Origin of the sequence: Streptantibioticus rubrisoli (genome assembly GCF_024436055.1) — a bacterium.
Classification (GTDB): domain Bacteria; phylum Actinomycetota; class Actinomycetes; order Streptomycetales; family Streptomycetaceae; genus Streptantibioticus_A; species Streptantibioticus_A rubrisoli.
This window is the reverse complement of the sequence record NZ_JANFNH010000053.1, coordinates 1-48,297: the sequence shown is the minus strand read 5'-3', so window position 1 is coordinate 48,297 and position 48,297 is coordinate 1. Positions and strand designations below refer to the sequence as shown.

General features: G+C 70.2%; 47 protein-coding genes and 1 rRNA gene. 11 read left to right on the top strand and 37 right to left on the bottom strand.

The annotated features are described in order from the left end of the window. The first annotated feature begins 8 nt into the window (after window positions 1-8). Window positions 9-125: ribosomal RNA gene (gene rrf, locus NON19_RS29315) — 5S ribosomal RNA — on the top strand. A gap of 57 nt (window positions 126-182) precedes the next feature. Here rrf and NON19_RS29310 read toward each other — a convergent pair. The 6 genes from NON19_RS29310 to NON19_RS29285 form a co-directional block, all read right to left on the bottom strand. Further along, the gene (locus NON19_RS29310) at window positions 183-1,706 is read right to left on the bottom strand and encodes a type IV secretory system conjugative DNA transfer family protein (protein WP_255932168.1); all 1,524 of its coding nucleotides are present in this window, start codon (window positions 1,704-1,706) and stop codon (window positions 183-185) included. 223 nt (window positions 1,707-1,929) lie between these two features. Next, window positions 1,930-3,294, bottom strand: a complete 1,365-nt coding sequence (locus tag NON19_RS29305; protein WP_255932171.1) for an ATP-binding protein — start codon at window positions 3,292-3,294, stop codon at window positions 1,930-1,932. 65 nt (window positions 3,295-3,359) lie between these two features. Then, window positions 3,360-4,886, bottom strand: coding sequence for an SCO6880 family protein (locus NON19_RS29300; RefSeq protein ID WP_255932167.1), 1,527 nt, complete (start codon window positions 4,884-4,886; stop codon window positions 3,360-3,362). Beyond that, window positions 4,883-6,205, bottom strand: a complete 1,323-nt coding sequence (locus NON19_RS29295) for a hypothetical protein (RefSeq protein WP_255932166.1) — start codon at window positions 6,203-6,205, stop codon at window positions 4,883-4,885. Before NON19_RS29295 ends, NON19_RS29300 begins: the two co-directional genes overlap by 4 nt. Next, window positions 6,195-7,019 carry a DUF8175 domain-containg protein gene (locus NON19_RS29290; protein ID WP_255932165.1) on the bottom strand — a complete coding sequence of 275 codons (825 nt, stop codon included), beginning with the start codon at window positions 7,017-7,019 and terminating at the stop codon, window positions 6,195-6,197. Before NON19_RS29290 ends, NON19_RS29295 begins: the two co-directional genes overlap by 11 nt. A gap of 82 nt (window positions 7,020-7,101) precedes the next feature. Then, complete coding sequence (locus tag NON19_RS29285; RefSeq protein WP_255932164.1) at window positions 7,102-7,410, bottom strand: DUF8827 family protein; 309 nt, start codon at window positions 7,408-7,410, stop codon at window positions 7,102-7,104. A 291-nt stretch (window positions 7,411-7,701) separates the two neighbouring features. Between NON19_RS29285 and NON19_RS29280 the strand changes: the two genes are divergently transcribed. Together NON19_RS29280 and NON19_RS29275 are read left to right on the top strand one after the other, a co-directional pair. Further along, window positions 7,702-8,706, top strand: coding sequence for a C40 family peptidase (locus NON19_RS29280; protein WP_308213756.1), 1,005 nt, complete (start codon window positions 7,702-7,704; stop codon window positions 8,704-8,706). A gap of 203 nt (window positions 8,707-8,909) precedes the next feature. Continuing rightward, window positions 8,910-9,605 (top strand): phosphatase PAP2 family protein, encoded by a 696-nt coding sequence (locus tag NON19_RS29275; RefSeq protein ID WP_255932162.1) that lies wholly within the window; start codon window positions 8,910-8,912, stop codon window positions 9,603-9,605. 143 nt (window positions 9,606-9,748) lie between these two features. Here the strand turns inward: NON19_RS29275 and NON19_RS29270 are convergent, their stop codons facing one another. Then, window positions 9,749-11,287 carry an FAD-binding oxidoreductase gene (locus NON19_RS29270; protein ID WP_255932161.1) on the bottom strand — a complete coding sequence of 513 codons (1,539 nt, stop codon included), beginning with the start codon at window positions 11,285-11,287 and terminating at the stop codon, window positions 9,749-9,751. 118 nt (window positions 11,288-11,405) lie between these two features. Continuing rightward, window positions 11,406-11,582: a hypothetical protein gene (locus NON19_RS29265; RefSeq protein ID WP_255932160.1), complete on the bottom strand. Its 177-nt coding sequence runs from the start codon at window positions 11,580-11,582 to the stop codon at window positions 11,406-11,408. Window positions 11,583-11,722: 140 nt separating this feature from the next. Between NON19_RS29265 and NON19_RS29260 the strand changes: the two genes are divergently transcribed. Next, a complete protein-coding gene (locus NON19_RS29260) occupies window positions 11,723-11,938 on the top strand; it encodes a hypothetical protein (RefSeq protein WP_372514334.1) in 216 nt (71 codons plus the stop codon). A gap of 43 nt (window positions 11,939-11,981) precedes the next feature. On the opposite strand, the gene NON19_RS29255 is transcribed toward NON19_RS29260, so the two are convergent. Next, window positions 11,982-12,326 carry a metal-sensitive transcriptional regulator gene (locus tag NON19_RS29255; protein WP_255932159.1) on the bottom strand — a complete coding sequence of 115 codons (345 nt, stop codon included), beginning with the start codon at window positions 12,324-12,326 and terminating at the stop codon, window positions 11,982-11,984. 202 nt (window positions 12,327-12,528) lie between these two features. On the opposite strand from NON19_RS29255, the gene NON19_RS29250 reads away from it, so the two are divergent. Together NON19_RS29250 and NON19_RS29245 are read left to right on the top strand one after the other, a co-directional pair. After that, window positions 12,529-13,149 (top strand): DUF47 domain-containing protein, encoded by a 621-nt coding sequence (locus tag NON19_RS29250; RefSeq protein ID WP_255932158.1) that lies wholly within the window; start codon window positions 12,529-12,531, stop codon window positions 13,147-13,149. A gap of 5 nt (window positions 13,150-13,154) precedes the next feature. Continuing rightward, window positions 13,155-14,150, top strand: a complete 996-nt coding sequence (locus NON19_RS29245; protein WP_255932157.1) for an inorganic phosphate transporter — start codon at window positions 13,155-13,157, stop codon at window positions 14,148-14,150. A gap of 182 nt (window positions 14,151-14,332) precedes the next feature. On the opposite strand, the gene pstB is transcribed toward NON19_RS29245, so the two are convergent. The 15 genes from pstB to NON19_RS29170 form a co-directional block, all read right to left on the bottom strand. After that, window positions 14,333-15,112 (bottom strand): phosphate ABC transporter ATP-binding protein PstB, encoded by a 780-nt coding sequence (gene pstB / locus NON19_RS29240; protein ID WP_255932156.1) that lies wholly within the window; start codon window positions 15,110-15,112, stop codon window positions 14,333-14,335. 28 nt (window positions 15,113-15,140) lie between these two features. Continuing rightward, window positions 15,141-16,211, bottom strand: coding sequence for a phosphate ABC transporter permease PstA (pstA, locus tag NON19_RS29235; protein WP_255932155.1), 1,071 nt, complete (start codon window positions 16,209-16,211; stop codon window positions 15,141-15,143). Between the two features lie 91 nt (window positions 16,212-16,302). Then, the gene (gene pstC, locus NON19_RS29230) at window positions 16,303-17,286 is read right to left on the bottom strand and encodes a phosphate ABC transporter permease subunit PstC (RefSeq protein ID WP_255932154.1); all 984 of its coding nucleotides are present in this window, start codon (window positions 17,284-17,286) and stop codon (window positions 16,303-16,305) included. 113 nt (window positions 17,287-17,399) lie between these two features. Then, window positions 17,400-18,530, bottom strand: coding sequence for a phosphate ABC transporter substrate-binding protein PstS (pstS, locus tag NON19_RS29225; protein ID WP_255932153.1), 1,131 nt, complete (start codon window positions 18,528-18,530; stop codon window positions 17,400-17,402). A gap of 155 nt (window positions 18,531-18,685) precedes the next feature. Next, window positions 18,686-19,138 carry an NUDIX hydrolase gene (locus NON19_RS29220; protein ID WP_255932152.1) on the bottom strand — a complete coding sequence of 151 codons (453 nt, stop codon included), beginning with the start codon at window positions 19,136-19,138 and terminating at the stop codon, window positions 18,686-18,688. A gap of 60 nt (window positions 19,139-19,198) precedes the next feature. Further along, window positions 19,199-20,410 carry a CHAD domain-containing protein gene (locus tag NON19_RS29215; protein WP_255932151.1) on the bottom strand — a complete coding sequence of 404 codons (1,212 nt, stop codon included), beginning with the start codon at window positions 20,408-20,410 and terminating at the stop codon, window positions 19,199-19,201. After that, window positions 20,391-22,628, bottom strand: coding sequence for an RNA degradosome polyphosphate kinase (locus NON19_RS29210; RefSeq protein WP_255932150.1), 2,238 nt, complete (start codon window positions 22,626-22,628; stop codon window positions 20,391-20,393). Before NON19_RS29210 ends, NON19_RS29215 begins: the two co-directional genes overlap by 20 nt. A 552-nt stretch (window positions 22,629-23,180) precedes the next feature. After that, window positions 23,181-24,107, bottom strand: coding sequence for a mycothiol synthase (mshD, locus tag NON19_RS29205; protein WP_255932149.1), 927 nt, complete (start codon window positions 24,105-24,107; stop codon window positions 23,181-23,183). Between the two features lie 10 nt (window positions 24,108-24,117). Beyond that, window positions 24,118-25,524 carry a DUF6177 family protein gene (locus tag NON19_RS29200; RefSeq protein ID WP_255932148.1) on the bottom strand — a complete coding sequence of 469 codons (1,407 nt, stop codon included), beginning with the start codon at window positions 25,522-25,524 and terminating at the stop codon, window positions 24,118-24,120. Continuing rightward, window positions 25,521-29,489: a type VII secretion protein EccCa gene (eccCa, locus tag NON19_RS29195; RefSeq protein ID WP_255932147.1), complete on the bottom strand. Its 3,969-nt coding sequence runs from the start codon at window positions 29,487-29,489 to the stop codon at window positions 25,521-25,523. Before eccCa ends, NON19_RS29200 begins: the two co-directional genes overlap by 4 nt. Window positions 29,490-29,520: 31 nt before the next feature. Further along, complete coding sequence (locus tag NON19_RS29190; RefSeq protein WP_255932146.1) at window positions 29,521-30,627, bottom strand: hypothetical protein; 1,107 nt, start codon at window positions 30,625-30,627, stop codon at window positions 29,521-29,523. Window positions 30,628-30,660: 33 nt separating this feature from the next. Beyond that, on the bottom strand, window positions 30,661-32,025 hold the full coding sequence (locus tag NON19_RS29185; RefSeq protein WP_255932145.1) for an EsaB/YukD family protein: 1,365 nt from the start codon (window positions 32,023-32,025) through the stop codon (window positions 30,661-30,663). Window positions 32,026-32,038: 13 nt separating this feature from the next. Continuing rightward, window positions 32,039-32,308, bottom strand: coding sequence for a hypothetical protein (locus tag NON19_RS29180; RefSeq protein WP_255932144.1), 270 nt, complete (start codon window positions 32,306-32,308; stop codon window positions 32,039-32,041). Between the two features lie 60 nt (window positions 32,309-32,368). Beyond that, window positions 32,369-32,560, bottom strand: a complete 192-nt coding sequence (locus NON19_RS29175) for a DUF397 domain-containing protein (RefSeq protein WP_255932143.1) — start codon at window positions 32,558-32,560, stop codon at window positions 32,369-32,371. A 12-nt stretch (window positions 32,561-32,572) separates the two neighbouring features. Beyond that, window positions 32,573-33,421 (bottom strand): helix-turn-helix domain-containing protein, encoded by an 849-nt coding sequence (locus NON19_RS29170; protein WP_255932142.1) that lies wholly within the window; start codon window positions 33,419-33,421, stop codon window positions 32,573-32,575. A 128-nt stretch (window positions 33,422-33,549) separates the two neighbouring features. Here NON19_RS29170 and NON19_RS29165 point away from each other — a divergent pair, with 128 nt between their 5' ends. The 4 genes from NON19_RS29165 to NON19_RS29150 all read left to right on the top strand — a co-directional run bounded on the left by NON19_RS29165 (window position 33,550) and on the right by NON19_RS29150 (window position 36,426). Beyond that, complete coding sequence (locus NON19_RS29165; RefSeq protein WP_255932141.1) at window positions 33,550-33,987, top strand: ATP-binding protein; 438 nt, start codon at window positions 33,550-33,552, stop codon at window positions 33,985-33,987. A 15-nt stretch (window positions 33,988-34,002) separates the two neighbouring features. After that, window positions 34,003-34,521 (top strand): DUF1877 family protein, encoded by a 519-nt coding sequence (locus NON19_RS29160; protein ID WP_255932140.1) that lies wholly within the window; start codon window positions 34,003-34,005, stop codon window positions 34,519-34,521. 36 nt (window positions 34,522-34,557) lie between these two features. Further along, window positions 34,558-35,178, top strand: coding sequence for an RDD family protein (locus NON19_RS29155; protein ID WP_255932139.1), 621 nt, complete (start codon window positions 34,558-34,560; stop codon window positions 35,176-35,178). Window positions 35,179-35,475: 297 nt separating this feature from the next. Further along, window positions 35,476-36,426 carry a hypothetical protein gene (locus NON19_RS29150; RefSeq protein ID WP_255932169.1) on the top strand — a complete coding sequence of 317 codons (951 nt, stop codon included), beginning with the start codon at window positions 35,476-35,478 and terminating at the stop codon, window positions 36,424-36,426. Between the two features lie 97 nt (window positions 36,427-36,523). Here NON19_RS29150 and NON19_RS29145 read toward each other — a convergent pair whose 3' ends face one another. From NON19_RS29145 to NON19_RS29085, 13 genes are all read right to left on the bottom strand, one after another. Next, window positions 36,524-36,970 (bottom strand): hypothetical protein, encoded by a 447-nt coding sequence (locus NON19_RS29145; protein ID WP_255932138.1) that lies wholly within the window; start codon window positions 36,968-36,970, stop codon window positions 36,524-36,526. 279 nt (window positions 36,971-37,249) lie between these two features. Continuing rightward, window positions 37,250-37,648 (bottom strand): DUF4279 domain-containing protein, encoded by a 399-nt coding sequence (locus NON19_RS29140; protein WP_255932137.1) that lies wholly within the window; start codon window positions 37,646-37,648, stop codon window positions 37,250-37,252. Window positions 37,649-37,707: 59 nt separating this feature from the next. After that, window positions 37,708-38,127, bottom strand: coding sequence for a DUF4279 domain-containing protein (locus NON19_RS29135; RefSeq protein ID WP_255932136.1), 420 nt, complete (start codon window positions 38,125-38,127; stop codon window positions 37,708-37,710). 35 nt (window positions 38,128-38,162) lie between these two features. Continuing rightward, window positions 38,163-40,304: a putative adhesin gene (locus tag NON19_RS29130; RefSeq protein ID WP_255932135.1), complete on the bottom strand. Its 2,142-nt coding sequence runs from the start codon at window positions 40,302-40,304 to the stop codon at window positions 38,163-38,165. Further along, window positions 40,301-40,723, bottom strand: coding sequence for a DUF6507 family protein (locus NON19_RS29125; protein ID WP_255932134.1), 423 nt, complete (start codon window positions 40,721-40,723; stop codon window positions 40,301-40,303). Before NON19_RS29125 ends, NON19_RS29130 begins: the two co-directional genes overlap by 4 nt. A gap of 58 nt (window positions 40,724-40,781) precedes the next feature. Next, window positions 40,782-41,090, bottom strand: coding sequence for a pore-forming ESAT-6 family protein (locus NON19_RS29120; protein ID WP_255932133.1), 309 nt, complete (start codon window positions 41,088-41,090; stop codon window positions 40,782-40,784). 20 nt (window positions 41,091-41,110) lie between these two features. Then, window positions 41,111-41,443 carry a hypothetical protein gene (locus tag NON19_RS29115; RefSeq protein WP_255932132.1) on the bottom strand — a complete coding sequence of 111 codons (333 nt, stop codon included), beginning with the start codon at window positions 41,441-41,443 and terminating at the stop codon, window positions 41,111-41,113. 112 nt (window positions 41,444-41,555) lie between these two features. Continuing rightward, window positions 41,556-43,004 carry a sensor histidine kinase gene (locus tag NON19_RS29110; protein ID WP_255932131.1) on the bottom strand — a complete coding sequence of 483 codons (1,449 nt, stop codon included), beginning with the start codon at window positions 43,002-43,004 and terminating at the stop codon, window positions 41,556-41,558. Further along, window positions 43,001-43,744: a response regulator transcription factor gene (locus NON19_RS29105; RefSeq protein WP_255932130.1), complete on the bottom strand. Its 744-nt coding sequence runs from the start codon at window positions 43,742-43,744 to the stop codon at window positions 43,001-43,003. The genes NON19_RS29110 and NON19_RS29105 overlap by 4 nt, the downstream gene beginning before the upstream one ends. 76 nt (window positions 43,745-43,820) lie before the next feature. Continuing rightward, window positions 43,821-44,027, bottom strand: coding sequence for a hypothetical protein (locus tag NON19_RS29100; RefSeq protein WP_255932129.1), 207 nt, complete (start codon window positions 44,025-44,027; stop codon window positions 43,821-43,823). A 10-nt stretch (window positions 44,028-44,037) separates the two neighbouring features. Further along, window positions 44,038-45,075 carry a S1C family serine protease gene (locus NON19_RS29095; protein WP_303654472.1) on the bottom strand — a complete coding sequence of 346 codons (1,038 nt, stop codon included), beginning with the start codon at window positions 45,073-45,075 and terminating at the stop codon, window positions 44,038-44,040. Window positions 45,076-45,223: 148 nt separating this feature from the next. After that, window positions 45,224-46,249 carry a LacI family DNA-binding transcriptional regulator gene (locus tag NON19_RS29090; protein ID WP_255932128.1) on the bottom strand — a complete coding sequence of 342 codons (1,026 nt, stop codon included), beginning with the start codon at window positions 46,247-46,249 and terminating at the stop codon, window positions 45,224-45,226. Between the two features lie 31 nt (window positions 46,250-46,280). Further along, entirely contained in the window at window positions 46,281-47,096 is an 816-nt protein-coding gene (locus tag NON19_RS29085) for a response regulator transcription factor (protein WP_255932127.1), read from the bottom strand. A 370-nt stretch (window positions 47,097-47,466) separates the two neighbouring features. Here NON19_RS29085 and NON19_RS29080 point away from each other — a divergent pair, with 370 nt between their 5' ends. Next, window positions 47,467-48,195 (top strand): alpha/beta hydrolase, encoded by a 729-nt coding sequence (locus NON19_RS29080; RefSeq protein WP_372514332.1) that lies wholly within the window; start codon window positions 47,467-47,469, stop codon window positions 48,193-48,195. Window positions 48,196-48,297: the final 102 nt, after the last annotated feature.

The following is a 48,297-nucleotide window of genomic DNA, read 5'->3' as shown; positions in this document are numbered from 1 at the left end:
CATAGTGTTTCGGTGGTCATAGCGTAAGGGAAACGCCCGGTTACATTCCGAACCCGGAAGCTAAGCCTTTCAGCGCCGATGGTACTGCAGGGGGGACCCTGTGGGAGAGTAGGACACCGCCGAACAAATTTTTAGAAAGCCTCAGCTCCCGTGCACTGCACGGGAGCTGAGGCTTTTTGCGTTTAACCACCTTCCGTCATCCGGGAAGTGGCCGAGCGCCAGATCGACTCCGCCTCCTGGCGGGGCCAGCGGTGCCTGGCCTGTTCCTCGGAGCGGAGTACCGCGAGTACCGGGATCCCGGCCGTGGGGCCCTCCGACATCAGGGCGGGCAGTTCCGGGATCGGGGCGAGCGTCGCGATGTCGTCGAGGACGAAGGTCATTGGTGGGTCGAGCCGACCGGGGGATGACCCTGCGGCCATGCGCCGGCCGTGCTCGACCACGCTTGAGACGAGTGCGGTGAGCAGGGGCATCGCACCCGGGTGAGCGCGTGGATCCTCGCGCGGTTCGCCCACTACATACAGCGTTCCCCGCTCGTTCACAAACGATTCCAGATCGAGCCCATCGGCTCGTCCCGGGTTGCAAGCGTCCCTGATGTGAATGGAGTTGAGGCCGGACAGCGCGTGCTGGATGAGCCCCTGCGCGGTGTCCCGGCGCTCCGGATGGGCGTGCAGGGTGGCCTCCAGCTCACCGCTCCAGCCGCTGGCCGCGTCCCGTGCCGTGCGCAGGATGCGTACCGGGTCGGCCGCGCCGGAGCCGGATGCCCAGCGGTGCAGCTGGCGGAACGGCTGGCTGTCGATGGCGGCCGCGTGCAGCCAGCATCGCAGCAGGGTCACGGCGGCGTCGTTGGCGGTCACGTCATGGGTGCGTAGCGGCGCCAGCAGTGCACGGGCGCGGGAGGCGGCGACAGCCGGGTCCTGGCAGCCGTGGTGCGGGGCCCAACGCAACCGTCCGGGGGCGTCGACCAGGTGCTCGGGGTCGAAGAGGTGCACCGGGCCGAGCTTGGCGCGGACGCTGACGGTCTGCTGCCAGGTCTGGGCGTCGGCACAGGTGACGATCACCGGTCCCTCGGCGTCCAGGACGGTGGGGTAGATGATCCGCTTGCCCTTGTCGCTGCCGCGCGGGTTGGCGAACAGCACATGGCTGCCGGTGAGTTGCCCGTCCGGCAGCCGGTCCGGGGACGCGACCGTGGGCGCCGCTGGCTCCGCCCGTACCGTTACCGGTACTTCGGGCATGTGGCCCGTCAACTCCCCTTCCCGCGGGGCGGCTTCGATGACCGGCCCGGGGGCCGCGTCCGTGCGCTTCTGCCGGGGCAGCGGGGTGGGCCGGGCGGCGGGCCGGGCGTTCCTCGCCTGGTGGGCCGCCGCCCGTACGGCGCGGTAGCGGGTGATCGTGCCGATGGCGAAGCCGAGCAGTACCAGCAGGACCAGCACCTCGCCGATGAACACGCCCCAGAAGAGACCGGGGCGGGGCAGGTCGGCGGCCGGGACCTGCGGCCAGGCGGCGACCATGTCCTTGGGCTGGCTGATGAGTTCGCGCATCGCCACCGGGGTGCGGGTGAAGTGCAGGTCGTCCGGCCAGTGGCCGTGGGAGATCAGCCCGGCGAGTCCGGTGCCGGTCCACACCAGGACGGTCACGCCCAGCAGGAAGCCGATGATGGCCACCAGCAGGCCGTCCGGGATGCCGCCCTCGCGGCGCTGCTGCGTCATGCCCTCACCCGTTCGTGCCGTCACTCGTCACGCCCACCCGTCACCCGCCACCACCCTCAAACGAAGGCGCTGACGCGCCCCTGCTCACACCCGTCACCCGCCACCACCCTCAAACGAAGGCGCTGACGCGCCCCTGCTCACACCCGTCACCCGCCACCACCCTCAAACGAAGGCGCTGACGCGCCCCTGCTCACCGTGCCGCGGTCCGTACCAGGGTCGCCGGTCAGGCCACCGCGTCGTCGGCGAGTTGCTTCTCCAGGTCCACCTCGGCCTTGGTGCGTTCCGTGGACGCCTCGGTCATCGCCCGGTCGGTGTAGACCAGCGGGCGTTCGGCCTCGGTGATGAGGTGTTTGACGACCTGTACGTTGCCGTTGACGTCCCACACCGCGATGCCGGGTGTCAGCGTCGGGATGATCTCCACCGCCCAACGTGGCAGGCCGAGGACGCGTCCGGTGGCGCGGGCCTCGTCTGCCTTCTGGGCGTAGATGGTGCGGGTGGACGCCATCTTGAGGATCGCCGCGGCCTCCTTGGCCGCCGCTCCGTCCACCACGTCGGACAGGTGGTGGACCACGGCCACGAAGGACAGGCCGAGGCGTCGGCCGAACTTCAGCAAACGCTGGAAGAGTTGGGCGACGAACGGGCTGTTGATGATGTGCCAGGCCTCTTCCACCAGGAAGATGCGCTTGACCCGGTCCGGCCTGATCCAGGTGTGTTCCAGCCAGACGCCGACGATCGCCATCAGGATGGGCATGGCGATCGAGTTGCGGTCGATGTGTGACAGGTCGAAGACGATCAGCGGGGCGTCCAGGTCGATGCCCGCGGTCGTCGGGCCGTCGAACATGCCGCGCAGGTCACCGTCGACCAGCCGGTCGAGCACCAGCGCCACGTCCAGGCCCCAGGCCCGTACATCGTCTATGTCGACGTTCATCGACTCCGCCGACACCTCGGCCGGGTGGCGCAGCCGTTCCACGATGTCGGTGAGGATGGGCTGGCGGTCGGTGACCGACTCCACGGCGTGGGCGTGTGCGACCTTGAGCGCGAAACCGGAGCGTTCGTCCAGGCCGCGGCCCATCGCGACCTCGATGATGGTGCGCAGCAGTGCCAGCTGGCCGGTGGTGGTGATCGACGGGTCCAGCGGGTTGAGCTTGATGCCGCCGTCGAGCGCGGACATGGGATCCAGGCGGATGGGCGTTATCCCCAACTGCTCGGCGATGAGGTTCCATTCGCCGACGCCGTCCTCGCCCTGTGCGTCGAGTACGACCACCTGCCGGTCACGGAACCGCAGTTGGCGCAGTACGTACGTCTTCTCCAGCGCCGACTTGCCGTTGCCCGACTCTCCGAGCACCAGCCAGTGCGGGGCGGGGAGTTGTTGGCCGTAGAGCTGGAACGGGTCGTAGATGTATCCCTTGCCGGAGTACACCTCGCGGCCGATGATCACGCCGGAGTCGCCGAGGCCGGGTGCCGCTGTGGGCAGGTAGACGGCCTGGGCCTGACCGGTGGAGGTGCGCACCGGCAGCCGGGTGGTCTCCACCTTGCCGAAGAGGAAACTGGTGAAGGCGTCGGTGATGACGGAGATCGGGTCCAGCATGGCCATGGCGCGCTCTCCTTACCGACTGCCGGTGGGACGGCTGGTGCTGTGCATGGTGGCCATCCTCAGCGGCGGATTCCGGTCGCGAACGGCAGGGTGTTGACGAAGGCCCGGTGGTGCTCGCGGTCGCACCACTCCAGTTTGAGGTAGCTCTTTCCGGCGGAGGCGCGGATGGTGCGCTTGTCGCGGGCCAGTTCCTCCGGGGAGCGGGCGGAGACGGTGATGTAGCCGACCAGGTTCACTCCGGCGGCGCCCGCGGCGAGGTCCTCGCCGCGCTGGTCGACCCGGGTGTGGTGGGCGACGTCGCGCGGGTCGACGACCCGGTTCATCTTGGCGGCCCGGCTGGCTTCCGCGTCGTCGTTGGTCTTCTCGGTGAGCATCCGCTCGATCGCCACGTCGGTGGGCTCCAGGTCCATGGTGACCGCGACGGTGCGGATCACGTCCGGGGTGTGGACCAGCAGCGGGGCGAGGAAGTTGACGCCGACCGGGGTCAGCGGCCACTCCTTGACCCAGGCGGTGGCGTGGCACCACGGCGCCCTGGTGGCCGACTCGCGGGTCTTGGCCTGCAGATAGGTGGGCTGGGTGGCGTCGAGTTCGGCGGGCCAGGCGTTGCGGCGGGTCATCGCCTGGATGTGGTCGATGGGGTGGTCCGGGTCGTACATCGAGTGCAGCAGCGAGGCGAGCCTGGCCTGGCCGAGCGGCTGGCGGACCCGGATGTCGGCCTCGGTGAGGCGGGCGCAGATGTCGTTGAGCTCACGGGCCATGACGATGGCCAGGCCCTCGTCCCGGCTGTGTCCGGTGGCCTTGGCCATGGCGTTGGCCTCGGCGGCCAGGTCGCGGGAGTAGTGCATGCAGGCGACCAGATAGGCGCGGTGCTGCTCGGAGGAGGTGGAGACCATCGACTGGAGCTGGTCGTACGAACCGCGCAGCCACGCCGGGGCGTTGTCGTCGCCGCGCTGGGCGACGTCCTTGGCGTGCGCGTCGGGGTCGGCGGGCAGCGTACGGGCCAGCATCTGCAGCCGGGTGACGAAGCCGTCGCCGTTGGCCACGTGCTTGAGCAGCGTGCCGAACCGTTCGACCAGGGCTTCCTGGTCCTCGCTGTCGCGCAGGCCGACGCCGGGTCCCTCGATCTCGATGGCGGCGGTGACGGTGCGCCGGTCGAGGTGGAGCAGTACCGCGATCTCGTCGGGGCCGAAGGGCGCGGCCATCCAGTTGACCTGGCCGATGCCGGGCGGCGGGCCGATCTCCACTTCGCGGCCGTCCAGCCGGATGCCGGCTTCGGGGGCGCCCGAGCGGTAGACGGCGCCGCGGCGCAGGGTGCGGCGGTAGCTGCGGTTGATCTCGAACCAGCGGTAGAAGGTGCGGCCGCGGTACGGCATGAAGACCGCGGCGAAGGCCATGAGCGGGAAGCCGATCAGCCCGGCGATGCGCAGCGGCAGGATGGTGATCGCCAGTCCCCACACCATGCCGATGAACGCCCCGATGACCAGCAGCGCGATCTCGCCGGTCTCGCGGTTCTTGCCGACGATGGCGTTCGGGCGCGCCTTGCCGATGAGGTAGGTGCGGCGCTGCGCGATCGGCTGGGTCGTCACGACCGGTCCCCTCCGTTCTTAACGTCTGACGTGCGTGGTGCTGGAGGCGAGGGGGCGCGGCCGGGCGCCGGGGCCGGAGGGGTGGCCGGTGCGGAGCCGCCGCGGGTGCTGTGCGCGGCGATGCCGCCGGAGACGGCGCCGGCGGGTTGGGCGCCGCCGCTGGAGGCGGGCTGTTCTTGGGGGACGCCGCGGGTGCTGTGGGTCTTGATGCCCTGCTTGACCAGGGCGGCGGGCGAGGAGATGAGGGCGGCGGCCGGGTTTCCCGCGGCCTTGTGGTCGCCGCGCAGCTTCACCACGTCGTCGCCGAAGCCGGGCACGAAGCGGTAGATCATGGCGCTGGCGAAGATGGCCAGGAAGATGATGGCGAGGCCGGAGACCACGGCGGAGAACGAGGTCGGCCCGCCGGAGCCCGACAGCGCTCCGGCCAGGCCGAGGACGATCACTATGACCGGCTTCACCAGGATCACCGCGATCATCACTCCGGCCCAGCGCCGCACGTGGTGCCACATGTTCTTGTCGACCAGGCCCGCGTAGACGGCGGTGCCCAGGAGCGCGCCGACATAGAGGAGGGCGGCGCGGATGACGAGTTCCATCCACAGCACGCCGGCGGCGAGCACCGAGACGAGGGAGACGACGATCAGCATGATCGGGCCGCCGCCGATGCTGTTGCCCTTCTTGAGCGCGTCGGAGAACGCGCCGAAGAACACGTCACTGCGGGCACCGGTGCCCGAACCGATGACCTGTGTGACGGCGTCGACGGCGGAGACGACGGTGTAGAGGACGAGGGGGGTGAAGGCGGAGGCGAGCACGGTGAGCCAGAGGAAGCCGATGGCCTCGCTCAGCGCCTCGGTGAGCGGTACGCCGCGCACCGCGCGCTTGGCGACGGCGAGCAGCCACAGCACGAGCGTGAGGATCGTGGAGGCGGCGAAGACGACGGCGTACTGGCGCAGGAAGGTGGGGTTGGTGAAGTCCACCTGGGAGGTGGAGTTGATCTGGTGGCTGAGCTTCTCCACGATCCATGAGGCGGCGTCGGCGCAGCCCTTGGCGAGGGAGGAGAGGGGGTCGAGGGTGTCGGTGAGACCACCGGAGGGCTGGGTGGAGCCGCCGCCGGTGCCGGTGTTCTTTTCGCAGGCCTGCTTGACGAGACCGATGACGAGACCACACGGATCGGCGCTGCCGCTCGGTGACGGACTCGGCGACCCCGACGGCTTCGGTGTGGGCGCGGCCCATGCGCGCCCCGCGAGCAGTACGAGTCCGGCCTGGACGGACGCCAACGCTCCGACCCGCCCGGCGATGCGGTAACGCGGCCTACCTGGCATAGGTGAACCCTCCGTACTGCGAGACCGCCTTGGCGATGTCGGCCGCGGTGGCCGCGGTGTCGTCGCCGGGGACGGGTGCCGGGCCGTTCTTCTGCGAGTCGCTAGCCACCTTCCAGTCGGAGCCCGTCCACACCAGGTTGAAGGTCCAGGTCATCCAGTTGGTGTGCACCGGGTCGGTGGAGCTGTTTCCGGCCATGCCGATCAGGCCGGTGTACCAGACCGACACGGTGGCGGTGTCCGTGCCGTACTGCTCGACCTTGGTGCCAACGGGGATGGTGCGGGAGATGAAGCTCATCCCGGACGGCGGGTTGCCGTTGGCGTCGAGCCCCAGCTTGCCGAGGAAGTCTCTGGAGTACGCCTGATCCTGAGTCGGTTTCAGCTTCGCGGCGGCTTCCTCGGTGTACACCGAGTCGATGATGGTGTGCCGGGTGTTCGTCTTGAACATCCCGTCACCCCCCAGCGCTACCGCGTAGTTCGCCGCCGCTGACTGGGCGCCCTGTTCGGTCTTCGGGAAGCCGGTGGCGACGCCGCCGGTGTTGCCGCTCACCGGCCGCACCCCGGTGGGCGCCGTGGGAGCGGCCTGGCCGCCCTTGTCGCTGTCGCCCCCGCTGCCCGTACCGCCGCCCGACGACCCCCTCGTGGCGAACGCCAGCGCCGCGATGAGGAGGACGACCACGCCGACGACGGTCACCATGGGCCGCGAGGTGCGGCTCGGGCGGCGGCCCGCCGCCAGGGCGGCGGACTCGCCTTCCGGTAGCCGGGTGCGGGTGGCGGTGGCGTCGCCGGGGTCGTGGTGGCTCGGGTGAGTGGGCATCAGCACGCAGCCTAGATGGGGGAGTGGGGGCCGGGGACGGGCCCTTCGGGGGCGTACGTAGGCGTTGGGGGCGCGGGTCGGGCTAGACCGCCATCCCGTACACGATCGTGAACAGGGTGCCGAGCGAGCCGATGATGAACACGCCGGTCAGTCCGGCGATGATCAGACCCTTACCCTGCTCGGCGCTGAACGTATCGCGCAGTGCCGTGGCGCCGATGCGTTGTTTTGCCGCGCCCCAGATGGCGATCGCCAGGCAGAGCAGGATGGCCACCGCCATCACGACCTCGACCATCACCCGTGCCTCGTTCCCGAGGTTGCCGAAGGGACCCCAGTTTGGTGCGATCCCGCCGATGATGGTGTTGATGTCGCCTTTGCCGGCTGCCAGGAACATGGATAACTCACCGCCCCGCATGATCAGTTGGGATCCTTGCGGAGGCGCAAGGATCCAGACTCTATATTGGCCGACAATGCCGCCAGTGGATGTCGACTGAGCGACTTTCTCGGCGGATTCCCCGTGTGATTCGCGACTTGACGGTCACACTGGGGCCCAGGCCGGTGTCCGACGGGGCCCCGGGCCGACTGTGAAGCCTACGGTAGTCATTACTGTGTGTATCACGGTCAGTAGCTCAGAGCAACGAACCGGCATGCGGGGTGAGGGAGGGACGCCGTCTTGGGCGGGACAGTGCGCAAGACCTGGCTCATCGTCATCATCGCTGCCGGCGCGTGCCTTTCGTTCCTCGCGCTGCTGGTCATCGGTACGTACTCGGCCGCCGCGTCGCTGTTCGGCGGCGGCGCGGCGGTGGGTCTGGCGCCGGGCGCGGTGCCCGCCGCGTTCCAGCCGCTGGTCGAGCGGTACGGCACGATGTGCCCCGCCCTCAGCCCCCCTTTGCTGGCCGCCCAGTTGTACACCGAGAGCGGCTGGAACCCCAACGCGCGCAGCCCCGTCGGGGCCGAGGGGATCGCCCAGTTCATGCCCGGCACCTGGGCCACGCACGGGATCGACGCCAAGGGCGACGGCCACCCGGACGTGTGGGACCCGGCCGACGCGATCCCGGCGGCCGCCGCGTATGACTGCCAACTCGCCCAGGACGTCAAGAGCGTGCCCGGTGACAACACCGACAACATGCTGGCCGCCTACAACGCGGGCGCGTACGCGGTCATCCAGGCCCAGGGCATCCCGCCGTTCGCCGAGACGCGGGACTACGTGAAGTCGATCCGCACCCTGGCGCAGAGCTTCTCGGCGCCGGTCGGCCGGGTGCCGCCCACGCGGCAGGCGGCCGGTGCGATCGAGTTCGCGCAGTCGAAGCTGGGCACGCCGTACCTGTGGGGCGGTACGGGCACGGCGGCGGACAACGGGCGGTTCGACTGCTCGGGGTTGACGCAGGCCGCGTACCACTCGGTGGGCATCGAACTGCCGCGGGTGGCCAACGACCAGTGGAACGCCGGTCCGCACCCCGGGCGTGACGAACTCCTCCCGGGTGACCTGGTGTTCTTCGCGACGGACCTGAAGGATCCGCGCAGCATCCATCACGTGGGGATCTACGTCGGCGGCGGCTATATGATCGACGCTCCGCACACGGGAGCGAGCATCCGGTTCGACCCGATTGACGTACCCGACTACATCGGTGCGACCCGGGTGACGCAGGCCGGTGCGCAGGCCCTGCCGTCGCCGTCGGCGTCGCACTGACGGGGTGGTGGTGACCAGCGGTCAGGCCGTGGCCGCTGGTGGGACGTCGGGGTCTCCCTTGTATAACTTCCTGGTGATCTTCCGGTAAGGGCGGAACGCTTCCCGCCGTGTTGCTCGTTCAATGGAACGGCGAACGAACTGTGCCGACGACGGGGGTTGGTGCGCGACCGACGATCAGCTACTAGGCAAAGGGGTGGCTCACCATGAACGAGCTGGCGTTCGATGGCCAGAACCCCGACGTCGGTCTGCTCTACAACATCAACGACCTGGCCCGTTACGCACCCGCCTGGCTGGACCGCGCGGTCGAGCTGCTCGGCCAGTACGGACTGGTCGCGGCCGCGGCGCTGCTGCTGCTCGTCAGCTGGTGGCGCGTCGCCCGGCGGCAGGGGGACGACGCGCCGACTGCCGTGGCGGGCGTGGTGTGGGCCGGGCTCGCTGGACTGATCGCGGTGCTGCTGAACGTTCCGGTGCGCGGGCTGGTGCAGCGGCCCCGGCCGGCCGTCGACCACCAGAACCTCGACGTGCTGCTGCGCGGCGCGTCCGGTTTCTCGTTCGTCAGCGACCGCTCGGCGCTGACCATGGCGGTCGGTGTCGGGCTGTTCATGGTCAACCGCCGGGCCGGGCTGACCGGTATCGCCCTGGCGATGCTGGAGGGGTTCACCCGGGTGTTCGTGGGCGTGCACTATCCGACCGACGTGATCGGCGGCTTCGCCCTGGGCACGGCCACCGCGCTGCTGCTCGCCCCGCTGGCGATGCTGCTGCTCGGGCCCCTGATGTCGGCCCTCGCCAGGACCCGGGCGAGGGCCCTGGTCCGCTCCGCCAAGCCGGTGCGCAGGCAAGCGGTGCGCGGCGAGCCGTACCCCGAGCCCACGGCCTGCGACAAGGACCTCGCCGCCTGACCGAGGGGGCCGTGGGGGGCTTGCCCCCACAAATCCCGCCGCAACGGTGAGCAACCACCACGGCGCGGATCGGCGGTCACTAACCAACCGCAACCGCCCGCAATCAACCGCACCCCACACCAACCGCCGAAACCCGCCGGAGGCTAGATCGCCTGCGGAAAGTCGAAGAGCCGCTTCGGGTCGTATTTGCGCTTGACGGCGGCCAGTTGACCCGCGGCGGAGCCGTAGTACGCGGTGCGCCAGTCGTTCAACGTCGGGTCGATGTAGTTCTGGTAAGCCGCGCCGGAGGCGTACGGCCGCATCGCCCGGTGCGCGCCGTCCAGCCAACCGGTGCCGCTCAACGGGCCGGAGGCGATGTACTGCGCGAGGAACCGCGAGCGGCGGTGCACGAACGCGGTCGCCCCCGGCGCCACCCGGTTCACCGCACCGCCCAGCGCGGTGAGCGCGGCACTGCCCGCGCCGCCGCCGGAGACCGACCGCAGCCGCTCCAACTGCGCCACCAGCGCGGCCGCGCCCGCGGCGGACAGCGAGCGGTCGTAGAAGTCGGAGCGCGCGGTGTAGGTCTCCCGGTCCAGTCGGCCGCTGGGCGTGCGCCCCGGAGTGCGGCCGGGCAGATGGCACTGGCTGGGCGTGCGGTCGGTGCACCCGGCGTAGGCGTTCATCGCGTCGAGGTAGGTGTGGCGGCGCAGTGAGACGCTCCTGGCCGGGCCGCCGATCCGGTCGGCCAGCTTGTCCACCGCGTTCTGCAGGTCGGTGTACGAGCCCAGGGAGAACGCGGCGAGCGACAGGGTGGGTGAGCCACCGGCCGCGCAGTCCAGGTGCAGCGACGACCAGATCTCGTCCGGCTGGTCCGGGCCCCACTCCTGCCAGGCCCTGATCGCCGCGGTCGCCTTCGCCCAGGGCCAGGTCAGGTAGGCGGTGACGCACGCGGGTGCGGGGTGGGTGCGGAAGCGCAGTTCGGTGACGACGCCGAAGTTGCCGTTGCCCGCGCCGCGCAGGGCCCAGAACAGGTCGGCGTTGGTGCGGGCGTCCGCGGTGACGGTCTTGCCGTCGGCGGTGACCAGGGTGGCGCCGGTGAGGCTGTCGCAGGTCAGCCCGTACGCGCGGGCGGTGACCCCGTGGCCGCCGCCGAGGGTGAGGCCGGAGACGCCGACCGTCGGGCAGGAGCCGGCGGGTATGGTCGCGCCGCGCCCGCCCAGGGTGTTGTAGACGTCGATCAGCTTGGCGCCCGCGCCGATGGTCGCGGCGCCGCCGGAGACGGAGATGGCCGACAGCTTGGAGACGTCGATCACCAGTCGGCCGTTGCCGGAGGACCAACCGGCGTAGGAGTGGCCGCCGTTGCGTATGGAGACCGGTACGCCGGTGCGGCGTGCGAAGGCCAGGCACTCGGCTATGTCGGCGGTGTTGGCTATGTAGGCCAGGGCGGCCGGGCGCTGCCCGTCGAAGCGTGTGTTGTACAGCCTGCGGCCGGTGTCGTAGTCCGCGTCGCCGGGCCGTATCAACTTGCCGTGCAGGCCGCGGGCGAGCGCCGACCAGTCCGGGGCGGAAGCGCTTCTGGCGCTGGCGTTACGGGCGTCCACGGGGGCGGCGTGGGCCGCGCCGACGGTGGCGCAGGAGGGCAGTGCGGCGGCAGCCAGGCCGAGGCCGGCGCTACCGCGCAGCAGTGATCGCCGGTCGACCATCCGCAGCATCCTTTGGGTAGGGGCTTTACGGATGGGGACTGCCGTCGGCGGGTGAACGGTTCCGCCGTACTGCCGATCAGTGTCGGGGCGTGCCGGGCTTCAAGTGACCCAAGTGCCCCTAGGGGGTGCCGAGGTGGTGTTCCGCGTCACGCCGTGCGCTGTCCCGGGCCCGTCGGGCGGGGCCGGTCCAGCCGCAACTACAGCGGCCCATGGCGAACGCACCGCGTTCGACCGTCGTCGTTCGATGGGGGAGGGCAGGGGACTTGGTGTGCTGGTCCTCATGCTGGTTGAGCACGAAACAACGCTACCCGGTCGTGTCGAGGCGCGGAACCCGGCGTTCGAGAGCGAGGCGAAATGGTCCTTACGTGCCATGCGCCGCCCGCGCGCCGCTCCCTAGGCTGGACAACTGGAACCCCGGCGTTCTTGGACGAGGAGGTGGCGCACGTGGTGTCGTCGTGCGGGTCCCAGACGACGGATCATCAGGACCGCGTGGCCCTCGCCGAGATCGAGTTGTGCGGCGAGTTGATGATCGCGGCATCGGCGATTGGCGAGGAACGGCTGAGTACGGCCCGGATAGACGAGGTGCTTGAGGTGCGTCGGGCCGGTGGTGGTGCGGTGCGGGTGCCGTTGCGCGGCCAGCGGGTGCGCTGAGGCCCGGCCAGGGGGCTTTGGCGCGGTAAGTCTGTTATGCCCGTTAGGTCCTGAGGAGTCGGGCGATCGCGGCGGTCGCCTCGGCCACCTTGGCGTCCGCTTCCGGTCCGCCCTTGATCGCCGCGTCGGCCACGCAGTGCCGTAGGTGCTCCTCCAGCAGTTGCAGCGCGAACGACTGGAGCGCCTTGGTTCCGGCCGAGACCTGGGTGAGGATGTCGATGCAGTAGACGTCCTCCTCGACCATCCGCTGCAGGCCGCGGATCTGGCCCTCGATCCTGCGCAGCCGCTTGAGGTGCTGGTCCTTCTGCTTGGCGTACCCGTGCGGCCCGGGAGGGCTGGCCGGGGTCGCGGCGTCCGCCGGGGGCCGCGCAGCGTCGTCAACCGTCATGACTCCTCCGGTAATGGGTCCTCCGGTACTGGCTGGCCGGTATACCCCCTGCGGGTATATGATACCGAATCGGTCCCGGTTGGGACCCACCTGTATGGAGCACTCTGTCCTATGGGCGACACTGGATGACGCCGCTTAGCAGCGGTTGGATGATGCACCTAGCATCGACCAGACCGACCCCAGAGCACCCCGAGGACCCCCAGTGCGCCTTCGTCTGACCCCCAGGGAGACGAGCTTCTACGACATGTTCGCCGCATCAGCGGACAACATCGTCACAGGATCGAAGCTTCTGATGGAACTGCTCGGGGCGGACTCCTCCGCACGCGCCGAGATCGCGGACCGGATGCGCGCCGCGGAGCACGCGGGCGACGACGCGACGCACGCCATCTTCCACCAGCTGAACTCCTCCTTCATCACGCCGTTCGACCGTGAGGACATCTACAGCCTCGCCGGTTCGCTCGACGACATCATGGACTACATGGAAGAGGCGGTCGACCTGGTCGTCCTCTACCAGATCGAGGAGCTTCCCAAGGGTGTCGAGCAGCAGATCGAGGTGCTGGCGCGGGCCGCGGAGCTGACCGCGGAGGCGATGCCGAACCTGCGCACGATGCAGAACCTCACCGAGTACTGGATCGAGGTCAACCGGCTGGAGAACCAGGCGGATCAGATCCACCGCAAGCTGCTCGCACACCTGTTCAACGGCAAGTACGACGCCATGGACGTGCTCAAGCTCAAGCAGATCGTCGACGTGCTGGAAGAGGCCGCCGACGCGTTCGAGCACGTGGCGAACACGGTGGAGACCATCGCGGTCAAGGAGTCCTGACCCCGGTGGACACCTTCGCACTCGTCGTCGTCATCGGCGTCGCGCTCTTCTTCACGTACACCAACGGCTTCCACGACTCCGCGAACGCGATCGCGACCTCCATCTCCACCCGGGCGCTGACGCCGAAGGCGGCGCTGGCGATGGCCGCGGTGATGAACCTGGCGGGTGCCTTTCTGGGCAGCGGGGTGGCGCAGACGGTCAGCAAGGGGCTGATCGAGGCGCCGAGCGGCAGAGCGGGCATGGCGGTCCTGTTCGCCGCGCTGGCCGGGGCGATCGTCTGGAACCTCACGACCTGGTACTTCGGGCTGCCGTCGTCCTCCAGCCACGCGCTGTTCGGCGGACTGGTCGGCGCCGCGCTGGCCGGGACCAGCACCGTGCACTGGTCGGGCGTGATCGACAAGATCATCATCCCGATGGTGCTGTCGCCGGCGGTCGGCCTGGTCGTCGGCTACCTGGTGATGCTGCTGCTCATGTGGATGTTCCGGCGGGCCAATCCGCACCGGGCCAAGCGCGGCTTCCGGGTGGCGCAGACCGTCTCGGCGGCGGGCATGGCGCTGGGGCACGGCCTGCAGGACGCGCAGAAGACCATGGGCGTCGTGGTGATGGCGCTCACCATCTCCGGTGTGCAGTCCGGCAACGGCATCCCGATCTGGGTCAAGATCGTCACGGCGCTGATGCTGTCGCTGGGTACGTACGCGGGCGGCTGGCGGATCATGCGGACCCTCGGCCGCAAGATCATCGAACTGGATCCGCCGCAGGGGTTCGCGTCGGAGACGACGTCCGCCGTGATCCTGTACGTCACGTCGTACATCTTCAAGGCGCCGATCTCGACCACGCACGTCATCACCTCGTCGATCATGGGCGTGGGCGCGACGAAGCGGGTCAAGGCGGTCCGCTGGGGCGTCGCCAAGAACATCGTCCTGGGCTGGTTCATCACCATGCCGGCCGCCGCGGGCGTCGCCGCCCTGATGTACGGGCTGGTGGACCTGGTCTTCGGCTGAGCCGTTCGGCCGGGGCCCCGCCTGAAAAGGGGTCCGGGGGAGCCCCGAAGGGACGAGCCCCGAGGGGACAACCGGCACACGGAAACAGGGCCCGCCCCCTTGAAAGGGGGCGGGCCCTGTGCCTGCGGTGGCACCGCCATGCAGCACCGCAGGCAGACCGGGAGCCCGAGCGGGGGGCCGGATTAGCCGAAGCGGCCGGAGATGTAGTCCTCCGTGGCCTGGACGGACGGGTTGGAGAAGATCCGCTGCGTCTCGTCGATCTCGATGAGCCGCCCGGGCTGGCCCACCCCCGCCAGGTTGAAGAACGCGGTACGGTCCGAAACCCGCGCCGCCTGCTGCATGTTGTGCGTCACGATGACGATCGTGAACCGTTCCTTCAACTGCCCGATCAGATCCTCGATCGCCAGCGTGGAGATCGGGTCGAGCGCCGAGCACGGCTCGTCCATCAACAGCACCTGCGGCTCGACGGCGATCGCCCGCGCGATGCACAGCCGCTGCTGCTGACCGCCGGACAACCCCGCGCCCGGCTTGTTCAGCCGGTCCTTGACCTCGTTCCAGAGGTTGGCGCCCTTGAGCGACTTCTCGACGATCCCGTCGAGCTCCGACTTCCTGCGCGCCGTCCCGTTCAACCGCAGTCCCGCGGCCACGTTGTCGTAGATCGACATGGTGGGGAACGGATTGGGCCGCTGGAAGACCATGCCGACGGTGCGCCGCACCGCCACCGGGTCCACGCCTGGGCCGTACAGGTTCTCGTCGTCCAGCATCACCTTGCCCTCGACCCGGCCGCCGGGGGTGACCTCGTGCATCCGGTTCAAGGTGCGCAGGAAGGTGGACTTGCCGCAGCCGGACGGGCCGATGAAGGCGGTCACGGAGCGCGGCTCCACGGTCATCGAGATGTCCTCGATGGCGCGGTGGTTGCCGTAGTAGGCGGAAAGGCCGCTGACGTCGATGCGCTTGGCCATGTGGATCACTTCTCTTCTGCGGTAAGGCTCAGCGGCCGGTCTTGGGGGCCTTCCAGCGGGCGATGCCCCTGGCGACCAGGTTCAGGATCATGACGAAGGCGATCAGCACCAGGGCCGCCGCCCACGCCCGGTCGAACGACGCGTCGTTGCCGTTGGTGTACTGCTCGTACACGTAGTACGGCAGCGAGGACTGGGCACCGCTGAACGGGTTGTTGTTGATCAACTGGTTACCGAAGACCAACAGCAGCACCGGCGCCGTCTCACCGGCGATACGGGCGACGGCCAGCATCACGCCGGTGAGGATGCCGCCGATCGACGTGGGCAGCACGACCTTGAGGATCGTCCGCCACTTCGGCACGCCCAGCGCCAGCGACGCCTCGCGCAGCTCGTTCGGCACGAGCTTGAGCATCTCCTCGGTGGAGCGCACCACCACCGGCATCATCAGGATCGCCAGCGCCAGCGCACCGGCGAAGCCGGAGTAGCCGAAGCCCAGGATGATGATCCAGAAGGCGAGGATGAACAGACCCGCCACGATCGACGGCACACCGGTCATCACGTCCACGAAGAAGGTGACGACCTTCGCCAGCTTGCCGCGCCCGTACTCCACCAGGTAGATCGCGGTCAGCAGCCCGACCGGCACCGCGATCAGCGAGGCCAGGCCGACCTGCTCCAGGGTGCCGATGACCGCGTGGTAGACACCGCCGCCCGGCTGGGTGGTGATCACACCGCCCATCGAGTGGGTCAGGAAGTTGCCGTCGAGTACCTTCACGCCCTTGCTGATGGTGGTCTGCAACAGCGAGTACAGCGGCACCACGGCGACCACGAAGCAGGCCCACACCAGGCTGGTCGCCACCCGGTCCCTGGCCTGGCGGCGCCCCTCGACGCCCGCGGTGATCCCGTACGTCAGGCCGACGAACAGCAGCAGCGAGATCAGGCCCCACTGCAGATGGCTGGCGAGCCCCGCGGCCGCACCGACCCCGCAGCCGAGGGCGATCGCGGCAACGGCGATCCCGGCCGGGGCCCAGCGCGGTATCCGGCGGTGCGCCAGCGGCGACAGCGACGAGGCCGGGAGCGCGTCCTGGGTCAGCGTCTCGCTCATTTCGTGCCCCATTCGTTCGCTTCTCCGCCCGCGCGGCGCGAAGGTGCGGCTTCCGTGGTCATCTGCGGCTGGACGGCCGCGCGTGCGACGCTCACAGGGCGGCCCCCGAGTACTCCCTGCGGCGGGCGATGATCAGCCGGGCCGCGCCGTTGACGAGCAGGGTGATGACGAACAGCACCAGACCGGAGGCGATCAGCGCGTCCCGCCCGAAGTTGTCCGCCTCGGCGAACTTGGCGGCGATGTTCTGCGCGAACGTTCCGCCGACCGGGTCGAGCAGCCGCTGGGTGAGCACCGGCGAGGCGGACAGCACGGTGGCCACCGCCATGGTCTCGCCCAGCGCGCGGCCCAGACCCAGCATCGAGGCGGAGATGATGCCGGACCGGGCGAACGGCAGCACGGACATCCGCACCACCTCCCAGCGGGTCGCGCCCAGCGCGAGCGCCGCCTCCTCGTGCGCCTTCGGCACCTGCCGGAAGACCTCACGGGTGACGTTGGTGATGATCGGCACGATCATGATCGCCAGCAGGATGCCGACGGTGAACAGCGAACGGGCCGCGCTGTTCGGGTCGGACTTGTGGAAGACCCCGGTCCAGCTCAGGTAGTCGTTCAGCCACAGGTTCAGGCCCTGCAGGTGCGGCACCAGGTACAGGCCGCCCCACAGGCCGTAGACGATGCTGGGGACGGCGGCGAGCAGGTCGACCAGGTACGCCAGCGGCGAGGCCAGCCGGCGCGGCGCGTAGTGCGTGATGAACAGCGCGATGCCGACCGAGATCGGGACCGCGATGAGCATCGCGATCAGCGAGCTGACCAGCGTGCCGTAGGCGAGTACGGCGATGCCGAAGGACGGCGGGTTGAGGCTGGCGTTCCACTCGTATGTGGTGAAGAAGTTGGAGTGGTCCAGCGAGATGGCGTGGATCGCCCGCACGGTGAGGAAGACCGCGATGGCGGCCATGATCACCAGAAGCAGGATGCCGGATCCGCGTGACAGGCCGAGGAAGACCCGGTCACCGAGCCGGGTGGCGGCGGGCTGCCGGGACGGCGGGGGGTGTTCCCCGGATGTGCTCACTATGTCCATGGGGTTGGCTCCGGTCTGGCGGGGCGGTCAGCCCCTGGCGGCGGTGCACCGGATGGGGCCGGTCCCGCGTGTGTGGCACGCGGGACCGGCCGTGCGGTCGGTGGGTCGGTACGTCAGGAAAGCGAGGAGATCGTGCTGCGGACCTTGGTGGCGATCTCGGCGGGCAGCGGGGCGTAGCCCTGGCTGCTCAGGCCCTTCTGGCCGTCGTCGCTGGCGACGTAGTTCAGGAACGCCTTGGTGGCGTCCAGCGTGTCGGGCTTGTTGCCCTTGTCGCAGGCGATCTCGTAGGTGACCAGGGTGATCGGGTAGGCGCCCTCGGCCTTGGTAGCGTAGTTGAGCTTCAGCGCCAGGTCGCTGCCGGTGCCGACGATCTTGGCGTCCGCGATCGCCTTGGAGGCGGCGTCGGAGGTGGCCGCGACGGGGGCGGAGGCGCCGGTGTCGATCTTGACCGTCGGGATGTTGCTGGCGGTCGCGTAGGACAGCTCGAAGTAGCCGATCGCGCCGTTGGTCTGCTTGACCTGCGCGGCCACGCCCGAGGACTGCGGAGCGGACTGGCCGCCCTGCGCCTGCCAGGCCTTGCCGCCGCTGTACGACCAGTCGCTGGGGGCGGCGCCCTTGAGGTACTTGGTGAAGTTGTCCGTGGTGCCGGACTCGTCGGAGCGGTGGAACGCCTGGATCGAGGTCGACGGCAGCTTGGCGTTCGGGTTGAGCTTCTTGATCGCCGGGTCGTCCCAGGTCTTGATCTTCGAGTCGAAGATCTTCGCCAGCGTCGGGGCGTCCAGCACCAGGTTGTCCACGCCCGGCAGGTTGTAGCCGACCGCGATCGGACCGCCGACCATGGGCAGGTCGACGCCCTCACCGCCCTTGCAGACCGCCTTGGACTTGGTGATCTCCTCCGGCTTCAGCGCCGAGTCGGAACCGGCGAAGGCGGTGCTGCCCTGCAGGAACTCGGTGACACCCGCGCCCGAGCCGGTGGGCTTGTAGTTGATCTGCGTTCCGGAGCACGCCTGCATGTAGTTCTTGACCCAGACGTCCATCGCGTTCTTCTGGGCGGTGGAGCCGGAGGCGAGCAGGTTGGCCTTGCTACCGCACTTGATCGAGGCCGCGGCGTTGGACGCGCCGCCGGACGGGCTGCTGGATCCGCTGTTGTTGTCCGAGCCGCAGGCCGTCAGGACCAACGCGCTGGAGACCGCGATAGCGCCGACGGCCAAGGAGCGCAGTCCGGTCTTGCGAGTGAGCTTCACCTTCGAGTGTTCCTTCCCTGGAGCCCGGTGACGGAGGTTCACCGGTACGGCCGAAAGTAGGCAGATCAGATGAAGTGGCCGACGGGGGTTGGTGAACGCGGGGTGAACCTCGCCCATCGGTGTGGCATACGGCCCCCGAGTCGGATACGCCCCGGTTATGTGATGTTGCCCAGCGTGCGAACGAGCGCGTCGACCAGTGGCCGGTCCCGCTCGTGGGTCAACCGGCGGCGGGCGGCGGCGGGCGGCAGCCACACCAGCAGGTCCACCTCGCGGTTGGGCACGAAGCTGCCGCCGACCGCCTCGGCGGCCCAGTAGCGGACCTCCTTGGGCCGCCCGTTCACCAGGTAGTACGACGCGGGCAGCTGGGGACCGAGCAGGCAGTCCATGCCCGTCTCCTCCTTCACCTCCCGCAACGCGGCCTGGGCGACGGCCTCACCGCTCTTGAGCTTGCCCTTCGGATGCGACCAGTCGTCGTAGCGCGGCCGGTGGATCAGCGCGATCTCGATCCGGCCGAGGGGTTCGCGGTGCCCGAGTTCGCTGACGGGCGTACGACGCCACAGCACCGCGCCCGCGGCACGGATCGGCGTCTGGGTGGCGGGCTGTCCCATGGGCTCCCTTAACACTGCTGCTGGCTGACTGACCTGACCGAACGCGGGCGCGCCGGACCGCTACCCGACCGGCGCGATGCCCAGCCACATCCGGCTGAACGCGTACCGCGCCGCCTCCACCTCGGCCCGCTGGTCTGCGTGCAGCACACCGAGGGCGTACCCGGTGGCCGGAGTGATCCGCGGCGTACGGGCGGCCGACGCGGCGGCAGCGGCGGCCGCGGCGGCGTCCCGGTGCCGGTCCAGCGCCCGCCCGGCACCGTACAGCCGGGCCGCCTCCGGCACTGCGGCGGGCGGCTCGTCCAGCGGCTCCAGCGCGTACCGGCACACCCGCAGCAGGCCGCGCACCTGGTGCCAGGGCAGGTCCTGCTGCTCGTCGGCGGGCGCGTCGGCCAGCGCCGCGCGCAGCGCGTGCCCGTTGTACGGGTAACCGGTGAGCGCCAGCGGCAGCGCCTCGACCGCCTCGGCCAGCCGCCGGTAGGCGTGCTCGGCGAGCGGCGGCAGCAACTGGTCGGCGGGCGCCGCGGCGGCCGCGGTGAGCGGCGGGTCCGAGGCGAGCAGCGCGACGGTGTCGGCCACCGCGTGGAACCGCGCCGAGCCGAACGCCTGCAAGGTGGCCGAGTGCGCCCGGGTCCTGGACAGCGTCAACTGCCGCTCAAGCAGCGCCCCGGCGCGCGCCGCCCCGACCGCCAGCGGTCCGCGGCCCGGCGGCTGGTCGGCGGCCTCCGCCGTCGGGGGCGCGTGCGAGGACGCGGGCAGTACGCGTCCGCGCCTCCCCGCCCGCCGCCCGCCACCCTCGGCCGAGGGTGCGGGCGCTGTGGCCGCCCTACCGGTCCCGCGCCGCCCCGGCCCGTCCCCGGCCGCCACCGGCTCACCCGCCTCCGGGGCGCCGTCCGCGGGCGGCCCTGCGGCATCGTTGTCCACGCCGGGCGTGCCGGAGACCAGCCGGTGCAACGCGGTGCGCAGCCTGCCGAGGTCCGCCCCGTAGCGCTGCTCACGCGCCAACGTGCCGCACAGCCAGCGCAGTTCGGAGCGGAGCGACTGCGCCCAGCCGGGGTCGACCAACGGCTCGTAGGTCAGCAGCACCGCGCTGATCCGGCGCGACGAGCGGCGCAGCGCACGCGCGCCCGCCGCCTCGTCGTCGGCGCGCAGCCGCAGCCCGCGCAGGAACTCGGCCGCGTGCTCGCCGAGATAACCGGCCAGCACCTCGCCCGCCGTGCGGTCGGCCACCGGGGCGATGACGGCCGGAGCACTGTCAGGGTGTCGCTGGGCCACGCCGGCGCCTCCGCGCGTCGATGAGCATTTCCTGTACGTGCCGTAGCGGACGGCCTTCGGCGTCCGTGCTGTGCCGGACCCAGTTTCCGTCCGGGCCGAGGTGCCAGGACGACGTGTCGTCCGAAACGCCCGTCTCCACAAGGCGGTTGAGGACCGCGCGGTGCGCCGGGTCGGAGACCTTCACCAGCGCCTCGATCCTGCGGTCCAGGTTGCGGTGCATCATGTCGGCGCTGCCGAGCCAGACTTCGGGCTCACCGCCGTTGCCGAAGACGAACACCCGGGAGTGTTCGAGGAACCGCCCCAGGACGCTGCGCACCCGGATGTTCTCCGAAAGTCCCGGCACTCCGGGGCGCAGGGCGCAGATACCGCGTACCCAGACATCGACCGGTACGCCCGCCCGCGACGCCCGGTACAGCGCGTCGATCACGGCCTCGTCCACCATGGAGTTGACCTTGATCCGGACGAACGCCGGGCGCCCGGCGCGGTGGTGCTCGGCCTCCTTCTCGATCCGGGAGATCAGCCCGTCGCGCAGCGAGCGCGGGGCGACCAGCAGGCGGCGGAAGGAGTTGCGGCGCGAGTAGCCGGACAGCCGGTTGAACAGGTCGGACAGGTCCGCGCCCACCTGTGGATCGGCGGTCAGCAGACCCAGGTCCTCGTACAACCTGGCCGTCTTGGGGTGGTAGTTGCCGGTGCCGACATGGCTGTAGCGGCGCAGTAGGTCGCCTTCCTGACGGACCACCAGCGACAGCTTGCAGTGCGTCTTCAGCCCCACCAGGCCGTAGACCACATGGCAGCCCGACTCCTCCAGCTTGCGGGCCCACTTGATGTTGGCCTGTTCGTCGAAGCGCGCCTTGATCTCCACCAGCACCAGTACCTGCTTGCCCGACTCCGCGGCGTCTATCAGCGCGTCAACGATCGGGGAGGTCTCCGAGGTGCGGTAGAGCGTCTGCTTGATCGCCAGTACGTCAGGGTCGGCGGCGGCCTGCTCCAGGAACGACTGCACCGAGGTGGAGAACGAGTCGTACGGGTGGTGCAGCAGCACGTCGCGCTCGCGCAGCGCGGCGAAGATGTCCGGCGGCGAGGCCGACTCGACCTCGGCCAGGTCGCGGTGGGTGCCCGCGACGAACTTGGGGTACTTCAGCTCCGGCCGGTCCAGCGCCGCGATGCCGAACAGGCCGGTCAGGTCCAGCGGCCCGGGCAGCGGGTAGACCTCCGCGTCGGAGACCTTCAACTCCCTTACCAGCAGGTCGAGTACGTACGGGTCGATGGACTCCTCGACCTCCAGCCGTACCGGCGGTCCGAAGCGACGCCGCATCAGTTCCTTCTCCAGTGCCTGGAGCAGGTTCTCGGCGTCGTCCTCCTCGACTTCCAGGTCCTCGTTGCGGGTCACCCGGAACATGTGGTGCGCCAGCACCTCCATACCGGGGAACAGCTCTTCCAGATGGGCCGCGATCACGTCCTCCAGCGGGACGTAGCGCTGCGGCCCGGCCTCCAGGAAGCGGGGCAGCAGCGGCGGCACCTTCACCCGTGCGAAGTGCTGGTGCCCGCTCACCGGGTTGCGCACCACCACGGCCAGGTTCAGCGACAGGCCCGAGATGTACGGGAAGGGGTGCGCGGGGTCGACCGCCAAGGGGGTCAGCACCGGGTAGATCCGCTGCCGGAACAGCGTGAACAACCGGCCCTGCTCCTTCTCGGCCAGCTCGTGCCAGCGGATGATGTGGATGCCGTGCGCGGCCAGCTCGGGCGCGATGTCGGTCTGGAAGCAGGCCGCGTGCCGGGCCATGAGCTCGCGCGAGCGGCTCCAGATCAGCTCCAGCACCTCGCGCGGCTGCAGCCCGGAGGCGGAACGGGTGGCCACACCGGTGGCTATGCGCCGCTTCAGTCCGGCGACGCGGACCATGAAGAACTCGTCCAGGTTCCCGGCGAAGATCGCCAGGAAGTTGGCGCGTTCAAGCAACGGTGTCGCGGGGTCCTCCGCCAGTTCCAGTACCCGCTCGTTGAACGCCAGCCAACTGCGTTCGCGGTCCAGGAACCGGCCCGAGGGCAGCTCGTCCTCCGCCGCGCTGACCGCGGTGGAGGTACCGGGGGCGCCCGCCTGGCCGAGCTCGGGAACGTCGTCCGGGTCGCCGTCCAGGTCGGGTACGCCCAGGTTGCGGCGGGCTCCGAGCGAGCCCAGGGAAGGCGTGTCGGCCGTAGGGGACGGGTTGCGCGGGGGCATCAGAGTGCCGGCCTCCTCCACTTCCGGTAGGTGTTCCCCATTCTCCCGCTTCGGAAGTGAAACCGGCAGGTCGGACGTGTGGGGGCCGAGGAGTCGCATCCTGTGGGGGCCTTGGTCGCGATGCGCGCGTGGGGTCGGCACGGCGGGCTGCATTCGCCGATGCTCGCAAGCCAGTTTGAACCACCGGTAACGGCAACATGGCGCCCCGGTTCCTCTCCGGTAGCTGTGGGCTCGACACGGCGAGCCGCCGAAAGCGTCAGCCTCACACGGGCCGAACCGGCCCTACCATCCCGCCCGGACCTACCACCCCGCCGCGACGGCGAGCACCCCCACGGCGCAGCCCGGCGGTCCCGACCCCACCGCAACCCCCGAAGCAGTGGACCCGCACGGCCCGAACCCACCGCACCCCGCGAAGGCGCCGGACCCGCACGGCCCGACCCCCACCGCACCCACAAAAGCACCCGACCCCACCGCACCCGCGAAAGCAGCGGACCCGCACGGGTCGAACCAGCCGTACCACCCCCCGACGGGGGTCGTCCACCGGACCGGGGTTCAGGTCTCCGTGCGGTACATCAGGTCCACCTCATGGGTGGTGAACCCAAGCCGCTCGTAGACCGTCACAGCCGCGATGTTGTCCGCGTCCACATACAACATCGCGGTCGGCATCTTCCGCTCGTACGCCAGATGCCGCAGCCCCGCCGCGGTCAGCGCCTTGCCCAGGCCGCTGCCCTGTTCCTCGGGCGCGACGCCCACCACGTAGACCTCGCCGAGTTCCTCGGCGGCATGCACCTTGGTCCAGTGGAACCCCACGATCCGCCCGCCCCGCTCCGCGAGGAAGAACCCGGCCGGGTCGAACCACGTCTCCGCCTTGCGGTCGTCCAGGTCACGCTGGGTGAGCGAGCCCTGCTCAGGGTGGTGGGCGAACGCCGCCGCGTTCACCGCCAGCCACTGCGCGTCGTCCTCCCCCGGCCGGAACGTCCGCAGCGTGACCCCCTCCGGCAACACCGGCTCCGGCAGCGGGGTCTCCCCGGGCAGCGGACGCCGCATCTGCCGCAGCTCCCGGAACAGCGCCAACCCCAGCTGCGCGGCGAGGTGCCGGGCGGCGGCGTGGCCACCGTGCGCCCACAGCCGCAGCCGCTTGCCGGACAGGTCCAGCAGCGCGTGCCCGAGCGCCCGCCCGTGGCCGCGACCGCGCGCCCCCGAGTCGATGACCAGCTCGGCGGCGGGCGCCTCGACCGGGTCGCTCTCCTCCAACTGCGCGTAGCCGGTGAGCTGTTCCCCCACGTACAGCAGCAGATGCCGGATCCCCGGGCGCCGTCCGCCGCGCAGGTTCAGACGTCCCTGCTCTGATACGGCGGACTGGCCGTCTTCGGCGGCCGCCCGCTCGATGAGTTCCAGCACCACGTGGGCGGTGTCCGGCGGCACCTCGTCCAGGGTCTCGATCCGGCGCGGTGCGACAGGCTTGGCTGGGTCCGTCATGGTTCAGAGTTTATGGCGGGTCACCCGCCGGACCCCGCAGATGCCGCATCAACTGCTCCAGGTGTGCCCAGCCGCCCGCCGAAGTGCCGTCCCCCAGCTCGTAGTAGAAGCCCGGGGCGGCCGCCGCCCCCAGGGTGTGCGGTGCCGGGCCGAGCGGTGGGCGCCGGGCGCGCTCCACGCCGATCTCGTCCACGTCCATCGGCCCCACAGCGAACGCGAGCGGAACCGGCAGCGCCTCGAACCGGGCGGGTACGGTGAGGTCGCCGCGCGCCGCCCTGCGCTGCACCAGCAGGTTCCGCAGCCCGTACCGCGCGGCCAACTCGCCTGCCAGCGCGCGCAGTTGGTCGGCGGACGGAAGGTCGCCCGCGGTGCCGCCGAGCGCCAGGCTGATGTCCTCCTCCACCCCGTCCGGCGTACGCGCCACCCGCATCGTCGCCAGCACCGGCCGGTGCTGGTCGCCCACCGCGACCAGCCAGGTGCCCTCGGGGGCCCGGTCCCGGGCCAGCGCGGTGATCTCCTGCCGGGACCAGGGCGAGCCGACCGGCTCCGCGGTGCCCCAGCCCGCCGGTGGCCCGCCGGTCAGCGCCCGCCAGGCGGTCTCCAGGGCGCCGCCGAGCACCAGTTGCTCCTCGGCCGGGTGGCAGGTGCGGAACGACAGCAGCAGCTGCCGCTCGTCACTCGTCTCGGCGCGCAGGAACGACTCGGCCGGTGCGGCCCCGTCGACCGGCCGGAACGCGCCATCACGCCAGTGCAGTTGGGCGCCGGACAGGCCGTCGTGGTAGCCGCCCGCGTCGTCGCGGATGACCCAGCGGTGCGGAGCCCCGGACAGCGCGAGCCGGGTCGGCAGAGAGAGCCGGCAGTCCGCGGGGGAGACGATCTGCAACGCCCGGTTGCTGCCGACGCAGGCCCGCAGCGCATCGGAGAGCCAGGTGGTCATGGCGATCACCGGGCGCTCCTGGATCACCACGGCCACCCGGTCGGTGAGCACGTCGACGGCGGGCTGCGCCGCGGCCGGTGCGGGCGCCACCGTGGCGGTGGCCTCCACCGGGGTGTCCGGCACATCGGCGGCCTCCGGCGGCCAGGTGCTGCCGTCCAGTCGGCGGGCCAGCTGCCCGGCGAACGTGGCGGCCAGCCGCTCGCCGCCCGGCACCGCGGTGGAGGCCCGCGCCTCGGTCCACCACAGCGGGGTACGGGCGTCCGCCTGAGGCCCGAGCAGCCGCCGGGTCTCGCCGGGCACGTCCAGCAGCACCGGCGCCTCGACGGACAGCAGCGGGCGGCCCGCCGCGTCGCACAACTGGATGACGGCACCGCCCGCCAGCGACTGCAGCCGCAGCTCGGGTCCCGCGGCGAGCAGTGCGCTGGCGATGGTGCGGACGTCCGGCATCCGCGGGGTCAGGGCGATGGCGTCCTTGGTCACGTGGCGGGGTCCTCCCGGGCGAGCGCGGTCTGGATCAGCCGCGGGGCCTCGCCGCGGCGCACCAGGGTGCCGCGTCCGGCGGGCCGCGCCGTGGCGTACAGGTTGGCGAACAGCTGGCCCTCCGAGCGGTCTCCGGACAGCAGCAGCCCGGTGGTGCCGCTCTCCCGCAGCGCCAGCAGGAACGGGTCGTACAGCCCGCGTGCGGCGCCGGAGACCCGGCGGGTGACAACGAAGTGCAGCCCGATGTCCGGCGCGGACGGCACATACGGCAGGAACGGCGCGAGCGGCTGCTGGCCCGCCGTGGTCAGCACGTCGTAGTCGTCGATCAGGACGACGATCCGCGGGCCGGTGAACGTGGCGCCGTCGGTCAGCTCCTCCGGGATCCGCTTGTCGAGCTCGCCCGCGATGCCGGTCGCCAGCCCGCCGCACACCCGGGTGTTGTGCGCGTACCCGCCCAGGTACGGCTCGGGCACCAGCTCGCGCAGGCCGCGCCGCGGATCCATGACGGCGAACACCAACTCCTCGTCGGTGTGGCGGTCCAGCAGCCCGCGGGCGATCAGCCGCAGCAGATTGGTCTTACCGCACTCGTCGTCGCCGAGCACCAGCAGGTGCTGGTCCCGGTCGAACAGGTCGAGCAGCACCGGGGCGAGCGCCGTCTGGTCCACGCCGATCGGCACCCTGCGCGGCTCCCGACCCGCCGACGGCAGGGCGCTGGCGGCCAGCCGGGTGGGCAGCACCTTGACCGGCTGGGCGGGCTCGCCCGGCCAGGCGTCGCCGATGGCGCGGGCCGTCTGCTCCACCACCGCGCCCAGCCCGTCCGCGGTGGCCCGCGCGTCGATCCGGGGCAGCGCGGCCTGCGCGACCAGCTTGCCGTCGGTGAGCACCCGGCCGGGCTGGTCGGGGGAGAGCGCCCCGGCCAGCTTGCGGTCGATGCTGGAGTCGCCGGGATCGTTCAGCCGCAGCTCCATCCGCGTGCCGAAGGTCGACTGCGTGGCGATCCGCACATCGTTCCAGCGCAGCATCGCCGCGACCACGTGGATCCCGTAGCCGCCGCCCCGCTGCAGCAGGTCGGTGACCAGGCCGTCGATGTCCTCGAAGTCGTCGCGCAGCGCACCGAACCCGTCGATCACCAACACGATGTCGGTGGACGGCAGTTCGCCGAGCTCACCGGCGGCTCGCGCGGCGCGCAACTGCTCGACGGAGTCCACGCCGTGCTCGCGGAAGATCTCCTCGCGGGCGGCCAGCATCCCGCGCACCTCCTCGGCGGTGCGCCGCACCCGCTCCCGGTCCGAGCGGCCCGCGACACCGCCGACGTGCGCCAGCCCGGACAGCGCCTGCAACCCGCCGCCGACCAGGTCGAGGCCGTAGATCCCGACCTCCTGCGGGGTGTGCGTCAGCGCCAGCGACAGCACGATCGAGCGCAGCAGCGTGGTCTTTCCGGACTGCGGCCCGCCGATGATCGCCGCGTGGCCGCCCGCCCGGGTCAGGTCGAGGTGCCACGGCCCCTGCCACTGCCGGGTCGGGTCGTCCAGCAGGCCCAGCGGCACCCGCATCGGTCCCGGGCCGCGCGTCAGGTGCAGTCCGCGGGCGGTGAGGTCCACGGGGCCCGCCACCGCGTCCAGGGTGAGCGCTTCGGGCAGCGGCGGCAGCCAGATCCGCCGCACCGGCTCGGCGGCGCGGCGCAACTGGTCGACCATGACCGACAGTTCGGTGGCCCCCACGGTGCGCCGCGGTATCACCGGCTCGGCGTCGGCCGCGCCCGGCTCGGGAGCGGCGAGGGTGTTGTACGCGGGGTAGGGCAGCGCGCCGGGCCCCTCGGTCTCCTCCTCCTGCCGCGTCGGGCCGCGGTACGGCCCGGAGACGTACCCCGCCTTGAACCGCTCGTAGGCGCTGGTGTCCACCTTCAGATAGCCGAAGCCCGGCAGCGGCGGCAGATGGAAGGCGTCCGGGGTGTCCAGCACGGTGCGCGACTCCTCGGGCGAGAAGGTGCGCAGTCCAAGCCGGTAGGACAGGTAGGTGTCCAGGCCCTTGAGCTTGCCGCCCTCGATGCGCTGGCTGGACAGCAGCAGATGCACGCCGATGCTGCGGCCGATCCGGCCGATGGACAAGAACAGTTCGATGAAGTCCGGTTTGGCGGTGAGCAGTTCACCGAACTCGTCGATGACCACCAACAGGTGGGGCAGCGGCGGCAGTTCGGGCCGCACCGCGCTTTCCGCCGCGTACTGTGAGATGTCGGCGACGTTGCCCGCGTCCTTGAGCACCTGCTGGCGGCGCTGGATCTCGCCCGCCAGGCTGGCGTGCGCGCGCTCGATCAGCCCGGCGTCGTTCTCCAGGTTGGTGATCAGCCCGGCGACGTGCGGCAGTTCGGCGAACGGCGCGAAGGTCGCGCCGCCCTTGTAGTCGACCAGCATCATCGACAGCGCGTCCGGCGGATGGGTGGCGGCCAGCGCCAGCACCAGGGTGCGCAGCAGCTCGCTCTTGCCGGAGCCGGTGGCGCCCACGCACAACCCGTGCGGTCCCATGCCGAGTTCGGCGGACTCCTTCAGGTCCAGCAGCACCGGCTGCCGGTCGTCCGCGACCCCGATCGGCACCCGCAGGAAGCCGCGCTCCCCGCGCGGCGCCCACAGCCGCCGCAGGTCCAACGCGGCCGGGTCGTGGATGCCCAGCAGCGCGGGGAAGTCCAACGGCCCGGTGACCGGCCCCTCCTCGCTGACCGAGTCGGCGGACAGCCGCAGCGGGGCCAGCATCCGGGCCAGCCCCTCCACCCCGGCCGCGCTGACCTGGTCCACCAACCCCCGGGAGACCACCGGCCGTTCACCGCGCAGGTCCTCCACCGTGGCCTGGCCGTCGGCGGTGGTGATCCGCACCGCCACCTGGCCCGGCTCGGCCACCCGCTCGGCGACCAGGTGCAGCACGGTGACGCACATCGCCTCCAGCGGCACCGCCTCGTCGGTGCGCGGCAGTTCGTCGGCCACCTCGCCGTAGCCGTCGCTGATCACCAGCAGTCTGGTGGTCTGCGCCAGCGCGTTCTTGCCGGTCAGCCCGCGCCGCACCTCGGCGGCGTACGCGGCGCGCTGCCGCAGGTCGTCGCGGAGCAGCACACCGAGCTGGCCGAGGTCGGGGGCGATCCGGCGGGCCGGTACCGGGCCGTCCAGTCGCTCGGCGTCGACCACGTGCGGCAGCCACTTGATCCACTCCCAGTCGGCGAGCCGTTCGGTCGGGCAGGCCAGCGCGATCGCCACGTCATCGGGCGCGTGGAACACCGACGCGTGCGCCAGCAGGGTGCGCGCCACGCGCAGCACGTCCTCGCGCGGGCCGACGACGCTGACGTTGCCCGCCCGGTCCAGCGGCACCGGCAACGGCAGATCGGATCCGGTGCGGTAGCGGTGCAGCAGCGCGTTGGCCTCGTTGAGCATGAACGGGTCCGGCGGGGTCAGCACGCTGCTGCCCGGCTTGGCCAGCGTCAGCTCGCGCACCGCCAACTCGCCGGTGCCGATGCGCACCTGAAGGAAGTCCCGGTCCAACCGGCGCCGCTCCCACAGCCGGGCCGGGTCGCGCACCACGTCGTACAGCGCCTCCGGCGGCGGGTTGAGTATCCGTGACGCCTCGCGGTGCGAGCGCTCGTCGGCCGCCAGCTCCTCGCGCAACTGCTCCAGGTACTCCAGGTACCGCTCGCGCTGGGAGCGCCGGGTGCGCTGCGCCTTGCCGCGCTGGGACAGCAGCAGGCCCATGCTGCCCAGCACGGTCACCACCAGCACCACGGCGCCGATGGCCGCGTACTGACCGCTGCGCAGCACGGTCATCATCACGACCGAGCTCATCACGCCCGCGATCGGCATCAGGGTGTGCGCGGCGCCACCGGTCTTGCCCTCCGGCAGGTTCGGCGGCGCCTCCACGGTGCGCGGCTCGCTGCCGACCAGATGGCGTGTGGTCCGGGCCGGACGGTGCACCAGCCGGATCGTCATGGCCGCCTCCGGGATATGTGGTTGTGGTACGTCACCTGCGCACGGCCCGGTCCAGCAGCTCGGCGCCGAGCCGCGCGGTGGCATCCCTCATCTCCTGCCCGAGCAGCGGCAGCCGTACCGCCCCGCCCGCGGCCAGATGCCGGTCGTACGGCAGGTGCAGCACGGACACGTCGCCGACCCGCAGATACCGCCTGGCCGCCTCCAGGTCGATCGCGGTGTGCGGCGAGGTGGAGTTGAGGGCCACCACCGTGCCGGGCAGCATCGGGCGCGGCACGCTGCCCATCCACTCCAGCACGGTGCGCGCCGCCGCCACGCCCTCCGCCGTCGCGGGCGCCACCAACACCCGCGCCTGCGCACCGGCCAGCGCACTGCGCGCCAACTCACCCGGCAGCGTCTCGCAGTCCACCACCGTGATCGCGAAGTAGCGGCGCAGCGCCACCGCCACCGTCTGGTACTCCGCCAGGCTCACCCGCGCGCCGATCTGGCCCTTGCTGCCCGGCAGCAGCCAGCCGCCCTCCGGCAGCCCGACCAGATAGCCGATGACCTGGTCGAACCGCATCGACGGGTTCACCACCTTGGCCACATCGCTCATCGTCCAACGCAGCGACGGCGCGGCCAGCCGCACCGGCAGCGTGCCCAGCGTCGGATTGGCCTCCATCACCAGCACCGGGTCCGGCCGGTAGTGCGCGTACGCGCAGCCGAGCAGCGCGCTGACCGTGCTCTTGCCCGCACCGCCGTGCACACTGGTCACCACGATCTGCCGACCGGTGGTGACGGGCTGCTGCAACTGCCGTGCCACAGCGGTGACTTCGGCGGTCACGCGGGCCGCGGACGATCCCACGATCCCGCGCAGCGACCGCCCGAGCCGACGCGGCACCGAGTCGCCCCGGCGCGGTTTGCCGGTGAGCAGCGCCGTTGCCTCGGGCGGCAACACCGGTGCGGGCGCGGGCGGTTCGGGCGCGGGCGGCGGTACGTCGGCCACGGCCGGGGCCGGTACGTCGGCCTGCGCCGGAGCCGTTACGTCGGCCGGGGGCGGGCTCACGGGCGCGGGGTTCGGGGCTGCCGGGGGCGGGCCGGGCTCGTCGGCCGACGCGGCGACATCGCCCAGTACGGCACGCTGCCAGTCATCCTCGGGCACGCGCGGTCCCTCCCCTCCAACTCACGGAACGTCTCACCTGAAAGCGCCGAGCAGTTGCCCGTACACCCCGAACACGCCCAGCACCAGCGGGAACAGCGCCACCACGCTGAGCGTCTCGGCCAGGTCCATCGCGCGGCGCAGCCGTACCCGCACGTGCTCCGGCGGTTCCACCGCCAGCACCACCAGCGGCAGCAGCGCGGCGGCGCACATCACCAACACCGGCCAGGCGTGCGCGGAGTGCGCCAGCCACACCGCGACCAGCCGCGTCAGCAGCACCCCGGTGGCCGCCTGCATCGCCACGACCTCCGCGATCAGCGGGAACGCCCGGGCACGGGAGAGCAGGGCCACGGCAAGCAGCACGGTCATCGGGACCGTCCAGGCGTTCGGCGCGGCCAACAGCAGCCAACCCGCGGTCGCGCAGGAGGCGGCGACGGTCACCGCCGCGACCGCAAGGCCGCGGTGCGCGGCGGCCAGCGCGGTGCTCACCTCGTACCGGCTCACCGACGCGCCGCCCGCCCGCCGGTCGTCCAGCCGGGTCAGCCCGGCCGCCACCAGCGCGCAGCGCGGCAGCACGCCGAGCGCGACGACCGAGGCCACCGCGAGCACACCGCCGAGCCGCGCCTGGTCGGCGGCGCCGTGCGCGGCACCGGTCAGCGCGGCGACCGCCTCCCAGGCCGCACCGGTCAGCGCCAGTGCGCCCGCGCCGACCAGTCCGCCGCGGCCCACCGGCGAGAACAGCCCGAGCATGGCGAGCGTCAGCACCAGCACCCCGGCCAACCCGCCCCAGTGCGCGGCGACCGGCCAGCCGTGCGCGTCGGACAACGCCCAGCTGCCGCAGCCGCCCAGCGCGCCGCCGGTCACCATCAAGGCGGTGCCAAGTCCCCGGTTGTTCAGGCGGGTGGTGACCGCGCCGCCCACCAGCGCGGCGGCGCCGATCGCCAACAGCCAGGTCGCGACGGCGGCGGGGCCCATGTCGCCCCAGGCCAACAGCGCGGCGACCAGGCCCAGTACCAGGGCCAGCGCCCCGGCGGTCCACCGCCGGGCGGCGGGCCGCCAGCGCCAGGCCCGCAGGTCCAGATCGTCCGCCACCTCGTCGGTGACGTCATGCACGACGGGCGCCGCGGGCGCGTACTGGGCGCGCACCAGCCGCAGCACGGCACCGTCCGCCACTTCGGCGGAGGCCAGCGAAGCGTCCTGCGGTAGTACGGTTCCGTGCGCGGTGACCAGGTGCCGGGGGACCGGCGGTGAACTCACCGCGTCGTCCAGCAGCGCCAGAACTTCGGGAAGCAGCCGCCCGATCGGCTCGTCCGACGGCAGCACGAGATCGACGCGTCGCCGCTCCCCAACCAGAGTGACCCGGCTCAACCGCGCACCACGCTTGGCCCCCGTGCTCACCATTTCGCCGAACCTATCACCGCGGCGAGCCGCTGGCAGGGGCCGGGGACGAGGTGACCGGCACCAGCCCGGGTTGCGCCTGATGCGCCAGCCGATGCGAGACGAACGACCATCCCACACATCCCGCGCACATCACCGCCGCGAGCGCCACTCCGGCGAACGCCTTCCGCAGGTTCTCGTCGGTGCTGCGGCGCGTCCGCATGGGTCCGTGCAGCAACGCGTCCCGCAACCGCCTCCGCCGCACGGCCACGGACTCAAGAAGCTGACTGTCGAAGTCGCGCGCCATCGCTTTCCGCTCCGCTGGGTGGTATGGGGTGACGAGGGTAGCCCGCTACGGACCCGGCAACTACGGCCGGTCGAGGCCGCCTGCCTTGATCCTCCGGAGGAGATCCGCGAGGCGGGCGGGCGTGGTGGTGAGGATGACCTCCGGGCGGTCGCTTTCGCGGAGGTGGATGGTTCCGGGGGTGGATATGGCGACGTTGAGGCAGTTTGAACCCGTGCCGCTGAACGAGGACTTCTGCCAGTGAAGGGGGGACACGAACGCTTCCTCTCAGATGTCGCGCGCGATGCGTTGGATCAGATCACGGGACTTTCGCGGGTCAAGGGCGCTGCCCGCCATTCGGTCCAGCACCTTTCGGTACCTCGCCAACTGTGCCTCCGCATCAAGGAATTCGCACCCATGGTCGGTGTCGAGTACAACGGTGTCCAGCTGCGGGGCGGGGCCAACGGCGTAGTCAATGGGGTGACCTGAACCGGGGAACCCACTTCCGAACGGCACTACCGTGATGGTGACGTTGTCCAGCTCGCTCATCTCGATGAGGTGCGTCAACTGGCCGCGCCAGGTCGCCGGGCCACCGAAACCCATGTGTAGCGCGGCCTCATGGATGATCGCCGTATAGGACGTGGGCGCACTGCCGTAAAGGATCTCCTGCCGCTTGATGCGGTGTGAGACATGGTGCTCCACCTCATGCGGCAGCAGCGGCGGAACGATCTCGCGGAAGGTCGCACGGGCGTGTTCGGTGGTCTGCAACAGCCCTGGCATGTGGATGGCGACCGCGACCCGCAGTGCGGCGGCATGGTGTTCGAGCTCGGCGATGTCCAGAAGCCCGAGCGGCAGGCGTTCGCGGTACTCCTCCCACCACCCTCGTTTGCGTTCACCAGTCATCCCAGCGAGGCCGTCGATGAGTGCCTGGTCGGTGCACGCGTAGTTCCGGGCCATCGCTCGCACTCGCTCCGAGCTCACACCGAAGCGGCCCGCCTCGATGTTGCTGATCTGCGCCTGGTTGGTGCCCAGAAGGCGACCCGCTTCCGTGGACGACAGGCCAGCACGCTCACGCAGCTTGCGCAGCTCTGCGCCGAGCCGAAGTTGACGCGCGGTCGGGCTGCTCCTCATCGGCATCTGTTGTTGCTCCCTTGCACGTCACCCACACGGGTACGAGTCATATCCATTCTGCGGATTGCGTCACAGTTATTCAGCGGAAGGCCGTACTGTGTGACGCAAGCCACTGCACCCTGCAAGGAGTAGCCATGGGCTCCCTCTGGACGTACACCCTCCAACTCCCGCGCGACGCACGCGCGGTACGCGTCGCGCGCCTCACACTCCGTACCGTACTGACCACTCACGGCTTGGGCGAACTCCTGGACCCGACCGAGCTGCTGACCAGCGAACTGCTCACGAACGCCTACCGCCACTCCGACGGCCCGTCCTCCCTCCGCGTCCGCAACATGGCGAACCGGCTGCGCGTCGGCGTATGGGACACCAACCCCACCATCCCGCCACCGTTCGCGAACGGCACGCTCCACTCACCGGAGCCGGAGAGCGAGCAGGGCCGCGGCCTGATGCTGGTGCGGCGCTGGGCCGACAACTACGGCGGATACGAGATCGGCGGCGAACTCGACGGCAAACCGGGCAAGTTGTTGTGGTTCGAGGTCCTGCGCCGCGACGCGTTCGGCATGGCGGCATAAGAGGAGGGGCCAAAGGTGGGCATATGGACCTGGCTGTTCCGGATGCGTCCGGACGACGTCGACGCACTTCTCGCGCAGCCGGACGGCTTGGACCAGTTGCTGGACGCCTGCTTCAGCGAACACCCCCAGGTGCGCCCGGTCGCCCAGATGGACACGCACCGCGTCTGGCACGCGATACACGTCCTGCTCACCGGCAAGGAGGGCGACGGCGCCGACCCCCCAGCCAGCCATGTGGTGTGGGACGGCCACCGGTTGTCGTGGGGCGGCGGCCCGTACGTCGCGGAGACGCTGCTACGCCCGGACCAGGTCCGGAAGGTCGCCGACTACCTGGACGCCCTCGACTTCGACGAACTGCTACATGCGCGCGCACCGGCAATGCGCAACGGCGAGCTGTGGGTCTATTCGTTCACGGGCTGGAACGACGGCCTGGACCTCATCGAATCCGGCGCCCTCGCCCGAACCTTCAACGAACTACGCACTTTCTACCGCGCGGCGGCACGAGCCGGAGACGTGGTCTGCAAGTCACGGGGGTAAGCGCCGTGCGACGCGGGCCTGTTTGAATGGAGTGCGATGAGCAGCCCATACAACGCCGAGCCTCACCAGTACCCGACTACGCGCTACCCGGGCCAGACCCCGGTGCCGCCTGTGGGCGCAACCCCGTACGGGGCGTACCCGCCTCCGACTACGGGCTACCTACCGCCAGAGGCATGGCCCGCCGTTCAGCGGGATCCGCGTAACCCACCGGTACTGGCCAACCCCGGCCAGCGGCTGGGCGGTCACGCTCTCGACTTCCTGTTCGTGTTCCTGGGCTGCGTGGTCATCGGCATCGTGTTCCTGGTGATCGGCCGGGTGACGGGACGACCGGGGAACGAGCCTGAGGGCGGCGCGCTGTTGGTGTGCCACATCGTGGCGATGCTCGCGTGGGTCGTCCTGTACGACCCGGTGCAGACCGTCCTGTGGGGCCGCACACTCGGCAAGCGCTGCGCGGGCACCCGCGCTGTCCCACTGGCCAGGCCCACCGAACGCCTGGGCTTCGGCCAGGCATTGGGCCGCTGGCTCCTCGACCTGACGATGACGCTCGTCCCGTTCCTGGGCCTACTCAACGCGTTGTGGCTCCTGTGGGACCGACCGTACTACCAGTGCCTGCACGACAAGGTCGTTCAGACGGCGGTCATTCGGCACCGGGGATAAGCCGCCCGGGCGGAGCGTCTTCCCGGGGGACATATCGGCTGCCGCACTCTGGCGCGGGGCGGATATTGTGTCGGACTGGTCCGGTTGCGTTCCGGGTAACGACCAAGGCCCGGTTCACGTTTCACATTTCACATACCAGCGACGGGGGTTTTCGTGCGGGTGCGTAGGCGGATAGCCGCTGCCACGAGTGTGAGTGTCGTCGTCTTCGCCGCTGCGGGCTGCGGTGGCGACACACACTCCTCCGACAAGGCGTCACCGCAGACGACGGTATCGAGTACGCACGCTCAGTCCGTGCCGATGCAGACGACACCTCAATCGGTCACCTGGACCGACTCCGACAAACGGGCGCACCACCTGAGGATCACACCCCAGCGCCTCGCGCGTGGCTCGGCCTCCGACCTGACTCACGTCCACTTGATGGACGACGACCTCAAGGGGAAGGTGCCGTACTACCTGACCGTCTCCTACACCAACACCGACCAGGCCGCGCTGTCGCATCCGTCCCCGGAGAGCGACTTGTCGGTCAACGGCGCCGACGGCCAGCCCGGCAAGGCGATCTCGATGCTGTCCGATGGTCTGGGCACCGGTCCAAGTCTTCCCGACCACTGCGGTCAGAGTGGTCCGGACACGTTGGCGGCGGGCGGCACGGCACAGGTGTGCCAGATCTTCATGCTGTCGCCGAAGCAACAACCGACGACCGTCTCCTTCACCGACGATGGCGGCGGCACGGTCATCTGGCAGGTCCGCGGTGACAAGGACGACGCAGCAAGCGGCGTACTGCCTGCGGGGAAGACCGCCGATTCCGTCTGGCAGGACAGCGATAAGCACCCTGTGCCGATGAGCGTCACCCCGAAGAGCGTGCGCACTGGGAACATATCCGACCTGAGCCAGTACGACCTGGACGCAGATCAGAAAAAGCTGATCCCGTACTACGTCACGATCGAGTACCGCAACAACGGCAAGAACGACCTGTACCCGGACATGCACGAGGGCGTGTTGCTGCGGGGAGCCAGCGGCCAGGAGGCAAAAGCAATGACTCTCCTGAACCTCAACTTCGACGGCAGCGGTAACGGGATCGAGCAGTGTCCGCAGTCACTCCTGGACCACATGCTGCAGCCAGGGAGCACGTTCACTCAGTGCACCATCCACATGTTGCCCAAGGGCGACACCCCTGCCACCGTCGTATTCCAGGGCCAGGGATCGGGCGCACAGCCAGTCACCTGGCACGCCACGGAAGGCAACAAGTAGCCCCAAGCCGCGCTCGCCACGCCTCCGCCCATGGCGTCGGCGAGCGCGGCAAGGTCGTCGTGGTGCTTCTGCGGAGTGCGACTGAGTGTGGAGTGCGTCAGCGGACAGTGTGGGCTCGCTGATGGCGATCGGGTGGTGCGAAGCTGAGACCGTTCTCGTCCAGGGCATTGAAGACGGTCACCCTGCTCCCGTCGAAGACGAAGCTGACGTCAACGTTCCCGCGAGCCAGGTCGTTGCCCGTCCATTCGAGCAGTTCCACGTTCTTGAGTGGCAGGCCTAGCGCAGCGCGCAATTCAGGGGTCGGCCAGCAACGCCACTGCAAGTCGAAGTCCGGCCACTGGACCGGACATCCGGGGTCGATCGTGTTCCACGTGAGGGATAGATCGTCGAACTTGTGATGATTGATCTCGACCTGTTCGCCGTCGAAGTCCAACAGCACCGGGCAGTCGCAGAACCACTCGTCATCCTCTAGGTCCCAGACCAGCCAGACCTTCGTCAACGTACGGCCGACGAGACCACGCAGGCGATGCTCGTGCTCGCGCATAACGCCGCTACGGCCCTGCAACCACAACGGTTGGTAGCCCGCGATACCAAAATTTGCCCGAGCCGATCTGCATGGCCGCGACATAGGCTTCCCGCGTCTCGAGCTCGTTCGCTGTGGGGTCGAGGACGCAGCGTGCCTCAGCCTCGGTGGCATGCAATCGCGCTGTCAAAATCGGGTGACTCCTCCAAGTCCTCGATTTCTTCCTTCGTGCCCTTGCTGAGCACCTCTACGCCCCGAGCCGCGTTGTCAGTTGGGAATTCGTGGCGAGGTACACGAACCCTATGAAAGCCAGTCAAACTCATCTTTCAATGGGGCGCACCTAGAGGTAAAGGAAAGGGGGACGCCTAGCTCTTTGACTCGGTTGAGGATAGTGGGACTCAGCCACAGTGCTACGCCCGTCTCCACCGAGCCGGTGATATCGATCTGGACGGAATAACCTTGGCTAACCAGTTCCGCCAGGGCGGCGCGGCGGCTCTCCAGTTGGCCGCTAAGGGCTTGCAACTGGTCCTCGACGCTGGGTGAGAAGCTCTCATCGTACCCGTAGGTCCAGCAGCCGACACCTTCCCTGAAAGCGGGTGTCTCCCCCGGGAGGCGGGCAAAGGAGGCGTTGAGCGACAGCTTTTCACTGATGAAGTCTGGTGAGAGATCACTCTTCGTGATGACAAGTGAGGTGCTCACCGATTCCCAGCTTTCTTTCCGGGTTCCCATTTTTCCTCGCAACCTTTGAAGACTTCTTGTCAGCGCTCGTTGGCATTCTGTGAAACCTTGAGTGGGATTCCCAGCCGGGCGAGACGTTCAAGGGTTGAGGTGGATAGCCGGAATGTCGCCCCGTTGCCGACGAAGCCATGGATCTGCAAGTACGCCTGGAATCCGGATGTGATCAGCCTCTGGAGCTCTTGGCTCTTGGGCTCAATCGCCGACAGCACGTAATCGATCTGCTCGTCCAATGTGTCAGAAATGCGATCATTGCACTTCAGAATCCAAAGCCCATTTGTGTCGTCGGCTGGCCGCCATCGGCTCGGACCCGGCATGCGGGTGTCAGTGGGCGTAATGCCCAACATCGACGTCAACGAGTCGGGTTCCAGGTCCGGGCTCTCAATGGTGAGCGACACATCGGTGAGGACCCATGGCCCCTCGGTGTGTGTGTACTGCTCCATGTGTGCCTCCCAAGCGTCGCCCGTTGGTGAGCATTCTAGGGCTCGAGCTCTCGGCAAGCGGCCCAGTGCACGTCCCCCATACCCTCTTTGAGCAGCTCTGACAGGCGAGTCCGCTCCGTCACGGTCACTGAGTTTTCCATGACGCTGAAGCTGCCGCCGAGGCCGGCGCTTGGTGCGGCGAGGGTGTAATCGGGGATTACATCTCCTGGGTGGAACGTTTCGACAAAGCCGCCAGGGTAGACCCCGGCCTCCACCGCAACGCCGTTCAGGCCGGGAAGCAGGTCGCCGTGCGGCACGTAGAAGGAAATGGTTGTGCCGTGTGGAACGGTGAACTCTCCCGCTGTCCTTTCCATGAACCCGTGTCCGGCGAAGACCGTTTGCCCATCAGCACGGCCACCGGCGAAGACGCGGGTTGCGTAATAATGTCCGTCTTCAGCCGTGTAGCGTGACATGTCCACTGGCTGCAACTTGCGGTCGATCAGGGCTTGTTTGACTTCCGCACTGGACGGCAGGGGGTCTCCTGCGCCCCGATGCCCCTCTGTAAGCGGACCATCTTGGGACGTTGGCCACTCCGAGTGGCCAGACCCGTGTCCGGTGTCATGGACGCTCGGAGCGTCATGTCCCGTGTGGTCAGTTTCTGGGGCATGCTCGGCATCGCCATGTCCCGCGTGGTCGGGCGGTGCGTGCTCGCTATGAGCGTCCGAGCCAGCGTGGACATCAGCGTGAGGCGACGAACCGTTACTGCCATGACTCTCGTCGCCATGGCCGTGAGCGCCGCCGCTCAGGTCGCCGGGATCATGGCTGCCCCCGCCCACCGTGACCAGTTCCCGTTGCGTCGGGGCCTCGACGTGGACGTCCGGAGGTGTGGGCGTGGCGCGGTCCGCCGCAGAAGGTTCGTGTACCGGCTCGTGGATGGTGCCGTCTGGTGCGTGGTAGTTGAGGTGGGGGTCGATGTGGCCGCCATCCGGCAGCGGGACGGTGCCGTCGGGGAGGGAGCCGAAGCGGGCCTTGAGGGTGTCGATGTTGACCAGGCCCTTGACGTTGAAGACCGCCTGGTCCTTCAGGTTCTTCAACGCGTCGATGGCGGCGGCGACCTTGGGGAGGTCGCCGATGCCCTTCAGGGCGATACCCGCGCCCTTGGCGGCGTAGGTCATGGGGTCGATGAACTTGCCCGCCTTGCCCAGGACGCTGACGACCTTGCCGACTGACCCGGTCTTGGCGGCTACGCCTTCGCCGCCCGCGAGCAGGGTGAGGGCGTTGAAGGTGACGCCGCCCGCGGCGCGGGCGGGGTCCTTGCTCCATTCGTCCCAGGCGACCAGGCTCTTGCCGAAGGCCTGGGTGGTCTTACGGCTGGTGCGCACCCAGCCGGGCAGCCAGGATTCGGGCATGGCGGCGAAGACGGGGGAGTAGCTGGACAGGCCGACGACGAGTTCGCCCAGGCCCTTCCAGGAGTTGAGGAAGGTGTCCAGGCCCTCCAGGCCGACCAGGCCGCCCAGGCCCTTGATCGTGCCCCAGATGCCGTCGACGATCAGGCCGTCCCAGACGAAGGACTTGGCCCAGTGGTCGATGCGGTACCAGTGGTACTTCAGCTCGGCCGCGTCGCCCCAGGGCAGGCCCTTGGCGCCGTCCATTTGTTGGGCGGTGTAGCCGTACATGTTCGACTTGTTGCTGCCGTCGTTGTGTACGTACTGCGTGCCGTGGAAGATCGCGTCGATCGCGTTCGCGCAGCGGATCTCGGCGTCCCAGAACGCGGCGACGGCGGCGTCGACCTGCTTGCGCAGGTCGTTGTTGCGGTCGACCTTGTGGCTGTCGTACTGCCAGTTGTGGTCCTTCTTCGCCTCCGCGACGAACGCCTCGGCGTCGTGCCGCAGTTGGGTGAGTTTGCTGGCCAGCGGTTTGATCTCGTTCGCGTACGTCGACAACGCGTTCGCGACGGTCTTCAGGTCGTCGCCGAAGGTCCTGCCCGCGTCCGCGACCGGCTTGGTGGTGGCGAACAGTTGCTCGGCCTCGGGGGCCTCGTAGAACGCGGACAGTCCCTGGAAGTTGGAGTGGACGCCCGCACCCGTCCCGGCGATGGCACCCGCGTCGTTGCGCAGGTCGGTGACGTCGGATTCGAGTTGGTCGATGTGCCCGGTGAACTGGGGTATCTCCTCGGGCTTGATCAGCGCGTCGCTCACTTCTTCCTCCCCCCAGGCGAGGGTGGCAGCGCGACCGGGGGTGGCGTGGTGCTGGCCTTCAACGCATCGCTCTGCGCCTGGGCGGCCATCTCCAGGTCACCGGTGATGTACGCCTTGGTGGCGTCCACCGCACCGGTTAGCGATGCGCCCGCGCGCTCGGCCATGAACTCCAACTGGCCCTTCGTCGCCTCGGCGAAGTTGCTCAACGCCAGCGCGACCAGGCCCATGCCGTTCTTGCCGCCGTAGTCGCCCGAGCCGCCCTTGCTGATCGTGCCCGCGTCCTTGGCCGCGTTCTGCAGATGGGTGCCGTATGAGGTGACCTGATCCTTGAGGCCCTTGGCGATGTCGCCGATCTTGCCCACGACGACGCCCACCCCGTGGACATCGATGTTCCACACACCCGCTGGATGCGACGCCATCCCGTTGCCGCTCCTCCCCGTGTCCCAGCAAGCCCGCAACCGGCGTTACATGACGCCGTTACCCGATCCCGTCCACCGCCGCCTTCGCCTGCGACAGTGTCTGCTGCGCGGTGCCGTCGTTCTTCTCCAGCGTCGAGCGCACCAGGTGGATGATCTGCCGCACCTCGTTCGCGGCCCGGTTCCAGCGCTGCTCCTTGCCGTGGTACTCATCCGAGACGCCATCGGCCTGGAAGTCGGCCATCGCCGCCTTCACCTGCCGGTCCCGCTCGTTGATCACCGTCTCCAACCGGGCGATCACACCGGCCAGATTCGTCTGCGCCTCGGCGGACGCGCCCGTGTCGAAGCTGCGACGGTCAGCGTTGCCCATGAGAACCAACCCCCTGTGTCTCAGCGGCCGGAGAACCGGGCCGCGTCGAAGTTCGCCGAACCCATCGCCGAGCGGGCGTCATCCGACATCTGGTGGTCACCAGTGGTGAACGACTTGTTCATACCCGACTGGCCCCCCAGGATCGCCCCCAACGAGCTGTTCAGATCCGCCGTGATCCGGTCCGACTGCGCCTTGAACGCATCGAACGCCGCCTTGCCCGCGCCGTTGAACTTCCCCTCCAACGGCTGCGCCGCCGCGATCAACTGCTTGATCAGCGACCCCAGATCCTCACTCGACCCCTGGGTGTTCTTGATCAGCGTTGACAGGGTGCCGCTTCCCATGTCGAACTTCACATCAACCCCCGATGCTCATTCAGGCCACGGCGTTCTCAGCCCCGGCCATCCTCCCATCACCACGTCCATCCCAGCGGTTCGGTTCCCGCTCGGTCAACCCGGTTGTCACGGGTCACTCCGGCGGCGCCACCGCCGTGCCCGGCAGCCGTACGACCGCCACCGTGCCGCCACCCGGGGCGGGGTGCAACGACACCGCGCCGCCGGACTGTTGGACGGCGCGGGCGACGATGGACAGGCCGAGGCCCGAGCCGGGCAGGGCGCGAGCGGAGGGGGAGCGCCAGAAGCGTTCGAAGACGTGGGGGAGGTCCTCGGGGGGGATGCCGGGGCCCTGGTCCCGTACGGTCAACTCGCCGTTGGCCAGGATGACTTCGATGGTGCCGCCGGACGGGCTGAACTTCACCGCGTTGTCCAGCAGGTTGACCACCGCGCGCTCCAGCGACGAGGGCTCGGCCCGTACGTACCAGGGCGTCAGGTGGGTCCTGATCGTGAGGTCGGGGCCGCGTAGCCGGGCGCGTTTGATGGCGTGCTCGGCTACCTCGTGCAGGCCGACGGTCTGGAACGGGGCGCTGCCCGGCAGCGCGTCCGGGCGGGAGAGCTCCTGCAAGTCGCCGATGAGCAGGGCGAGTTCGGCCATCTGCGCCTTGACGGAGCTGAGCAGTTCCCTGCGGTCCTCGGGCGGCAGTGGCCGACCGATCTCCTCGCTGCGGGCCAGCAGTTCGATGTTGGTGCGCAACGAGGTCAGCGGGGTGCGCAGTTCGTGGCCCGCGTCGGCGATCAGTTGCTGCTGGCGCTCGCGGGAGGAGGCGAGTTGGGCGGTCATGGAGTTGAACGAGGCGGACAGCCGGGCGATCTCGTCCTCGCCCTCCACGGGGATGCGGACCGCCAGATCCTCGGTGCGGGCGATGTGCTCGACGGCGTCGGTGAGCCGGTCCACAGGGCGCAGGCCCGCGCGGGCGATGCCCAGCCCGGCGCTGGTGGCGCCGACGACTCCTATTCCGGCGACGACGACGAGGATGAGGGCGAGATGGTCCAGGGGTTCGGTGATGTCGCGCAGCGGGCGGGAGACGGAGACCGCGAAGGGCTGCCTGCCGACGCCCGGGATGGGCACCGGCATCACCCGGGTGTAGACGCGTACGGCCTCCTTGCCGTCGGTGGTCCTGGCGTCGTGGTAGACGGACCGCGCGTTGGACTCCCATATGCCGTCGGCGACCGCGTTGGCGACGCCCAGGTCCCACTTGGTCACCTTGACCTCTTTGCCCTCAACCACGCAGGGCGGTCCGGTGGGTTGTACGACCTGTACGTAGGTCTGCGGACCCGCCACTGGTCCTGGACCGGGTTGGGTGCCGGGAGTGCACGAGCGCAGCGCGGTGCTGAGCCGTGGGTTGGTGTTCTGCAGCGACTGGTCGAACTGGTGCAACAACTGCCGCTGCGCGGTGAACCACGCCGCCACCGCCACCGCCGCCACCGCGAACCCCACCGCCGCCGCGACCAGCAGGGCCAACCGGGAGCGCAGCGGCAGGGCCTTGAAGCGCCAGCGTCTCAGCAGGCGCAGACGCCTCATGGCTTGCCCTCGGCGGAGCGCAGTACGTAGCCGACACCGCGCACCGTGTGCACCAGCCGCGGTTGGCCGCCCGCCTCGGTCTTGCGGCGCAGGTACATCACGTACACATCAAGGGAGTTGGAGCTGGGTTCGAAGTCGAAGCCCCACACCGACTTGAGGATCTGCTCGCGGGTGAGCACCTGGCGCGGGTGGGTCATGAACAGTTCGAGCAGCGTGTACTCGGTGCGGGTCAGTTCCACCGGGCGGCCCGCGCGGGTGACCTCGCGGGTGGCCGGGTCCATCCGCAGGTCGGCGAAGATTAGCGCGGTGTCCTGCGGAGCCTCGGCGGCGCTGGCGGCCGCCGCGGCGTACGAGGTGCGGCGCAGCAGGGCGCGCAGCCGGGCCAGCAACTCGTCCAGTTCGAAGGGCTTGACCAGGTAGTCGTCCGCACCGGCGTCGAGACCGGTGACCCGGTCGCCGACGGTGTCCCGGGCGGTGAGCATCAGGATGGGCGTGGTGACGCCGTTGTGGCGCAGTCGGCGGGCGGTGGTCAGACCGTCCATGCGCGGCATGAGCACGTCGAGGATGATGGCGTCCGGGCGGTAGGCCTGGACCTGTTCGAGGGCGGCGAAGCCGTCGGCGGCCAGTTCCGTGTCGTACCCCTCGAAGGCGAGACTGCGGCGGATCGCCTCGCGTACCGCGGGCTCGTCGTCCACGACCAGGATGCGGGACGGCTGTTCGCCGCTCTCGGCGGGGCTCATCGTGTGCGTACCTCGCTGTCGCTCGTAACGGGTGTGCGGTTCGACGGGTGTGCGGTTCGGCGCGTGGCCTGCGCGTTCAGCCTCGCACGGATGCGGAGGCGGTGCTTCGGCGCGCGGTGGCGCGCCGGGTCGTGCGGCCGGGGCACGGCGCACTGGCGGTGACGTACGGGGGCACCTGCCCCCGGCCGTGGTCGGCGGACCGCTGCTCATCGCCCGAGCACCAGGTTACGGCGGTGGCGAGGGCGTGCCGGGCCCGGTAGGCGCCCACGGTGAGACGGGCCATGAGCGACTCCTCAGCCGTTGTAGCTGATGTTGTTGCTGTTGAGGAACGACTTGACGGTGTTGATCGGGATGGCGAAGCCCAGGCCGATGCTGCCCGCGTCGCTGGAGGCGCCGTTGCCGTCGCTGGAACTCGGCGAGTACATCGCGGAGTTGATGCCGACGATCTGGCCGCCGAGGTTGATCAGCGCGCCACCGGAGTTGCCGGGGTTGAGCGGCGCGTCGGTCTGTATCGCCTTGTAGGTGGTGGTGTTTCCGCCGACCTGGCCGTTGTACTGGCCGCCGCCGAACTCGAACGGCCACTGGTGGCGGCCGCCGCCCCAGCCGCCGAAGCCGTTGCCGCTGGAGTCGCCACCGCTGGAGTCGCCGCCCTCGACCGGCACCGTCACGTCGCGGTTGAGCGCGGAGACGACACCGCTGGTCACGGTGTTGGACAGGCCCTCGGGCGAGCCGATGGCGACCACCTGGTCACCGACGGCGAGCGAGTCGGAGTTGCCGAGCCTTCCGGTCGGAAGGCCGCTGACGCCCTGTGCCCTGATCACCGCGAGGTCCTTGGAGGCGTCGGTCGCGATGACCTTGGCGGTGGCGCTCCTGCCGTTGGTGAAGTTCACCTTCACGGTGCCCGCGCCCGCGATGACGTGGTTGTTGGTGAGGATGGCGCCGTCGGAGCCGAGGACCACACCGGAGCCGATGGACTGCCCGCCGCCGGTGTCGGCGGTGATCTCCACAATGCTCGGGCTGACCGCGGAGGCCACCGCGCTCACGCTGCCCAGGGACTTGGCGGAGGTCGGGGACCCGGCGACGGACGACGAGACGGTGTCGGTGCGGGTCGCGTTTCCTATCAGGGCCGCGGTGCCACCGCCGACCAGACCGGCGGCCAGGGCGACCGCGGCGACCAGCGCGACGGACCGGCGCGAGCGCCGGGGCCCGGGGCCACCGGGCTCGGCCAGCGGTTGCGACGGGTGGTACGGCGGCGGGGGAGGGAACGCGCCGCCGGAGAGGTCTTCGGCACCGTGCTGGGGGCCGCTGCTGAAGGGGGTGCTGTCCGTCATGGCAACGACTTTCGGCGCGGATCATGAGAGTCGTCTGAGCGCCAGCTGAGAAGCCCGACAGAAGTAGGTATGCCCGAAATAAAGGCCGCTACCTACTTGTTGCCCGCCGCCTACCCTTCGCCCGGCGCCGAGAGCAGCCGCGGGCCGCCTATGCCGAGCAGCCGCAGGAGCGGCGGATCACCAGCCGGGACGGGAACTGCTTGAGCCGCTCCCGGCGCGACCCGGCGAACCGCAGCCCGTCGTCCAGCACCAGGTCCACCGCCGCGCGGGCCATCGCCTCGCGGTCGGAGGCCACCGTGGTCAGCGAGGGATCGGTCAGTGCCGCTTCCTTGACGTCGTCGAAGCCCGCGACGGCCAGCTCGCGCGGCACGTCGATGCGCAGCTCCCGGGCGGCCCGCAGCAGGCCGATCGCCTGGTCGTCGGTCGAGCAGAAGACGGCGGTCGGCCGGTCCTGGCGGGACAGCAGGTCGAGGCCGATGCGGTAGGCGTCGTAGCGGTTGTACGGAGCCTGGATGAGCCGGCCCTCGGTGGACCGTCCGGCTTCCTGCATGGCGCGTCGCCAGCCCTCGACGTGGTCGGTGACCGGGTCACCCACCGTCGGGGTGCCCTCCAGGCCGCCGAGGCAGGCCACATACTCGTGGCCGTGCTCCAGCAGGTGCCGGGTGGCCAGCTGCGCGCCGCCGATGTCGTCGGTCACCACGGCGACGTCGTCGATCGCCGCGGGACGCTCGTGCAGCAGCACCACTCGGGCGTCCCACGCCTCGATCTCGGCCGCCGCTTTCTCGCTCGGGCCCTGGCTGATCAGGATCACGCCAGCCACCCGCATACCGAGGAAGGCGCGCAGATAGTGCACCTCGCGCTCGTCGAGGTAGTCGGAGTTCCCGGCCAGCACCATCTTTCCGCGCTCGGCGGCGGCGCGTTCCACGGCGTGCGCCATCTCCGCGAAGAACGGCTGGCGGGCGTCCGGGACGATCAGCCCTATCAGGTCGGTGCGGCGGCTGGCCATCGCCTGGGCCACCCGGTCCGGGCGATAGCCGAGCTGTTTGATCGCCGCGAGCACGCGTTCGCGGGTGGCCGGTGCGACCGGCCTGGGTCCGTTGTTGATGACGTAGCTGACGACCGCGGTGGAGGTCCCTGCCAGCCTGGCCACGTCGTCGCGCGTCACCTTGGGCACGGGCGTAGTCTACGCGGGTGAACCGCCGACGTTACCGGCCGTCTTCGCCGGTCGCGCGGGTGGTCGAGCTGGCGCCCGCGGCGGCCTCCTCCCGCGCCGCCCCGCCCCGGTCCGGCGCGGTCCGCTCGGCCTCCTTGGCCTGGGCGGCCTTGGCCTCCTCGGCGGCGCGCTCCACCTTCTCCGGCGCGACGAAGCGGTAGCCGACGTTGCGCACGGTGCCGATCAGCGCCTCGTGCTCGGGACCCAGCTTGGCGCGCAGCCGCCGTACGTGGACGTCGACGGTGCGGGTGCCGCCGAAGTAGTCGTATCCCCAGACCTCCTGGAGGAGCTGGGCGCGGGTGAACACCCGGCCCGGGTGCTGGGCGAGGTACTTCAGCAGCTCGAACTCCTTGAACGTCAGGTCCAGGATCCGGCCCTTGAGCTTGGCGCTGTACGTGGCCTCGTCCACCGACAGGTCGCCGGTGCGGATCTCCAGCGGGCTGTCGTCCGCGGTGATCTGCTGGCGGCCGGTGGCCAGCCGCAACCGCGCCTCGACCTCGGCGGGGCCAGCGGTGTCCAGCAGCACGTCGTCCACGCCCCAGTCGGCGGTGACGGCGGCCAGGCCGCCCTCGGTGACGACGAGGATCAGCGGGCAGCCGGGACCGGTCGAGCGCAGGAGCTGGCACAGGCTGCGGATCTGCGGCAGATCGCGGCGGCCGTCGATGAGGATCACGTCGGCGCCGGGCGTGTCGACGAGCGCGGGGCCCTCAGCGGGGGCGACGCGGACGCTGTGCAGCAGCAGGCCGAGCGCGGGCAGCACTTCGGTGGACGGTTGCAGGGCGTTGGTCAGCAGGAGCAGTGAACTCACCGGAGGCTCCCCTCCGTCGTCCGGTCAAGGCACGGGTACGGCGCGCCGGGCGCACTGTGCCCACCCAGCCAGCATGCCCCGGCCGGGCCGTCAGCCGTATACGGCGTTGTATACGCACTCTCTGAAGTACCTGTACTGCCCGGTTTGCTCATTCGCGAACCCTCCTCGGTCCCTGCGAGGACGTGGTGCCCTGCGGCTTTTGGAGTGCCCGAAAGCACGAAAGGACCCGGGGGCGGCGCTGCCCGGATCCTCTTGCCTCAGGAGAATAGCCGACATGGACGCCACGGGTGGGAAAGAGTTGGCACGGTTCGGTGTTTCCTCGATCACTTCACGTAGTCGGCAATACGCCCGAAAGAGATCACCTCGTCACATCCTGTTGACACGGGACGGGGTGCGGATCGAGGCCGAACACCATGGGGCGCTGAACGGTTCCGAGGACCTGGCGGTGGTGCTGGCGCACGGCTTCACCGGCTCGCTCGACCGTCCCGCGGTGCGGCGGGCGGCGCGGGCGTTCCGGGGGTACGGCGGGGTGGTCACGTTCTCCTTCCGGGGGCACGGCGGCTCCGGCGGACGGTCCACGGTGGGTGACCGCGAGGTGCTGGACGTGGACGCGGCGGTGGGCTGGGCGCGTCGGCTGGGGTACCGGCGGGTGGCGACCGTCGGCTTCTCGATGGGCGGTTCGGTGGTGCTGCGGCAGGCGGCGGCGCGGGAGGTGCCGGTCGACGCGGTGGTGTCGGTGAGCGCGCCCGCGCGGTGGTACTACCGGGGGACGGCGCCGATGCGGCGGTTGCACTGGGTGGTGACGGGGCGGGTCGGCCGTACGGTGTCCCGGTACGGCCTGAGGACCCGGATCCACCCCGAGGGGTGGGACCCCGTGCCGGTTCCGCCGGTCGAGGCGGTTCGGTTCATCGCGCCCACGCCGTTGCTGATCGTGCACGGGGATCGGGACGCGTACTTCCCGCTGGACCATCCCCGGTCGTTGGCGGCCGCCGCCGGGGATCGCGCGGAGCTGTGGATCGAGCCGGGCTTCGCCCACGCGGAGAACTCCGCGTCCCCGGCCTTGTTGTCACGCATCGGCACGTGGCTGACCGCGACGTAGCGTTTTCCGCCCTCCCGCCCACCCATTCGCCGTTGCGCACGGCCGGTGCGGGTCCCGCCGCGTGGCTGCGCCGCGGCGTGGTGGGTGGGCGAACCCCACCCA

Excerpts from the sequence above, each read along its gene's own strand:
- NON19_RS29310 (WP_255932168.1), bottom strand. The coding sequence starts at position 1,706 with ATGACGCAGCAGCGCCGCGAGGGCGGCATCCCGGACGGCCTGCTGGTG.
- NON19_RS29305 (WP_255932171.1), bottom strand. The coding sequence starts at position 3,294 with ATGCTGGACCCGATCTCCGTCATCACCGACGCCTTCACCAGTTTCCTC.
- NON19_RS29295 (WP_255932166.1), bottom strand. The coding sequence starts at position 6,205 with ATGCCAGGTAGGCCGCGTTACCGCATCGCCGGGCGGGTCGGAGCGTTG.
- NON19_RS29290 (WP_255932165.1), bottom strand. The coding sequence starts at position 7,019 with ATGCCCACTCACCCGAGCCACCACGACCCCGGCGACGCCACCGCCACC.
- NON19_RS29285 (WP_255932164.1), bottom strand. The coding sequence starts at position 7,410 with ATGTTCCTGGCAGCCGGCAAAGGCGACATCAACACCATCATCGGCGGG.
- NON19_RS29275 (WP_255932162.1), top strand. The coding sequence starts at position 8,910 with ATGAACGAGCTGGCGTTCGATGGCCAGAACCCCGACGTCGGTCTGCTC.
- NON19_RS29270 (WP_255932161.1), bottom strand. The coding sequence starts at position 11,287 with ATGGTCGACCGGCGATCACTGCTGCGCGGTAGCGCCGGCCTCGGCCTG.
- NON19_RS29255 (WP_255932159.1), bottom strand. The coding sequence starts at position 12,326 with ATGACGGTTGACGACGCTGCGCGGCCCCCGGCGGACGCCGCGACCCCG.
- pstB (WP_255932156.1), bottom strand. The coding sequence starts at position 15,112 with ATGGCCAAGCGCATCGACGTCAGCGGCCTTTCCGCCTACTACGGCAAC.
- pstA (WP_255932155.1), bottom strand. The coding sequence starts at position 16,211 with ATGAGCGAGACGCTGACCCAGGACGCGCTCCCGGCCTCGTCGCTGTCG.
- pstC (WP_255932154.1), bottom strand. The coding sequence starts at position 17,286 with ATGGACATAGTGAGCACATCCGGGGAACACCCCCCGCCGTCCCGGCAG.
- NON19_RS29220 (WP_255932152.1), bottom strand. The coding sequence starts at position 19,138 with ATGGGACAGCCCGCCACCCAGACGCCGATCCGTGCCGCGGGCGCGGTG.
- NON19_RS29210 (WP_255932150.1), bottom strand. The coding sequence starts at position 22,628 with ATGCCCCCGCGCAACCCGTCCCCTACGGCCGACACGCCTTCCCTGGGC.
- mshD (WP_255932149.1), bottom strand. The coding sequence starts at position 24,107 with ATGACGGACCCAGCCAAGCCTGTCGCACCGCGCCGGATCGAGACCCTG.
- eccCa (WP_255932147.1), bottom strand. The coding sequence starts at position 29,489 with ATGACGATCCGGCTGGTGCACCGTCCGGCCCGGACCACACGCCATCTG.
- NON19_RS29185 (WP_255932145.1), bottom strand. The coding sequence starts at position 32,025 with ATGGTGAGCACGGGGGCCAAGCGTGGTGCGCGGTTGAGCCGGGTCACT.
- NON19_RS29180 (WP_255932144.1), bottom strand. The coding sequence starts at position 32,308 with ATGGCGCGCGACTTCGACAGTCAGCTTCTTGAGTCCGTGGCCGTGCGG.
- NON19_RS29170 (WP_255932142.1), bottom strand. The coding sequence starts at position 33,421 with ATGCCGATGAGGAGCAGCCCGACCGCGCGTCAACTTCGGCTCGGCGCA.
- NON19_RS29165 (WP_255932141.1), top strand. The coding sequence starts at position 33,550 with ATGGGCTCCCTCTGGACGTACACCCTCCAACTCCCGCGCGACGCACGC.
- NON19_RS29155 (WP_255932139.1), top strand. The coding sequence starts at position 34,558 with ATGAGCAGCCCATACAACGCCGAGCCTCACCAGTACCCGACTACGCGC.
- NON19_RS29150 (WP_255932169.1), top strand. The coding sequence starts at position 35,476 with ATGCAGACGACACCTCAATCGGTCACCTGGACCGACTCCGACAAACGG.
- NON19_RS29145 (WP_255932138.1), bottom strand. The coding sequence starts at position 36,970 with ATGCGCGAGCACGAGCATCGCCTGCGTGGTCTCGTCGGCCGTACGTTG.
- NON19_RS29135 (WP_255932136.1), bottom strand. The coding sequence starts at position 38,127 with ATGGAGCAGTACACACACACCGAGGGGCCATGGGTCCTCACCGATGTG.
- NON19_RS29125 (WP_255932134.1), bottom strand. The coding sequence starts at position 40,723 with ATGGCGTCGCATCCAGCGGGTGTGTGGAACATCGATGTCCACGGGGTG.
- NON19_RS29120 (WP_255932133.1), bottom strand. The coding sequence starts at position 41,090 with ATGGGCAACGCTGACCGTCGCAGCTTCGACACGGGCGCGTCCGCCGAG.
- NON19_RS29110 (WP_255932131.1), bottom strand. The coding sequence starts at position 43,004 with ATGAGGCGTCTGCGCCTGCTGAGACGCTGGCGCTTCAAGGCCCTGCCG.
- NON19_RS29105 (WP_255932130.1), bottom strand. The coding sequence starts at position 43,744 with ATGAGCCCCGCCGAGAGCGGCGAACAGCCGTCCCGCATCCTGGTCGTG.
- NON19_RS29100 (WP_255932129.1), bottom strand. The coding sequence starts at position 44,027 with ATGGCCCGTCTCACCGTGGGCGCCTACCGGGCCCGGCACGCCCTCGCC.
- NON19_RS29095 (WP_303654472.1), bottom strand. The coding sequence starts at position 45,075 with ATGACGGACAGCACCCCCTTCAGCAGCGGCCCCCAGCACGGTGCCGAA.